55 protein-coding genes and 6 pseudogenes (1 of these 61 running past the window's edge) are annotated in these 56,501 nt (G+C 66.0%); 47 read left to right on the top strand and 14 right to left on the bottom strand.

Features of this window, described 5'->3' with window-relative positions:
- Both ACLQI9_RS06225 and ACLQI9_RS06220 read left to right on the top strand, forming a co-directional pair.
- Positions 1-97, top strand: partial view of an NAD(P)H-dependent glycerol-3-phosphate dehydrogenase gene (locus ACLQI9_RS06225; RefSeq protein WP_442382104.1) — the 3' portion only. 905 nt of this gene lie to the left of the window's left edge; only the last 97 of its 1,002 coding nucleotides appear in the window; its start codon lies beyond the left edge, outside the window; the stop codon is at positions 95-97.
- 77 nt (positions 98-174) lie between these two features.
- Positions 175-1,308 (top strand): D-alanine--D-alanine ligase family protein, encoded by a 1,134-nt coding sequence (locus ACLQI9_RS06220; RefSeq protein WP_442382103.1) that lies wholly within the window; start codon positions 175-177, stop codon positions 1,306-1,308.
- Here ACLQI9_RS06220 and ACLQI9_RS06215 read toward each other — a convergent pair.
- Positions 1,305-1,832, bottom strand: coding sequence for a DUF3515 domain-containing protein (locus tag ACLQI9_RS06215; RefSeq protein ID WP_442382102.1), 528 nt, complete (start codon positions 1,830-1,832; stop codon positions 1,305-1,307). The two genes, ACLQI9_RS06220 and ACLQI9_RS06215, sit on opposite strands and share 4 nt — an antisense overlap.
- A gap of 77 nt (positions 1,833-1,909) precedes the next feature.
- Here ACLQI9_RS06215 and ACLQI9_RS06210 point away from each other — a divergent pair, with 77 nt between their 5' ends.
- From ACLQI9_RS06210 to ACLQI9_RS06200, 3 genes are read left to right on the top strand one after another with little or no spacing between them, the layout of a single operon-like run.
- Positions 1,910-2,872 carry a thiamine-phosphate kinase gene (locus ACLQI9_RS06210; RefSeq protein WP_442382101.1) on the top strand — a complete coding sequence of 321 codons (963 nt, stop codon included), beginning with the start codon at positions 1,910-1,912 and terminating at the stop codon, positions 2,870-2,872.
- 9 nt (positions 2,873-2,881) lie between these two features.
- Positions 2,882-3,172 carry a DUF1330 domain-containing protein gene (locus ACLQI9_RS06205; protein ID WP_442382100.1) on the top strand — a complete coding sequence of 97 codons (291 nt, stop codon included), beginning with the start codon at positions 2,882-2,884 and terminating at the stop codon, positions 3,170-3,172.
- Positions 3,169-3,852, top strand: coding sequence for a uracil-DNA glycosylase (locus tag ACLQI9_RS06200; RefSeq protein WP_442382099.1), 684 nt, complete (start codon positions 3,169-3,171; stop codon positions 3,850-3,852). The genes ACLQI9_RS06205 and ACLQI9_RS06200 overlap by 4 nt, the downstream gene beginning before the upstream one ends.
- 20 nt (positions 3,853-3,872) lie before the next feature.
- Here ACLQI9_RS06200 and rpmB read toward each other — a convergent pair whose 3' ends face one another.
- Complete coding sequence (rpmB, locus tag ACLQI9_RS06195) at positions 3,873-4,067, bottom strand: 50S ribosomal protein L28 (RefSeq protein WP_325681490.1); 195 nt, start codon at positions 4,065-4,067, stop codon at positions 3,873-3,875.
- A gap of 274 nt (positions 4,068-4,341) precedes the next feature.
- On the opposite strand from rpmB, the gene ACLQI9_RS06190 reads away from it, so the two are divergent.
- The 3 genes from ACLQI9_RS06190 to ACLQI9_RS06180 all read left to right on the top strand — a co-directional run bounded on the left by ACLQI9_RS06190 (position 4,342) and on the right by ACLQI9_RS06180 (position 9,056).
- A complete protein-coding gene (locus tag ACLQI9_RS06190; protein ID WP_442382113.1) occupies positions 4,342-6,000 on the top strand; it encodes a DAK2 domain-containing protein in 1,659 nt (552 codons plus the stop codon).
- A 2-nt stretch (positions 6,001-6,002) separates the two neighbouring features.
- Entirely contained in the window at positions 6,003-8,222 is a 2,220-nt protein-coding gene (gene recG, locus ACLQI9_RS06185) for an ATP-dependent DNA helicase RecG (RefSeq protein ID WP_442382098.1), read from the top strand.
- A 111-nt stretch (positions 8,223-8,333) separates the two neighbouring features.
- Positions 8,334-9,056 carry an HNH endonuclease family protein gene (locus ACLQI9_RS06180; RefSeq protein WP_442382097.1) on the top strand — a complete coding sequence of 241 codons (723 nt, stop codon included), beginning with the start codon at positions 8,334-8,336 and terminating at the stop codon, positions 9,054-9,056.
- Here ACLQI9_RS06180 and ACLQI9_RS06175 read toward each other — a convergent pair.
- Together ACLQI9_RS06175 and ACLQI9_RS06170 are read right to left on the bottom strand one after the other, a co-directional pair.
- Complete coding sequence (locus tag ACLQI9_RS06175) at positions 9,053-9,898, bottom strand: aldo/keto reductase (protein ID WP_442382112.1); 846 nt, start codon at positions 9,896-9,898, stop codon at positions 9,053-9,055. The two genes, ACLQI9_RS06180 and ACLQI9_RS06175, sit on opposite strands and share 4 nt — an antisense overlap.
- Before the next feature lie 6 nt (positions 9,899-9,904).
- A complete protein-coding gene (locus ACLQI9_RS06170; RefSeq protein ID WP_442382096.1) occupies positions 9,905-10,747 on the bottom strand; it encodes an aldo/keto reductase in 843 nt (280 codons plus the stop codon).
- Between ACLQI9_RS06170 and ACLQI9_RS06165 the strand changes: the two genes are divergently transcribed.
- The 7 genes and pseudogenes from ACLQI9_RS06165 (at position 10,746) to coaD (ending at position 18,099) form a co-directional block, all read left to right on the top strand.
- A complete protein-coding gene (locus ACLQI9_RS06165; protein WP_442382095.1) occupies positions 10,746-11,873 on the top strand; it encodes an alpha/beta hydrolase in 1,128 nt (375 codons plus the stop codon). The genes ACLQI9_RS06170 and ACLQI9_RS06165 overlap by 2 nt on opposite strands.
- A gap of 101 nt (positions 11,874-11,974) precedes the next feature.
- Positions 11,975-12,733, top strand: coding sequence for a DsbA family protein (locus ACLQI9_RS06160; protein ID WP_442382094.1), 759 nt, complete (start codon positions 11,975-11,977; stop codon positions 12,731-12,733).
- 50 nt (positions 12,734-12,783) lie between these two features.
- Entirely contained in the window at positions 12,784-13,377 is a 594-nt protein-coding gene (locus ACLQI9_RS06155; RefSeq protein WP_442382111.1) for a vitamin K epoxide reductase family protein, read from the top strand.
- Between the two features lie 21 nt (positions 13,378-13,398).
- Positions 13,399-16,782, top strand: coding sequence for a pyruvate carboxylase (locus tag ACLQI9_RS06150; RefSeq protein WP_442382093.1), 3,384 nt, complete (start codon positions 13,399-13,401; stop codon positions 16,780-16,782).
- 75 nt (positions 16,783-16,857) lie between these two features.
- Positions 16,858-17,412, top strand: a complete 555-nt coding sequence (gene rsmD, locus ACLQI9_RS06145; RefSeq protein ID WP_442382092.1) for a 16S rRNA (guanine(966)-N(2))-methyltransferase RsmD — start codon at positions 16,858-16,860, stop codon at positions 17,410-17,412.
- A gap of 71 nt (positions 17,413-17,483) precedes the next feature.
- Positions 17,484-17,606, top strand: a pseudogene (locus ACLQI9_RS06140) (sirohydrochlorin chelatase); the annotation flags it as partial.
- Between the two features lie 4 nt (positions 17,607-17,610).
- Entirely contained in the window at positions 17,611-18,099 is a 489-nt protein-coding gene (gene coaD / locus ACLQI9_RS06135; protein WP_442382091.1) for a pantetheine-phosphate adenylyltransferase, read from the top strand.
- 28 nt (positions 18,100-18,127) lie between these two features.
- On the opposite strand, the gene ACLQI9_RS06130 is transcribed toward coaD, so the two are convergent.
- Positions 18,128-18,397: a hypothetical protein gene (locus ACLQI9_RS06130; RefSeq protein WP_442391303.1), complete on the bottom strand. Its 270-nt coding sequence runs from the start codon at positions 18,395-18,397 to the stop codon at positions 18,128-18,130.
- Positions 18,339-18,767 (bottom strand): pentapeptide repeat-containing protein, encoded by a 429-nt coding sequence (locus ACLQI9_RS06125; RefSeq protein ID WP_442391306.1) that lies wholly within the window; start codon positions 18,765-18,767, stop codon positions 18,339-18,341. Before ACLQI9_RS06125 ends, ACLQI9_RS06130 begins: the two co-directional genes overlap by 59 nt.
- Positions 18,768-19,010: 243 nt before the next feature.
- On the opposite strand from ACLQI9_RS06125, the gene ACLQI9_RS06120 reads away from it, so the two are divergent.
- Positions 19,011-19,487: a MarR family winged helix-turn-helix transcriptional regulator gene (locus tag ACLQI9_RS06120; RefSeq protein WP_442382110.1), complete on the top strand. Its 477-nt coding sequence runs from the start codon at positions 19,011-19,013 to the stop codon at positions 19,485-19,487.
- A 25-nt stretch (positions 19,488-19,512) separates the two neighbouring features.
- On the opposite strand, the gene ACLQI9_RS06115 is transcribed toward ACLQI9_RS06120, so the two are convergent.
- A complete protein-coding gene (locus ACLQI9_RS06115) occupies positions 19,513-20,691 on the bottom strand; it encodes a permease (protein WP_442382088.1) in 1,179 nt (392 codons plus the stop codon).
- A gap of 272 nt (positions 20,692-20,963) precedes the next feature.
- Here ACLQI9_RS06115 and sepIVA point away from each other — a divergent pair, with 272 nt between their 5' ends.
- From sepIVA to mutM, 4 genes are read left to right on the top strand one after another with little or no spacing between them, the layout of a single operon-like run.
- Positions 20,964-21,701 (top strand): cell division protein SepIVA, encoded by a 738-nt coding sequence (gene sepIVA, locus ACLQI9_RS06110; RefSeq protein WP_442391301.1) that lies wholly within the window; start codon positions 20,964-20,966, stop codon positions 21,699-21,701.
- A gap of 52 nt (positions 21,702-21,753) precedes the next feature.
- A complete protein-coding gene (locus tag ACLQI9_RS06105) occupies positions 21,754-22,338 on the top strand; it encodes a YceD family protein (protein WP_442383721.1) in 585 nt (194 codons plus the stop codon).
- Positions 22,284-23,024, top strand: a complete 741-nt coding sequence (gene rnc / locus ACLQI9_RS06100) for a ribonuclease III (RefSeq protein WP_442383733.1) — start codon at positions 22,284-22,286, stop codon at positions 23,022-23,024. Before ACLQI9_RS06105 ends, rnc begins: the two co-directional genes overlap by 55 nt.
- Before the next feature lie 5 nt (positions 23,025-23,029).
- Positions 23,030-23,890: a DNA-formamidopyrimidine glycosylase gene (mutM, locus tag ACLQI9_RS06095; protein ID WP_442383719.1), complete on the top strand. Its 861-nt coding sequence runs from the start codon at positions 23,030-23,032 to the stop codon at positions 23,888-23,890.
- Positions 23,891-24,167: 277 nt separating this feature from the next.
- Here the strand turns inward: mutM and ACLQI9_RS06090 are convergent, their stop codons facing one another.
- Positions 24,168-24,380 carry a hypothetical protein gene (locus ACLQI9_RS06090; RefSeq protein ID WP_442383717.1) on the bottom strand — a complete coding sequence of 71 codons (213 nt, stop codon included), beginning with the start codon at positions 24,378-24,380 and terminating at the stop codon, positions 24,168-24,170.
- 238 nt (positions 24,381-24,618) lie between these two features.
- Between ACLQI9_RS06090 and ACLQI9_RS06085 the strand changes: the two genes are divergently transcribed.
- The 10 genes and pseudogenes from ACLQI9_RS06085 to ACLQI9_RS06040 all read left to right on the top strand — a co-directional run bounded on the left by ACLQI9_RS06085 (position 24,619) and on the right by ACLQI9_RS06040 (position 37,320).
- Positions 24,619-25,032: an OsmC family protein gene (locus tag ACLQI9_RS06085; protein ID WP_442383715.1), complete on the top strand. Its 414-nt coding sequence runs from the start codon at positions 24,619-24,621 to the stop codon at positions 25,030-25,032.
- Complete coding sequence (locus ACLQI9_RS06080; protein ID WP_442383713.1) at positions 25,019-25,315, top strand: acylphosphatase; 297 nt, start codon at positions 25,019-25,021, stop codon at positions 25,313-25,315. Before ACLQI9_RS06085 ends, ACLQI9_RS06080 begins: the two co-directional genes overlap by 14 nt.
- 11 nt (positions 25,316-25,326) lie before the next feature.
- Entirely contained in the window at positions 25,327-28,926 is a 3,600-nt protein-coding gene (gene smc / locus ACLQI9_RS06075) for a chromosome segregation protein SMC (RefSeq protein ID WP_442383711.1), read from the top strand.
- 11 nt (positions 28,927-28,937) lie between these two features.
- The gene (gene ftsY, locus ACLQI9_RS06070) at positions 28,938-30,221 is read left to right on the top strand and encodes a signal recognition particle-docking protein FtsY (protein ID WP_442383709.1); all 1,284 of its coding nucleotides are present in this window, start codon (positions 28,938-28,940) and stop codon (positions 30,219-30,221) included.
- A gap of 415 nt (positions 30,222-30,636) precedes the next feature.
- Positions 30,637-31,686 carry an ABC transporter permease gene (locus ACLQI9_RS06065; protein WP_442383731.1) on the top strand — a complete coding sequence of 350 codons (1,050 nt, stop codon included), beginning with the start codon at positions 30,637-30,639 and terminating at the stop codon, positions 31,684-31,686.
- Between the two features lie 2 nt (positions 31,687-31,688).
- Positions 31,689-32,681, top strand: a complete 993-nt coding sequence (locus tag ACLQI9_RS06060) for an ABC transporter ATP-binding protein (protein WP_442383729.1) — start codon at positions 31,689-31,691, stop codon at positions 32,679-32,681.
- Between the two features lie 202 nt (positions 32,682-32,883).
- Positions 32,884-32,964: pseudogene (locus ACLQI9_RS06055) on the top strand (hypothetical protein); the annotation flags it as partial.
- A gap of 137 nt (positions 32,965-33,101) precedes the next feature.
- Entirely contained in the window at positions 33,102-34,544 is a 1,443-nt protein-coding gene (locus ACLQI9_RS06050; protein ID WP_442383707.1) for an ammonium transporter, read from the top strand.
- Positions 34,483-34,821, top strand: a complete 339-nt coding sequence (locus ACLQI9_RS06045; protein WP_325681448.1) for a P-II family nitrogen regulator — start codon at positions 34,483-34,485, stop codon at positions 34,819-34,821. Before ACLQI9_RS06050 ends, ACLQI9_RS06045 begins: the two co-directional genes overlap by 62 nt.
- A gap of 51 nt (positions 34,822-34,872) precedes the next feature.
- Positions 34,873-37,320, top strand: a complete 2,448-nt coding sequence (locus ACLQI9_RS06040) for a [protein-PII] uridylyltransferase (protein WP_442391299.1) — start codon at positions 34,873-34,875, stop codon at positions 37,318-37,320.
- Here the strand turns inward: ACLQI9_RS06040 and ACLQI9_RS06035 are convergent.
- Positions 37,317-38,102, bottom strand: coding sequence for an alpha/beta hydrolase (locus ACLQI9_RS06035; RefSeq protein ID WP_442383703.1), 786 nt, complete (start codon positions 38,100-38,102; stop codon positions 37,317-37,319). The genes ACLQI9_RS06040 and ACLQI9_RS06035 overlap by 4 nt on opposite strands.
- 378 nt (positions 38,103-38,480) lie before the next feature.
- Here ACLQI9_RS06035 and ffh point away from each other — a divergent pair, with 378 nt between their 5' ends.
- The 6 genes and pseudogenes from ffh to ACLQI9_RS06005 all read left to right on the top strand — a co-directional run bounded on the left by ffh (position 38,481) and on the right by ACLQI9_RS06005 (position 46,941).
- Positions 38,481-40,058: a signal recognition particle protein gene (gene ffh, locus ACLQI9_RS06030; RefSeq protein ID WP_442383701.1), complete on the top strand. Its 1,578-nt coding sequence runs from the start codon at positions 38,481-38,483 to the stop codon at positions 40,056-40,058.
- 8 nt (positions 40,059-40,066) lie between these two features.
- On the top strand, positions 40,067-41,137 hold the full coding sequence (locus tag ACLQI9_RS06025; protein WP_442383699.1) for an amidohydrolase family protein: 1,071 nt from the start codon (positions 40,067-40,069) through the stop codon (positions 41,135-41,137).
- Between the two features lie 28 nt (positions 41,138-41,165).
- A complete protein-coding gene (locus ACLQI9_RS06020; RefSeq protein WP_442391297.1) occupies positions 41,166-42,938 on the top strand; it encodes a serine/threonine-protein kinase in 1,773 nt (590 codons plus the stop codon).
- Positions 42,939-43,054: 116 nt separating this feature from the next.
- The gene (locus ACLQI9_RS06015; RefSeq protein WP_442383695.1) at positions 43,055-44,470 is read left to right on the top strand and encodes an MmgE/PrpD family protein; all 1,416 of its coding nucleotides are present in this window, start codon (positions 43,055-43,057) and stop codon (positions 44,468-44,470) included.
- Positions 44,471-44,508: 38 nt separating this feature from the next.
- Positions 44,509-46,342, top strand: a pseudogene (locus ACLQI9_RS06010) (N-acyl-D-amino-acid deacylase family protein).
- 2 nt (positions 46,343-46,344) lie between these two features.
- Positions 46,345-46,941 (top strand): TetR/AcrR family transcriptional regulator, encoded by a 597-nt coding sequence (locus ACLQI9_RS06005; protein WP_442391295.1) that lies wholly within the window; start codon positions 46,345-46,347, stop codon positions 46,939-46,941.
- A gap of 5 nt (positions 46,942-46,946) precedes the next feature.
- On the opposite strand, the gene ACLQI9_RS06000 is transcribed toward ACLQI9_RS06005, so the two are convergent.
- Positions 46,947-47,345: an STAS domain-containing protein gene (locus ACLQI9_RS06000; RefSeq protein WP_442383842.1), complete on the bottom strand. Its 399-nt coding sequence runs from the start codon at positions 47,343-47,345 to the stop codon at positions 46,947-46,949.
- 195 nt (positions 47,346-47,540) lie between these two features.
- Positions 47,541-48,410 (bottom strand): D-alanyl-D-alanine carboxypeptidase family protein, encoded by an 870-nt coding sequence (locus ACLQI9_RS05995; RefSeq protein ID WP_442383844.1) that lies wholly within the window; start codon positions 48,408-48,410, stop codon positions 47,541-47,543.
- A gap of 169 nt (positions 48,411-48,579) precedes the next feature.
- Between ACLQI9_RS05995 and ACLQI9_RS05990 the strand changes: the two are divergent.
- A pseudogene (locus ACLQI9_RS05990) lies at positions 48,580-48,726 on the top strand (nuclear transport factor 2 family protein); the annotation flags it as partial.
- A 188-nt stretch (positions 48,727-48,914) separates the two neighbouring features.
- A complete protein-coding gene (locus tag ACLQI9_RS05985; RefSeq protein ID WP_442383846.1) occupies positions 48,915-49,406 on the top strand; it encodes a VOC family protein in 492 nt (163 codons plus the stop codon).
- Between the two features lie 268 nt (positions 49,407-49,674).
- Here the strand turns inward: ACLQI9_RS05985 and ACLQI9_RS05980 are convergent, their stop codons facing one another.
- Positions 49,675-49,836, bottom strand: a complete 162-nt coding sequence (locus ACLQI9_RS05980; RefSeq protein WP_442383848.1) for a hypothetical protein — start codon at positions 49,834-49,836, stop codon at positions 49,675-49,677.
- A complete protein-coding gene (locus ACLQI9_RS05975; RefSeq protein WP_442383850.1) occupies positions 49,833-50,264 on the bottom strand; it encodes a nuclear transport factor 2 family protein in 432 nt (143 codons plus the stop codon). Before ACLQI9_RS05975 ends, ACLQI9_RS05980 begins: the two co-directional genes overlap by 4 nt.
- A 164-nt stretch (positions 50,265-50,428) precedes the next feature.
- On the opposite strand from ACLQI9_RS05975, the pseudogene ACLQI9_RS05970 reads away from it, so the two are divergent.
- The 5 genes and pseudogenes from ACLQI9_RS05970 to trmD form a co-directional block, all read left to right on the top strand.
- A pseudogene (locus ACLQI9_RS05970) lies at positions 50,429-50,753 on the top strand (nuclear transport factor 2 family protein); the annotation flags it as partial.
- Between the two features lie 191 nt (positions 50,754-50,944).
- Complete coding sequence (rpsP, locus tag ACLQI9_RS05965) at positions 50,945-51,463, top strand: 30S ribosomal protein S16 (RefSeq protein ID WP_442383852.1); 519 nt, start codon at positions 50,945-50,947, stop codon at positions 51,461-51,463.
- Between the two features lie 8 nt (positions 51,464-51,471).
- Positions 51,472-51,714 carry an RNA-binding protein gene (locus ACLQI9_RS05960; RefSeq protein WP_325681425.1) on the top strand — a complete coding sequence of 81 codons (243 nt, stop codon included), beginning with the start codon at positions 51,472-51,474 and terminating at the stop codon, positions 51,712-51,714.
- 24 nt (positions 51,715-51,738) lie between these two features.
- Entirely contained in the window at positions 51,739-52,260 is a 522-nt protein-coding gene (gene rimM / locus ACLQI9_RS05955) for a ribosome maturation factor RimM (RefSeq protein ID WP_442383854.1), read from the top strand.
- An 8-nt stretch (positions 52,261-52,268) separates the two neighbouring features.
- Positions 52,269-52,958: a tRNA (guanosine(37)-N1)-methyltransferase TrmD gene (trmD, locus tag ACLQI9_RS05950; RefSeq protein ID WP_442383856.1), complete on the top strand. Its 690-nt coding sequence runs from the start codon at positions 52,269-52,271 to the stop codon at positions 52,956-52,958.
- Positions 52,959-53,011: 53 nt separating this feature from the next.
- On the opposite strand, the gene ACLQI9_RS05945 is transcribed toward trmD, so the two are convergent.
- Positions 53,012-53,938, bottom strand: a complete 927-nt coding sequence (locus ACLQI9_RS05945; RefSeq protein ID WP_442383858.1) for a hypothetical protein — start codon at positions 53,936-53,938, stop codon at positions 53,012-53,014.
- Between the two features lie 276 nt (positions 53,939-54,214).
- On the opposite strand from ACLQI9_RS05945, the gene rplS reads away from it, so the two are divergent.
- The 4 genes and pseudogenes from rplS to ACLQI9_RS05925 form a co-directional block, all read left to right on the top strand.
- Entirely contained in the window at positions 54,215-54,556 is a 342-nt protein-coding gene (gene rplS, locus ACLQI9_RS05940) for a 50S ribosomal protein L19 (protein WP_325681417.1), read from the top strand.
- 78 nt (positions 54,557-54,634) lie between these two features.
- Complete coding sequence (gene lepB, locus ACLQI9_RS05935; protein WP_442383860.1) at positions 54,635-55,483, top strand: signal peptidase I; 849 nt, start codon at positions 54,635-54,637, stop codon at positions 55,481-55,483.
- 2 nt (positions 55,484-55,485) lie between these two features.
- Positions 55,486-56,258, top strand: a pseudogene (locus ACLQI9_RS05930) (ribonuclease HII); the annotation flags it as partial.
- Between the two features lie 125 nt (positions 56,259-56,383).
- A partial coding sequence (locus ACLQI9_RS05925) for a DUF2469 family protein (protein WP_324856738.1) occupies positions 56,384-56,501 on the top strand: 118 nt, incomplete at its 3' end.

The raw sequence follows: 56,501 nt of genomic DNA, 5'->3' as shown, positions 1-56,501 counted from the left end.
GCCGCTGACCGACGCGGTGCACCGGGTCTGTCACAAGGGGTTGTCGGTCGACCAGGCGGTGGTTCTGCTCTTGGGACGCAGCACGAAGCCGGAATGAGCCAGGCTGCGGGTAACGGTGGAGCTAACCTCGTGGTAACCAGCACCGGAGCACCCAGGCGGTAGCCTCTCTAGGTTGTGAGTGCCCGCTTCCCCTCCAAGACGACCGATCGCGGCCGCATCCGCGTCGCCGTCGTGTTCGGCGGTCGCAGCAACGAGCACGCCATTTCCTGTGTCTCGGCGGGCAGCATTTTGCGCAATCTCGATCCGGAGCGGTTCGACGTGGTCGCGGTTGGCATCACGCCGGACGGCTCGTGGGTGCTGACCGACGGCGACCCCGACGCGCTGGCGATTACCAATCGGCAGCTGCCGGGGGTGAGCTCCGAGTCGGGCACCGAGCTGGCCCTGGCCGCCGATCCGCAGCGGGCCGGCCAACTGGTATCGCTGTCGCCCGGTGGGGCGGAGGTGCTGGCGTCCGTCGACGTGGTCTTCCCGGTTTTGCACGGACCCTACGGGGAAGACGGCACCATCCAGGGCCTGCTCGAACTCGCCGGCGTGCCCTACGTCGGCGCCGGGGTATTGGCCAGCGCGGCGGGGATGGACAAGGAGTTCACCAAGAAGCTGCTGGTTGCCGAGGGCCTTCCGGTCGGCGCCTATGAGGTGCTGCGGCCGTCGCAGCCGACGCTCGACGTTGGCCCGCGCGAGCGACTTGGGTTGCCGGTCTTCGTCAAACCGGCGCGGGGCGGCTCGTCGATCGGAGTGAGCCGGGTGACCAGCTGGGATGAGCTACCCGCGGCCATCGCCCATGCCCGTCAGCACGACCCGAAGGTGATCGTCGAGGCTGCGGTTGTCGGCCGCGAGTTGGAATGTGGCGTGCTCGAATTCGCTGACGGGACACTGCAAGCCAGCACCGTCGGGGAGATCCGGGTGGCCGGGGTGCGCGGACGCGAAGACTCCTTTTATGACTTCGCGACCAAATACCTCGACGACGCCGCCGAACTGGACGTGCCCGCCAAGGTCGACGACGACGTGAGTGATGCGGTGCGGGAGTTGGCGATCCGGGCGTTCAAGGCGATCGACTGTCAAGGACTGGCCCGGGTCGATTTCTTCCTCACCGATGACGGGCCAATGATCAATGAGGTCAACACAATGCCCGGGTTCACCACGATTTCGATGTACCCGCGGATGTGGGCGGCCAGCGGCGTGGATTATCCAACCTTGTTGGCGGCCATGGTTGAAACGGCGCTGGCGCGCGGGACGGGTCTGCGCTAACCGGGCGGCGTCGGGCTGATCGGCACCGCCGGCAAGGTGTGGTCAATCAAGTCGGAAAGCTGCTGGATCGGCGTCGGGCCAGATCCCGACGGCAGCGTGAGCGCCGCATAGACGGTTCGGTCGACCGTGTACCAGGTTGATCGGTCATCTTGGCGAACCTCAAACCACTGCACCCGGTCGACGAGCTGGATTGGCGAACCGACGACGAAGTCGGCCGGGCGGTTGAGGCCACACCGCAACACCACCGGCTCGCCATCGCTTGCGGCCCGCCAGGCGGCGGTGCCCGGGGGCGTCGGCTGCGCGATGGGGACGCGCTGATAGTCGCCGAGCCGCTGCGGCAGCGCTTCCAGTACTGCCCGACATGCGGGATCCTGCGCGCGGGGGGCGGGCACAGCCGCGATGGCCACTGGTTGCAGCGGCGGATGGCGGGTGGCCGCGATCGCCAGAATGACGCTGATGGCACCGACCGCTAGCACCACTGCGGCGATCAGCACCGCCCGCGGCGGCCCCTCCGAGTCGGCCATCGCTTCACCTTCTGCTCAGCCTGTCGATTCGCACTTACACTCGCGAAGTCAGCGGAGACGAACTTACCGGAGGTGATGTGGGCAGCGGCGACTCTGATCCCACGCTGGGCGACGTTGGCGAATTCGGCGTGATCGAAGGGCTGACCCGGGATCGGCGCCAGCCGGACGCGGTCGCTGTCGGACCGGGTGACGACGCTGCTGTGGTGATGGCCGCCGACGGTCGCGTCGCGGTGTCGACGGACATGCTCATCGAGGGCCGACACTTCCGGCTGGACTGGTCGACACCGCACGATGTCGGCCGTAAAGCCGTCGCACAGAACGCCGCTGACATCGAAGCGATGGGCGGACGGGCCACCGCGTTCGTTGTCGCCTTCGGCGCACCGCCCGAGACGCCGACCGCACAGGTCAAGGCGCTGGCAGACGGGATGTGGGACGAGGCCGGGCGGATTGGCGCCGGCATTGTCGGCGGGGATCTGGTCAGCAGCCCGAAATGGGCGGTGTCAATGACCGTGCTGGGCGACCTTGCCGGTCGGGCGCCGGTGTTGCGGTCCGGGGCGCGACCCGGCTCGCGAATCGCCGTCGCCGGTCGGCTGGGACACTCTGCTGCCGGATATGACCTGTGGCACAACGATATTGATGGGTTCGACGAGTTGCGGCGTCACCACTTGGTGCCGCAACCGCCCTACGGGCAGGGTCGCGCGGCTGCCGAGGCTGGTGCTCAGGCGATGATCGACGTCTCCGACGGCCTGGTCGGCGACCTGCGACACCTGGCCGAGGCGTCCGGCGTGTGCGTCGACCTGAGTACCGAAGCGCTGAGCGCCGATCGCGAAGCACTGCTAAGTGCTGCCGAAGCCGCAGGGGTCGACGGGTGGACGTGGGTGCTTGCCGGGGGAGAGGACCATGCCCTGGTCGCGGCGTTCGCCGGACCGGTTCCCGCCGGATGGCGGGTGATCGGGCGTGTGCTCGAGGGGCCGGCGCGAGTGCTCGTCGACGGCGCAGAGTGGCACGGATACGCCGGCTGGCAGTCCTTCAGTCGTTAGGGTGACCCGGTGACCGTCTACGCCATCGCCCAGTTGCGGTTCACCGACCGCGCCGCCTACGACCGGTACCAGACGCGATTCATGGATGTCTTCCGTCGTCACCCTGGAACGTTGTTGGTTGCCGACGAATCCCCGCAAGTGGTTGAGGGCCAGTGGGACCGGGACAAGGTCGTGTTGATGTCCTTTCCCGACGAGGCGGCATTCCGTCTGTGGTCGGAATCTCCTGACTATCAAGAAATTTCAAAGGATCGCCGTAAGGGTGCGGACAGCGTGGTGCTGTTGGCGAAGGGGCTGGCGTGACCGCGCGGCCGTTGCGTGAACTCGTCGAGGACGGTTGGGCCAGTGCACTGGAGTCCGTCGTGGAGCAGGTGGCCAAGATGGGTCAATTTCTGCGCACGGAGATCGCAGACGGCCGAGGTTACCTGCCGGCTGGACCGAATGTGTTGCGCGCGTTTTCTTTTCCGTTCGACCAGGTCCGGGTGCTGATTGTGGGTCAGGACCCGTACCCGACGCCAGGGCATGCTGTTGGCCTGAGCTTCTCAGTGGCCGCAGCTGTACGGCCGCTGCCGAGAAGTCTGGAGAACATCTTCGCCGAATATGCCAGTGACTTGGGCTATCCGGCGCCCTCCTGCGGCGACCTCACGCCGTGGGCAGAGCGTGGAGTGCTGCTGCTCAACCGCGTGCTCACGGTCCGGCCGGGCAACCCGGCGTCTCACCGGGGCAAGGGCTGGGAGGCCGTCACCGAGTGCGCGATTCGCGCTCTGGTGGACCGCCGGCAGCCCATGGTGGCTATTTTGTGGGGCCGCGACGCCTCGACGCTGAAGCCGATGCTGGCGGGCAGTGAGTGTGTCTCGATCGAGTCGCCGCATCCCTCGCCGCTTTCGGCGTCGCGGGGATTTTTCGGTTCCCGCCCGTTCAGCCGCGCCAATGAGCTGCTGGTCGGGATGGGTGCCGAACCGATTGACTGGCGCCTGCCGTAATGCTGCAGCCGCGCTATCCCTTAGCCGCGGGTGACCTTACCGGCCTTGATGCACGACGTGCAGACGTTGACGCGGTGCTTGTTACCCCCGGGGCGGGTGGCAACGCGCACGCTCTGGATGTTGGGATCCCACCGACGGCTGGTCCGGCGATGGGAGTGCGACACCGACTTGCCGAAGCCCGGGCCCTTTCCGCAGATATCGCAGACGGCAGCCATACCTAAACTCCTCAAAGCTCTGGGGCCATGGGCTAATTGCCCTGCTCCTCCTCAGGCCCTTCAGGCCTGCATCGTCGCAGCTCGCGACCTCACGGGTGGCCCGGCGACCTGGCCAGGATAGCCGCCGCCGGGCCGAACCGCCAAAACGATCAACACGCGCCGGGCGCCATGTGACCTGTGCTGTCGGCCGCAATAGATAGGCTGGCGCCCACCGATGGCGGCGTGAGGAGGTGGGTTTTAGGTGGGGTCGGGGCTGGCTGGACCGGATCGCGCATTGGACGCGCCGGCACTGCGTGACTGGGCGCACACGGCCGTTGGTGACCTGATCACCCACATCGACGAGATCAATCGGCTCAACGTGTTCCCGGTCGCCGATTCTGACACTGGTGTCAATATGTTGTTCACCATGCGTTCGGCGCTAGCCGAGGCCAACGCCGTTGCTAGTTCCAAGGCCGGTCCTGGCGACGTCGTCCGGGTGGCGGCCGCCCTGTCGGCGGGCGCGCTGAACGGTGCACGCGGCAACTCCGGGGTGATTCTGTCGCAGATCCTGCGGGGTATCGCCGACGTCACCGCCGACGCCGCCGCCAAATCCGGTGCCGAACTGCAGGTCATCGACGGGGCGCTGCTCGGCGCGGCGCTGCACCGCGGCGTTGATCTGGTTGTCACCTCGATGGGCGGCCAGGAGGTCTCCGGGACGATCGTCTCGGTGCTGCGGGCGGCCGCCGATGCCGTCGAGCAGAGCGCCGGGGAGGGGCTGGCCCGGGCGATCACCGCCGCCGGCGACGCCGCGGTGGTCGCATTGGAGAAGACCCCCGAGCAGCTTGACGTGCTGGGCGATGCCGGGGTGGTCGACGCTGGTGGGCGGGGTCTGCTGGTCCTCCTCGACGCGTTGCGCTCGACGATCATCGGCCAAGCGCCCAGCCGCACGTTGTATGAGCCGTCACCGCGTCGCCAAACCGCAGAGCCCGCCGCGCAACCCCCTGCGCCGCAATTCGAGGTGATGTACCTGCTGGGTGGGTGCGACACCGAGGGCGCTGATCTGCTGCGCGAGCGGCTCGATGAGCTCGGTGAGTCGGTGGCCATCGCGACGTCCGGCGTGGTTGGCGGTTACTCGGTCCATGTCCACACCGACGACGCCGGGGCCGCCGTCGAAGCGGGTCTGGCGTTCGGCAATCCGCGGCGGATCCAGATCTCCGCGCTGACCGGCGCCGCCAGCGGGCTGCCGCCCGGCAGCTGGACCCGGGAACGCGCGGTGTTGGCGGTCGTCGACGGCGACGGCGCCGCGGAGTTGTTCGCCGGCGAGGGGGCCTGCGTGGTGCGTCCCGGCCCACACGTCGCCGACCCGATGACGGCCATCAGCGCCCAGCAGCTGCTGCGTGCCGTGGTAGATACCGAAGCCGCGCAGGTGATGGTGTTGCCCAACGGCTACCTGGCCGCCGAGGAACTGGTGGCCGGCTGCACGGCTGCGATCGGGTGGGGCATCGACGTGGTGCCGCTGCCGACCGGATCGATGGTGCAGGGGCTGGCTGCGCTCGCGGTACACGAACCGGGCCGGCAAGCCGTCGACGACGGCTACACGATGGCGCGCGCCGCCGGCGCCGCCAAGCATGGATCGGTGCGCATCGCGACCGAAACAGCGTTGACCTGGGCCGGTGCCTGTGAACCCGGCAACGGGCTGGGCATCGCGGGCGACGAGGTGCTGATCGTGGCCCCCGACGTCGCGTCGGCGGCAATCGGCCTGATCGATTTGCTGTTGGCCGCCGGGGGTGAACTGGTGACGGTGCTGGTGGGCGCCGACATCGACCGGCACGTCGATGCGACGGCAGTGAGCGACAGGCTGCAAGCCCACGTGCACGACCGCCACCCGGGAACCGAGCTGGTGACCTACCACACCGGGCACCGCGGCGACGCGCTGCTGATCGGGGTCGAGTAGCCATGGTGACGCTGAGCGACCGCCTGGATTACATCGTCGGCGCCAAAGCCGCGAACCCGCTCGACGAGGTGTTCGGCATCCGCACCGTCGACGACCTGCTTCGCCACTACCCACGCAGCTACGTCGAGGGCACCAGCGTGCGCGGCGCCGCCGACGAGCGGCCGGCCGAAGGTGAGCACGTCACGCTCGTCGACGAGATCGCCGATGTGGTTGAGAAGCCGATCAGAAATCGCCCGAGAGACAAGATATTGCGCGTCACCCTCGGCTCCGGGCGCAGCAAGGTCACCGCCACGTTTTTCAACCCTCGCTACCTCAAGAAGGGGCTAACCAAGGGCACCAAGGTGATGCTCTCCGGCGAGGTTGGGTTCTTCCGCGGCGCAATGCAACTGACGCATCCGGCGTTCCTTATCCTCGACTCCCCGGACGGCAGGAACCGCGGCAGCCGGTCGCTGCGCAACATCGCCGACGCCTCGCAGGCTGTCAGCGGCGAGGTGTTGCAAGAGGCGTTCGAACGCCGCTTCTATCCGATCTATCCGGCCAGCACCAAACTGCAGAGCTGGGACATCTTCAACTGCGTGCGTCAGGTGCTCGAGGTCCTCGACCCGGTGGCCGACCCACTGCCGAAAGCGCTGTGCGCCAAGCACAATCTGGTCTCCGAAGATGAGGCGCTGCGCGCCATCCACCTGGCCGAAAATGATGCCGACCGCCGGCGTGCCCGAGAACGGTTGACGTTCGACGAGGCCGTCGGGCTGCAGTGGGCGCTGGTGAGCCGTCGCCACGGCGAACTGGCCCAGTCTGGGCCGGCGGCGTCAATGCGTTCGGATGGGCTCAAGCAAGAACTCTTGCAGTGCTTGCCATTCGAGTTGACAGCCGGCCAGCACGAGGTGCTGGAGGTGCTTTCCGCCGAACTGGGCTCGACCCGCCCGATGAACCGGCTGCTGCAAGGCGAGGTGGGGTCGGGCAAGACGATCGTAGCGGTGCTGGCAATGCTGCAGATGGTCGATGCCGGCTACCAGTGTGCACTGTTGGCGCCGACGGAAGTACTTGCCGCACAACATCTCCAGTCGATCAACGATGTGCTTGGGCCACTGGCGATGGCCGGCCAGCTCGGCGGTGCTGACAACGCCACGCGAGTGGCGCTGCTCACCGGCTCGATGTCGGCGGCCCAGAAAAAACAGGTTCGCGGCGAGATCACCAGCGGCCAGGTCGGCATCGTGGTGGGCACCCACGCGCTGCTGCGAGACGCGGTCGAATTTCACCAGCTCGGCATCGTCGTCGTCGACGAGCAGCATCGGTTTGGCGTCGAGCAACGAGACCAGTTGCGGGCCAAGGCCCCTGCCGGGATTACACCGCATCTGCTGGTGATGACGGCGACGCCGATACCGCGGACAGTGGCGCTCACCGTCTACGGCGACCTGGAGACTTCGACGCTGCGTGAGCTTCCCCGCGGTCGGCAGCCGATCACCACCAGCGCCATCTTCGTCAAGGACAAGCCGGCATGGCTGGACCGGGCCTGGCGGCGCATCATCGAGGAGGTTGCCGACGGGCGTCAGGCCTACGTGGTGGCGCCGCGGATCGACGATTCCGACAACGGCGGCGAGACCGAAAACGGTGGAAGGCCATCGGCGACAGCTGAAGAGCTATTCGCCGGGCTGCGCCGTGACCAGCTCGCCGGTCTACGACTGGGACTCATGCATGGCCGGCTGTCCGCGGAGCAGAAGGATGCCGTGATGACGGCGTTTCGCGCCGGTGAGATCGATGTGCTGGTGTGCACCACAGTCATTGAAGTCGGCGTTGACGTCCCGAACGCGACCGTGATGCTGGTTATGGACGCCGACTGGTTCGGGATCAGCCAGTTGCATCAATTGCGCGGCCGCATTGGTCGGGGCGCGCATGCGAGCCTATGTCTACTGGCGAGCTGGGTGGCGCCGGATTCCCGGGCAGGCCGGCGACTGAATGCCGTCGCCGGGACGCTCGACGGGTTCGCTCTGGCCGACTTGGATCTCAGGGAGCGCCGAGAAGGAGATGTGCTGGGCCGCAGCCAGTCCGGCCGTGCGATCACGCTACAACTGCTGTCGCTGATCGATCACCAGCATGTGATCGAGGCGGCCCGGGACTTCTGCGAGCAGGTCTACGACGACGAGTCCGCGCATCCCGGATTGGGCCTACTCGCAGCACCATTCATCGGAACCGAGCGCATCGCATACTTGGATAAGTCATGACCGCCAGCCGCGATACAGAGCGTGGCGATGCTGAGGAGCGGCGCATATGACCGCCAGCCGCGATACAGAGCGTGGCGATGCTGAGCGTGGCGATGCGGAGGAGCGGCGCATATGAATCGCAGAACGCTGCTGTGGTTGTCGGCGATCGCGGTGCTCGCGGTACTGGTCGCCTATCAGGTGGTGGCCACGTCGGCGGGAGACCGCGCCCGGGAGTTCGCGGCGCGAGCCGACGTTCCCACCGTGCAGCCCGGTGTCGACGTGCTACGCGGAATCGTGTTGGTGCCGGCCAGGATCCGTCGCTATGACTACCGTCGTCCGGCGTTCGGCGACGCCTGGACCGACGAGACCGACGCGCCCGGCGGGCACAACGGATGCGACACCCGCGACGATATTCTCAACCGCGACCTCGTCGACAAGACGTATGTGCGGATCAAACGGTGCCCCGACGCCGTCGAAACCGGCATCCTGCGCGACCCGTACACCAACGCCACCATCAACTTTCACCGTGGCGCCGGGGTCGGCGCGGCGGTGGAGATCGACCACATCGTGCCGCTGGCGCTGGCCTGGGACATGGGGGCCTACGGCTGGCCGATTGCCGAACGGGTGCGGTTCGCCAACGATCCGGCCAACCTGCTGGCGGTGTCCGGAAAGGCAAACGAGGACAAGGCCGATTCCCAGCCGGCCTTATGGATGCCGCCCAACAAAGCGTTCTGGTGTCAGTACGCCATGCAGTACGTCGCGGTGTCGCGCGGTTACGCGCTTCCCGTCGACCAGGCTTCGGCGGACGTATTGCGTCAGGCGACGGCCACCTGCCCGGTCGGACAGCCGAGCTAGATCCCGGTGTAGGTCAGCGGATCATCGCGCACCCGGGTGCCGTCATTGAGCCCGTTGAGCGCGTCCATGTGTTCGGCGGCCAACTCGAAATCGAAGACGTCGAGGTTCTCGGCGATGCGCTCGGGTTTGGCCGATCGCGGAATCACCACATTGCCCAGCTCCAGGCTCCACCGGATCAGCACCTGCGCCGGGGTGCGGCTGTATTCGGCGGCGACGGACGCGACCGTCGGGTTATCTAGCAACCTGCCGACCGCCAGCGGGCTGTAGGCCTCGGTGACCACGTCGTGCGCGGCGTTGGCCGCGCGCAGCTCGGCCTGGTTGAGCAGCGGGTGCAGCTCGATTTGGTTGACCGCGGGGGTAACGAAGGTCAGGTCGATGACCGTCTCCAGGTGCTCGTCGGTGAAGTTACACACCCCGATTGACCGAACGTATTCGTCGCCGCGTAACTGAATCAGGCCGCCGAAGCTGTCCACGTACTTGCCCAACTGCGGTGCCGGCCAATGGATCAGGTAAAGGTCGAGGTAGTCCAGGCCGAGCCGCTCCAGACTGGCCTTGCAGGCGTTCTGGGTGGAGGTGAGGCCCTGGTCGGCGTTGGCGAGCTTGGTGGTGACGAACAGCTCCGCGCGCGGGATGCCGGACGCCGCGATAGCGCGGCCGACCGCGGCTTCATTGCCGTATACCGAAGCGGTATCGATCAGCCGATACCCCATCTCCAGCGCCGCCGAGACCGCGCGCTCGGTCTCGTCGTCCGACAATTCGCCGACGCCGAGGCCAAGGGACGGCATCGTGTTCTCGTCATTGAGTGCTATGGAGGGGACCGAGGCGCCCGACTCGCCGGTCAACGTCATTCACCTGCCTGTGAAGTCGAAGGTTCGTGGATCAGGACCGAGCCGGTTGCCGTCGTCGAGCGAAGAGATAGACGCCATGTCGTTGCTGCTGAGTTCGAAATCGAACACGTCGAAGTTGCCCGCAATCCGCTTAGGGTTCACTGACTTGGGGATCACGATATTACCGAGCTGAATATGCCACCGAATCAGAACCTGGGCGGGCGTTCGGCCGCAGCTTTCGGCGACCCCGGTGATGGTCGGATGGGTCAGCAACGATCCCCGCCCGAGCGGTCCCCACGCCTCGGTCGCGATGCCCAGGCGGGCATGGACCTTTCGCAACTCGGTTTGCGGCAGCCGCGGGTGCAGCTCGACCTGGTTGACGGCGGGCACAATCCCGGTGGCATCGATAAGGACGTCGAGGTGCTCGGGTTCGAAATTGCTGACCCCGATCGACCGGATCCGGCCCTGATCGCGCAGGTGAGCGAACGTCTTGAAGGTGTCGACGAACTTGTTCCGCTGCGCCATCGGCCAATGCACGAGGTAAAGGTCCAGATATTCGATCCCCAGCCGATGCATGCTGGCGTCGAATGCCGCCAGCGTGCTCTCGTAGCCCTGGTCGGCGTTCCACAGCTTGGTGACCAAGTAGAGTTCGTCTCTGGGCACGCCGGACGCAGCGACTGCGCGGCCGGTTTCGCGTTCGTTGCCGTACATCGCCGCGGTGTCGATATGGCGGTAACCGGTGCGCAGCGCGGTGCCCACCGCCTGCTCGGTGTCTGCGGGCGGGATCTTGAATACGCCGAATCCGACGGCGGGAATGCCATTACCGTCGTTCAGTGGGATCAAGGGGCCTAAGGAACTAGCCATGACACGAAGTCTGCCAGGCACGCCGGACCTGCAGCTCAAAGTGCAGAGTGGGTGGGCCGGTCGGCTGCAGAGCGTCGCCACCAAGGTCGGTGTCAAGGTGATTCCGTGGGTGCCGACCCGCGCCGTGCGACTGCTTGCCGGGGGCCGCTCGGTCTCGATCGACGGCAATACGCTGGATCCGACGTTGCAGCTGATGCTGTCGGCGCAGCACGCCATGGGCATCGAGGGTTTGGCGGTAGGTAACGACGTCGTGGCTTCTCGTGCTCTGATGCGGGAGACCTGCCTTGGGTTCGCCGGCCCGCAGGTGCACGTCGGCGTCAGCGACCTGTCGATACCTGGACCCGCTGTTCAGATCCCAGCTCGGCACTACCGCCCGGCGACCGCCGAGCCGTCGCCGGTGCTGGTCTTCTACCACGGCGGCGGCTGGACGATCGGCGACTTGGACACCCACGATGCGCTGTGCCGGCTGACCTGCCGTGACGCCGACGTCCATGTGCTGTCCATCGATTACCGGCTGGCCCCTGAGCACCCGGCGCCCGCCGCGATCGACGACGCCTATGCGGCGTTTCGGTGGGCTGACGAGCACGCCGGCGAGCTCGGGGCGATACGCGGCAAAGTGGCCGTCGGCGGGGACAGCGCCGGCGGCAACCTGGCGGCCGTGGTGTCCCAGCTGGCGCGCGACGACAGGGCCACCCAGGACCCTCCGGGTCCCCTGCCGGTGCTGCAGTGGCTGATCTATCCGCGGACTGATTTCACCGCGCAGACCCGGTCGTTGAGCCTGTTCGCCGAGGGGTTTTTGCTGACCAAGCACGATATGGACTGGTTCGAGACCCAATATCTGGGCGACTCGGACCTCGAGCCGACAGATCCGCGGATATCGCCGCTGCTCGCCGAGTCGCTGTCAGGTTTGCCGCCCGCGCTGATCGCGACCACGGGCTTCGACCCGCTGCGCGACGAGGGTAATCGGTACGCGGCGGCGCTGCGCGCAGCCGGCACGCCCGTCGACTTGCGCTCTTTTGGGTCGTTGACTCATGGCTTCGCCAGCCTGTTCCCGCTCGGCGGTGGCAGTGCCATCGCAACCACTGAGTTGGTCTCGGCGTTGCGCGCCCACCTCAGCCGCGTCTGAGCTGGAGCTACTGACGCCGGTACGCTATAGACGCGATAACCGGCCGCGCCGCGGTCGGAGCAGTAAAGCCGACATTCACACGACGGAGGGTGAGCGAGTCCGTGGCCGCCAAATCGAAACGCCCCGCCAGCTACGACCTGAATGCCGCCGGGCGCCGACGCGATCTGGCAGTAAGGATCGGGCTTACCGCGATCGTGTTGATTTTCGCCGTCGTCCTGGTCGGCTACATCGTGACCTCGCATAACAAGAAGATTTCCGGTGCCGAACGCGCGGTGCGGGTGACGTCGAGCAAGCTGATCACCAAAGACGGCACTCACGACCCCAAAGCGGTCGTGACGTTCTACGAGGACTTCCTCTGCCCGGCGTGTGGGAACTTCGAGCGACAATTCGGAGCGACGGTGGCGAACCTGATCGACACCGGCGCGATCGCCGCGGACTACTACATGGTGGGTCTGCTTAGCAGACCGCAGAACGATGATTACTCCTCGCGGGCCGGCAATGCGGCCTACTGCGTCGCCGACGAATCGATCGACGCCTTCCGCCGATTCCACACAACGCTGTACCGCAGCAACCTGCAGCCCTCCGAAACCGGCACGACATTTCCCAGCGATGCTCAGTTGATCGAGTATGCCCGCGTGGCCGGCGTGGTCGGCAAGGTGCCCGACTGCGTCAACAGCGGCAAGTACTTGCCGATGGTCGATGGACTGGCCCAAGCCACCGGGATTCACGCCACCCCGACGATCCACATCAACGGCCAGGACTACCAATGGTCGACGCCTCAGGCGCTGGTGGACAAGATCAAAGAGATCGTCGGCGATGTCCCGGGCCTCGACGCGGCGGCGACCCCAGCGGCGTCGTGACCGTCGCGGCGTCAGCGCAGACTGGCGAGCCAGTTAAGGATTCAGCTTCGCTGTCTCGGCGCGCAGCGACGGTGCCGCCGGCGAGCGCATGGTGGGTGCTGATAGCCGGTGTGATCGGGTTGATCGCCTCGTTCACGCTGACCGTGGAGAAGATCAAGATCCTGCTCAACCCGTCGTTCGTGCCGTCGTGCAACATCAACCCGATCGTGTCCTGCGGTTCGGTGATGACGACGCCACAAGCCTCGGTGCTGGGTTTCCCCAATTCGCTCATCGGCATTGCCGGGTTCACTGTGGTAGCAGTCACCGGTGTCTTGGCTGTGGCGAAAGTGCCGCTGCCGCGGTGGTATTGGGTTGGATTGACAGTCGGGACACTGGTCGGGGCCGCGTTCGTGCACTGGCTGATCTTCCAAAGCCTTTACCGCATCGGGGCCCTGTGCCCGTATTGCATGGTGGTGTGGGTGGCCACCATCTCGCTGTTGGTGGTGGTCAGCGCGGTCGCGTTCCGGCCAACCGGTGAAAGCCATAACAGCGCAGTGATCCGTGAGCTCTGCCGTTGGCGTTGGTCGATTGCCGCGCTGTGGTTCACCGCGGTCTTTCTGCTGATTCTGGCCCGGTTCTGGGACTATTGGTCGACGCTTCTATAAACAGCCGAGGTAGGGACGCGCGTGATCTCAAAAGTGTTGGTGGCCAATCGCGGCGAGATCGCCATTCGTGCGTTCCGCGCCGCCTACGAGCTCGGTGTCGGCACCGTTGCGGTCTATCCCTACGAAGACCGGAATTCGGTGCACCGCCTCAAGGCGGACGAGTCCTACCAAATCGGGGAGATCGGCCACCCGGTGCGGGCTTATCTTTCGGTCGACGAAATCGTCGACACGGCTCGACGTTCCGGCGCCGACGCGGTTTATCCCGGTTACGGGTTCTTGTCGGAGAACCCCGAGCTGGCGGCCTCCTGCGCGGACGCGGGTATCACATTCGTCGGCCCTAGCGCCGAAGTGCTTGAGCTGACCGGCAATAAGTCCCGCGCGATCGCGGCCGCGCGCGAGGCCGGTCTGCCGGTCCTCAGGTCGTCGGCGCCGTCGGCATCTGTCGACGAACTGGTGTCCGCCGCCGCGGACATGCAATTCCCGTTGTTCGTCAAGGCGGTGGCCGGCGGCGGGGGCCGCGGGATGCGGCGTGTCAGCGATCCGGCCGCGCTGCCTGAGGCCATCGAAGCTGCCAGCCGAGAAGCCGAGTCGGCGTTCGGGGATCCGACGGTCTACCTCGAGCAGGCGGTGATCAACCCACGCCATATCGAGGTTCAGATCCTGGCCGACACTCACGGGAACGTGATCCACCTCTACGAGCGGGACTGCAGTGTGCAGCGACGCCACCAGAAAGTCGTCGAACTGGCCCCCGCTCCCAACCTGGCTGAGGAGTTGCGCGCCAAAATCTGTTCCGACGCAGTGGCTTTCGCCCGGCACATCAACTACAGCTGTGCGGGCACCGTGGAGTTCTTGTTGGACGAGCGCGGGCATCACGTCTTCATCGAGATGAATCCACGTATCCAGGTTGAGCACACCGTTACCGAGGAGATCACCGACGTCGATTTGGTTTCCAGCCAGCTGCGGATCGCCTCCGGTGAGACCCTCGACGATTTGGGTCTGCGCCAGGAGACGGTCCGGCCGCATGGCGCTGCGCTGCAGTGCCGCATCACCACCGAAGATCCGGCCAACGGGTTCCGGCCCGACACCGGCCGGATCAGCGCCTACCGCAGCCCGGGCGGGGCGGGCATCCGGCTGGACGGCGGAACCAATCTGGGCGCTGAGATCAGCGCACACTTCGATTCCATGCTGGTCAAGCTGACCTGTCGGGGCCGTGACTTCCACACTGCGGTGAACCGGGCACGGCGCGCGATCGCCGAGTTCCGGATCCGTGGCGTGTCGACGAATATCCCGTTCCTGCAGGCGGTTCTGGACGACCCGGACTTCCAGGCCGGCCGCATCACCACCTCGTTCATCGACGAGCGCCCGCAGCTGCTCACGGCACGATCGTCGGCCGATCGCGGCACCAAGATCCTCAACTACCTCGCCGACGTCACCGTCAACAAACCACATGTCTCACGACCGTCGACGGTGTATCCGCACGACAAGCTGCCCGACGTCGATCTGGAGGTCGCGCCACCGCCGGGCTCTAAGCAACGGCTGGTCGAGTTGGGGCCTGAGGGTTTCGCGCGCTGGCTCAGGGAGTCGCCGGCGGTAGGCGTCACCGACACGACGTTCCGCGATGCCCACCAGTCGCTGCTGGCGACACGTGTACGCACCAGCGGTCTTGTGATGGTCGCGCCCTACATCGCCCGGACCATGCCGCAGCTGCTGTCCGTGGAGTGTTGGGGGGGTGCGACTTACGATGTCGCGCTGCGCTTCCTCAAAGAGGACCCCTGGGAACGGCTGGCCGCGCTGCGTGAAGCGATGCCCAACATCTGCCTGCAGATGCTGCTGCGAGGCCGCAATACCGTTGGCTACACACCGTATCCGGAGCTGGTTACGTCGGCGTTCGTGGAGGAGGCGACGGCCACCGGTATCGACATCTTCCGGATTTTCGACGCGTTGAACAACCTTGAGTCGATGCGTCCAGCTATCGACGCGGTGCGCGAAACAGGCTCTGCGATAGCCGAAGTCGCGATGTGCTACACCGGCGACCTGTCTGACCCGGGTGAGCAGCTTTACACGCTCGACTACTACCTGAAATTGGCTGAGCAGATCGTGCACGCCGGCGCACATGTGCTCGCCATCAAAGACATGGCCGGATTGCTGCGGCCGCAGGCGGCACGGCAATTGGTCAGTGCGTTGCGCAGTCGCTTCGACCTGCCCGTGCACGTGCACACCCACGACACACCGGGCGGCCAGCTGGCCAGCTACGTGGCTGCCTGGCAGGCGGGCGCCGACGCAGTGGACGGTGCCGCCGCGCCGATGGCGGGAACGACCAGCCAGCCGGCGCTGAGTTCGATCGTCGCCGCCGCCGCGCACACGGAGTACGACACCGGTCTGTCGCTGTCGGCGGTGTGCGCACTGGAGCCTTACTGGGAGGCGCTGCGAAAGGTCTATGCGCCCTTCGAATCTGGGCTGCCCGGCCCGACGGGACGGGTGTATCACCATGAGATTCCGGGTGGGCAATTGTCGAATCTGCGCCAGCAGGCCATTGCGCTGGGGTTGGGGGATCGGTTCGAGGAGGTCGAAGAGGCCTACGCCGGTGCCGACCGGGTGCTGGGCAGGCTGATCAAAGTCACGCCATCGTCGAAGGTGGTCGGTGATCTGGCGCTGGCGTTGGTTGGCGCGGGCCTGAGTGCAGACGAATTCGCCGCAGATCCAGGGCGATTCGATATCCCGGAGTCAGTATTGGGATTCTTGCGTGGCGAGCTGGGTGACCCGGCAGGTGGGTGGCCCGAACCGCTGCGCACCAAGGCCCTGGCCGGCCGGGGCCCGGCCAAGCCTGTCGAGCAACTCACGCCGGAAGATGAGGCCACCCTCGCACTGCTTGGCGCGAAACGCCAAGCCACCCTCAACCGGCTGCTATTCCCCGGCCCAACAAAGGAATTCGAGGCGCACCGGGAAAGCTACGGCGACACGTCGCGGCTGTCCGCCAACCAATTCTTCTACGGCCTGCGCCAAGGCGAAGAACACCGGGTGCAACTGGAGCCCGGCGTGGAACTGCTGATCGGCTTGGAGGCCATCTCCGAGCCCGACGAACGCGGCATGCGCACGGTGATGTGCATCATCAACGGTCAGCTGCGGCCGGTGGAGGTGCGTGACCGCAGCATCGCGAGCACGATTCCGACCGCGGAGAAGGCTGACCGGGCCAACCCCAACCACATCGCGGCACCCTTCGCCGGGGTCGTCACCGTCGGCGTCTCCGTCGGCGACCGGGTGAGCGCCGGCCAGACCATCGCCACCATCGAGGCAATGAAGATGGAAGCGCCGATCACTGCGCCCGCCGACGCCACCGTGGAGCGAGTAGCGGTGTCCGCCACCGCCCAGGTAGAGGGCGGGGATCTGCTGGTGGTGCTCACCTGACCGTGCCGGCGACGATGCAGAGCAAGAGAGCGATGTGGGGGCACCTCCCGCTTGCGGGGGAGAGGAGCGGCGCTTGTGACTCGGATCATCGGCGGCGTCGCCGGGGGACGGCGGATCGCGGTACCGCCGCGGGGTACCCGGCCGACCACCGATCGGGTCCGCGAATCGCTGTTCAACATCGTGGCCGCCCGGCGAAACTTCAACGGTATGTCTGTCCTGGACCTATACGCCGGCTCGGGTGCGCTGGGCCTGGAGGCGCTGTCGCGCGGTGCGACGTCGGCGCTGTTCGTCGAGTCCGACCACCGCGCGGCGGCCGTGCTCGCGCGCAACATCGCCACCCTCGACCTGCCCGGCGCGACGCTGTGTCGCGGGTTGGTGACGGCCGTGCTGGCGGCCGGGGCCGCAGCGCCGGTCGATCTCGTCTTGGCCGACCCGCCTTACGACGTCGAGACGGCCGACGTTCAGGCCGTTTTGGCCGCTCTGACCACACACGACTGGGCTCACGAAGGAACGCTCGCCGTTTTTGAACGCGCGGCCGGCAGCACGCCGCTGAGTTGGCCGACTGGGTGGCATCCCTGGCAGCAGCGGGTTTACGGCGACACCCGTTTGGAGCTGGCCGAATGGCTCTGAGTCAGGTGTAGCGTCATCGCACATGACCGCCGGCGACGATGCAGAGCGAAGCGATGAGGAGGAGCGGCGTGATGGCTGCGCCGGCGACGATGCAGAGCGAAGCGATGAGGAGGAGCGGCGTGATGGCTGCGCCGGCGACGATGCAGAGCGAAGCGATGAGGTGGGGGCACCGCCCGCTTGCGGGGGAGAGCGGCGCAAATGAGCGGCGCGGTATGCCCGGGGTCATTTGATCCGGTCACGTTGGGCCACATCGACGTTTTCGAACGCGCCTCGGCCCAGTTTGACGAAGTGGTGGTGGCGATTCTGGTCAACCCCGCAAAAAAAGGCATGTTCGACCTCGACGAGCGGATCGCGATGATCAAGGAGTCGACGGCGCATCTGCCCAACCTGCGGGTGGAGGGCGGGGAAGGTCTGGTCGTCGACTTCGTCACCGCGCGCGGGATGACGGCCATCGTCAAGGGGCTGCGCACCGGCACCGACTTCGAATACGAACTGCAGATGGCGCAGATGAATAAACACGTCGCCGGTGTCGACACCTTCTTCGTGGCAACCACACCGCGGTATTCGTTCGTGTCGTCATCGTTGGCGAAAGAGGTCGCGCTGCTTGGCGGTAATGTCTCCGAGCTGCTGCCCGAGCCGGTCAACCGCCGGCTGGCCGAAAAACTGCGCCAGCGCGGCCGGGCGTAGCTCCGGCCGCGCTAGCGGATTGGTTTCGTCAGCTCTCGGCGAGCGCGCTGTGCAGTGACTGCTTCGCTTCGTTGATCGCAGTCAAGACCTTGGTTCGAGCCTCGGCGAGTTTCGCCTTCTGCTCATCCGTGCCCGACCACACGATGGTCCGCGCTAGCCCGGCGAGTTCGAAGAGTCCCCAACGGATCTTGATGACATCGCCGAACTTTGCGGCGCGACCCAGGAACGCGTGGGTGGTCTCACTGCTGATGCCCTTCCACGCCAACACATTCGTGCCCAGCTCGGTCAGGGTGGCCACCCCGTCGTTGACCGTCACGAAGCCGCGGCCGGCCAGTAGTCCGATAGCGAGCTCGACGACCCCCTGCGGAGGAGTGAAAGCGCCCTCGGTCGCCTCGGAAACGCGCTGCACAATCTGCTCGGCGTTCGCCGGCCCGTCGAGCAGCAATGCTGCGGTGCCGATCACTGCCCGCTTGCGGGGCCCACCGAAGCCGTGCCCACCGAAGCCGTGCCCGCCGAAGCCGTGCCCACCGAAGCCGTGCCCACCGAAGCCGTGCCCACCGAAGCCAGGTCCGCCCCAGCCGTGCCCGCCGAAGCCTGGGCCACCGAAGCCGGGACCGCCGAAGCCAGGTCCGCCGAAGCCGTGCCCACCGAAACCCGGTCCACCCCAACCGGGGCCACCAGAAAATCCACCACCGAACACCCTTGTTCTCCTTCAATTAACGGCGACTAGCCAACCGACTCAGTCGCCAAGGTTTATATCTAGTTCCTTGATACGCGGCCGGCCAATACGTGTCAAGAAACTTGATATGAAGGTTGGATGCGGACGCGGGCGCCTGTCCGGTACTGACTCACCGGGCGACGCGCTGCCTAATCGGTGCCTTGGACCACGTATCCATGCCAGCATGGACGAGATGAGCGAACCCGAGGATCAACCGCTGGGCTTTCTGGTGCGCCGGTTGATGGGGCGACTGCGACCCCAGGCGGCGACGGCGTTGCGACCGCTGGGGCTCGGATTGCCGGAATTCGTCTGCATGCGCATTCTCGATGCGTATCCGGGCCGTACCAGCGCCGAGCTGGCGCGGCACACCTACGTCACTGCGCAAGCGATGAACCAGGTTTTGCAAGGGCTGCAAGATATGGGCGTTGTTACCCGCCCCGCGACAGCGCCGTTAGGCCGCGCACTGCCGGCCCAGCTCACCCGCAAGGGCAGGGCGGTGCTCAAGCGCGCGGAAGCGGCCGTCGACGCCGCCGATGAACAGATGCTGGCGCATCTCAGCCCTGCCGAACAACGCCAACTCAAGCGGCTGCTCTACCGCGCCGGGAATCCGTCAACTGACGATGCCTCATCGTGTGACTCTCCCGCCGAATTGCGGGTCGACCAGAAGTAGCCGCCCGCGGCTGCTGGCCACGCTACTAATGGCAGTGATCGTGATGGTCGTGTTCCGTGTCTGGGGAGCCGCCCATCATGCGCAGCATCGGGATGCCGCCCGTCGTCACGAACCGTATAACGAGCACCGTGGCCAGTGCGAGGAAGGCGATATTGAGCCAGGTGGTGTAGTTCAACGAAATGCCGGCGTGCATCACCGTTGCATTGCGTTGCGAAGGAATGAGACTCGCTGCGCCGAAAACCAATTCGACGAGGTAGCCGGCCACGACCATCGCAGCGTAGAAGGTGCCCAGCAGCATCAGCATCATCGCAGTGCCGTAGTACTTGCGGTAGATATTCAAGATCGGCAGGATCAACAGGTCGGCGAAGATGAACGCGACGACGCCGCCGAAGCTGATACCGCCGTTCCACAACACCGCGGCCAGCGGCACGTTGCCGATCGAACAGACGAACGAGACGATCGCGACGACGGGTCCCACGATCGGTCCCCACAGCGTCGACAAAACCGGGTGGTCAACGAAAAAGAAGTGTTGCCAGAATGATTCGGGCACCCAGGCCGCTATGGCACCCGCGATCAGCAGCCCCAGAATCAGATCGCGAAGGATCGCGCTCCATTCCATGACAAACACATGGGAGACCGAGGTAAAACCTTCCCGCGATACCAACCGCCGCCAAAACGAGCCCTCACCTTGAATCGACATGTCCATGGCCGCATGGCCTTCCATCGACCCGGCTAACCCCCGATCGGCCTGTCGACGGGCAGCGTCAATGAGCCGCGAGCGCACGAACAGCCGGAACAGCACAGCCAGAACCACGATCATCAATGGGCCGCCGACGAATTCCGCCGCGGTGAACTGCCAGCCCATCAGCAGAGCCAGGATGATGCCCAACTCCACCACCAGATTTGTAGAGCCGATCTCGAAGGCCATGGCGGCGGTGAAATTGGCGCCCTTGCGGAACAGCGACCGGGCCAGGGCCACCGCGGCATACGAGCACGACGACGACGCGGCGCCCAGTCCGGCCGCGATCGCCAGGGTGCGGGGCCGGTCGTCACCCAGCAGAGCCACCACGGTCGATCGACGCACGACAGCCTGTACCACCGCCGAAAGGGCGAAGCCCAGGATCAACGCCCACAGGATCTCCCACGTCATCGACCCCGCCAGCGTTAACGCATGCCCAACCGCTCCCGCCGCTTCCTCTACCACCACAGCCTCCACTTCGGCCTTTGCGCCTACCTTGGCTCTATCAAAGTACCCCCAGGGGGTATCTTGTCCCCTTGTGCGGCCGTCGGCCCCTTCAGGCCGCGCCGATTCATGATTGCTGTAAATCTGCCCGAGCCGACATAATGACACCAAGTGTGCAGGTGAGTGGGCGCAGCTCCGGTCGCTTAATGCCCGACACACCGGGCCCGGCAACCCAGTCACAGGTGTAACACCAGGCACACTGGTAACAACAACGATGCCGGGAGGGTGTTGCCGTGTACCGAGTATTTGAGGCGCTCGACGAGCTGGGCGCCATTGTCGAAGAAGCTCGTGGTGTGCCGATGACCGCGGGCTGCGTGGTGCCCCGCGGCGACGTGCTCGAACTGATCGATGACATCAAGGACGCGATCCCGGGCGAGCTGGATGACGCCCAGGACGTGCTCGACGCCCGCGACTCGCTGCTGCACGAGGCCAAGGCGCACGCGGACTCCGTGGTGTCCTCGGCCAATACCGAGTCCGACTCGATGCTCAACCACGCCCGCACGGAGGCCGACCGGGTCTTGGCCGAGGCGAAGGCGCAGGCCGACCGGATGGTGGGCGAGGCGCGCCAGCACAGCGAACGAATGGTTTCCGAAGCACGTGAGGAAGCGGTCCGTATCGCGGCGGCGGCCAAATGCGAGTACGAGGCCACCACAGGCCGCGCCAAGACGGAATGCGACCGGCTTGTCGAAAACGGCAACATCTCCTACGAGAAAGCCGTGCAAGAGGGCATCAAAGAACAGCAGCGCCTGGTCTCCCAGACCGAGGTCGTGCAATCGGCCAACGCCGAGTCCACCCGACTCATCGATGCGGCGCACGCCGAAGCCGACCGGCTGCGCGGTGAATGCGATATCTACGTCGACAGTAAGCTGGCCGAGTTCGAGGAGTACCTCAACAGCACCCTGCGCTCGGTCAACCGCGGCCGCCATCAACTGCGGACGGCGGCTGGCGTGCACGACTACGCGCAGCGCTAGCCCTGGTACCGGCGACACCAGGCGGCTGGTGGCCGCCCGTAGGATTGCCGCTATGGCCCGGCAGCACAGCCAAACGGCGCAGCCGAATCCGGGCTCGCCGCTAGCCGTCAACATCGCGCGGCTGGGACGACGCCCGGGATCGATGTTTCCCCTGCACAACGTCGTGTCCAGCCCGTCGCGCATCGGCCTGGAAATGATCGGAATCCAGGTCGGCGCGCCGTTGGAGCTCGATCTCCGCGTCGAATCGGTGTCCGAAGGTGTGCTGGTGACCGGGACGCTGACCGCGCCCACCACCGGCGAATGTGCCCGCTGCCTCACACCGTTCAGCGGGCGCGTCGAAGTCGCGCTGATCGAGCTGTTCGCCTATCCGGACAGCATCACCGACGCGACGACCGACGACGACGAGGTCGGTCGGGTCGTCAACGACATCGTCGATCTCGAGCAGCCGATCATCGACGCAGTGGGACTGGAACTGCCGTTCTCGCCGGTGTGCCGGGCGGATTGCCCGGGCCTGTGTCCGCATTGCGGCATCCCGCTGGCAACCGCCGAGCCCGGTCATCACCACGACGAGATCGACCCGCGCTGGGCCAGGCTGGCCACAATGTTGCGGACCGACGACGACGGGGGCGCGGAGTGAATGACCTGCTCGACGCGCTCGGCGTCGATCTGCCCGATGAGCTGCTGACCCTGGCGCTGACCCACCGCAGCTACGCCTACGAGCACGGCGGTCTACCCACCAACGAGCGCTTGGAGTTTCTCGGCGACGCTGTCCTCGGGCTGACCGTCACTGACGAACTGTTCCACCGACACCCCGACCGCTCGGAGGGGGATCTGGCCAAACTGCGCGCCAGCGTCGTCAACACCCAGGCGTTGGCCGAAGTCGCGCGGAATCTCACCGAGCAAGGACTCGGCGCGCACCTGCTATTGGGACGCGGCGAGGCCAACACCGGTGGGGCCGACAAATCCAGCATCCTGGCAGACAGCATGGAATCGCTGCTGGGAGCGATCTACCTGCACCACGGTATGGACGGCGCGCGGGAGGTGATCCTGCGGCTATTCGGTCCCCTGCTGGACGCCGCGCCGTCCCTGGGCGCCGGATTGGACTGGAAGACCAGCCTGCAGGAGCTGACCGCAGCCCGCGGCCTGGGCGCACCGTCGTATCAGGTCAGCTCGACCGGACCCGACCACCACAAAGAGTTCACCGCCGTCGTGATCGTGACCGACACCGAATACGGATCGGGTGTGGGCCGATCGAAGAAGGAAGCCGAGCAGCATGCTGCGGCAGCCGCCTGGAAAACCCTGAGCGTGCTCGACAGCGCGTGATCTAGATGCCCGAACTACCCGAGGTTGAGGTGGTGCGGCGCGGCTTGCAGGCCCATGTGGTGGGCAGAACCATCACCGCCGTCCGAGTGCATCACCCCCGTGCAGTGCGCCGCCACGAGGCCGGCCCCGCCGACCTGACCGCGCGGCTGCTGGACGCCCGGATCACCGGCACAGATCGGCGCGGAAAGTATTTGTGGCTCCTGTTGGACGAGGGCGACTGCGCGCTCTTGGTCCACCTCGGCATGAGCGGTCAGATGCTGCTCGGGACGGTGCCGAACGCGGGCCACCTGCGGATCGCGGCGGTCCTCGATGACGGTACAACGCTGAGCTTCGTCGATCAGCGCACGTTCGGCGGGTGGTTGCTTGCCGAGATGGTGACGGTGGACGGCAGCGTGGTTCCGGCGCCCGTCGCCCACTTGGCGCGCGATCCTCTCGACCCGCGATTCGACATCGACGCGGTGGTCAGCGTGTTGAGGCGCAAGCACTCCGAGATCAAACGCCAGCTGCTCGACCAGACCGTGGTGTCGGGCATCGGCAACATCTATGCCGACGAAGCGTTGTGGCGCGCCAAGGTGAACGGCGCGCGCGTCGCCGACACGCTGACCCGTCGGCAGCTGGCGTCAGTCCTAGAGGCGGCCGCCGAGGTGATGCGCGACGCACTGGCGCAGGGCGGCACCTCGTTCGATTCGCTCTACGTCAACGTCAACGGTCAATCCGGCTACTTCGACCGGTCGCTCAACGTGTACGGCCGCGAGGGTGAACACTGCCGGCGCTGCGGGGCGGTGATCCGCCGCGAAAAGTTCATGAATCGCTCGTCGTACCACTGTCCGCGGTGCCAGCCGCGTCCGCGAACGCTGCGGCATTGACGACTATCCGGCGCGCCGAGATCGACGTTGGAGCGTCGTCAGTCGAGTTTTCGTGCTCTAGTGTCGATCTCGACGCATGCCAAATCGACTGAAACGCAAGCACGCAGTGAGTGGAATCGATCTCGCTGAGGTCGTCGCCAAACTGGAAGGTCCTAACCGGACGGCTTCGGTCATCGACGCCGGTTGCACGGATTTGTCGGCGATACCGGCACAGTGGCGCGCTTATCGGGGTCGAGTGAGTCGATGGCCGCGCTGGCGCGTCGAGTCGACGCTAGCGTCACGCTCGCTTAAATTTCCTGCGCTGGCGTCGATCTCGACGCAAGGCGTTTGGCGCCTGGTCCCGCCACGCCTGTTCTATGAGTTCTTGAGCGCGGGCGCTGTCCAGGCTGCCCAACCGGACCTGCAGGTAGGTGTCCGGGTTGGCATTGGCAGCGGGCTCGGCGGCGTCTTCCGACATGCAGAAGATCGCGGTGTCCTCGTGCTGGCCCATTCCCAGAAACGCGAACCTTAAACCGGAAGTGCGACGTCTCCGTCACCTCAGGCAAAGCCGTCACCGACCATCGGATGTCTTCGGTCGTGATCACTCGTTTCATCTTGGTGCTTGACCCGGGACGATGGTGCCCGTTCGCTAATGCCCGCGCTGCGAGATCAACCTTAGAGCGACATAAGTCGACTTTTCGCGCTCTGCCGGTCGATCTCGGCGCGTGGCGAGCCGGTAGAAAGAACCCATGACGGAACTGTGGGTGGAACGCACCGGGGTGCGCCGCTATACCGGGCACAGCTCGCGCGGAGCCCAAGTACTCATCGGCTCCGAGGACGTCGACGGGGTATTTACTCCCGGCGAGTTGATGAAGATCGCGCTCGCCGCGTGTAGCGGGATGTCCAGTGACCACCCGGTGGCCCATCGCCTCGGCGACGATTACCAGGTGACGATTCGGGTGTCCGGCGACGCCGACCGCGAGCAGGAGCGCTATCCGCTGCTGCAGGAGACCCTCGAAATCGACATGGCAGGGTTGTCCGAGCAAGAAAAGGAGCGCCTGCTGGTTGTGGCCAACCGGGCCATCGACCAAGTCTGTACTGTCGGCCGAACTCTGAAATCCGGCACGACGATCACCTTCGAGGTAGCCGATGTCGGAGCCTGACTCGGAAGCTGACGGCGTACGCCTTACCGCCTGGGTGCACGGGCGGGTGCAAGGTGTTGGCTTCCGGTGGTGGACTCGCTCGCGGGCGCTGGAACTCGGACTGACCGGCTACGCCGCCAACCGTCCCGACGGGCGGGTGCAGGTGGTCGCGCAGGGCTCACGTGACGCGTGTGAACGGTTGTTACGCCTGTTGCAGGACGGGAAAACGCCTGGCCACGTCGACAACGTTGTCGTCGATTGGTCGCCGCGCGGCGAACCGATCAGCGGGTTCACCGAGCGGTAGTCTGGCACGCCGTGTACCTCAAGAGCCTGACGCTGAAGGGCTTCAAATCCTTCGCCTCGCCGACGACGCTGCGGTTTGAGCCCGGCATCACCGTAGTCGTCGGGCCCAACGGGTCGGGCAAATCCAACGTTGTGGATGCGTTGGCCTGGGTGATGGGGGAGCAGGGAGCCAAGACGCTGCGGGGCGGCAAGATGGAAGACGTCATCTTCGCTGGGACGTCGTCGCGGGCTCCGCTGGGCCGCGCCGAGGTCGTTGTCACCATCGACAACTCCGACAATGCCTTGCCGATTGAATACTCCGAAGTGTCGATCACCCGCCGGATGTTTCGCGACGGCGCCAGCGAATACGAAATCAACGGCAGCAGTTGCCGTTTGATGGACGTCCAGGAGCTGCTGAGCGACTCCGGCATCGGCCGTGAGATGCATGTCATCGTCGGGCAGGGCAAGCTGAACGAGATCCTGGAATCACGGCCGGAGGATCGGCGGGCATTCATCGAAGAAGCCGCCGGTGTGCTCAAACACCGCAAGCGCAAGGAAAAAGCCGTCCGCAAGCTCGAGGCGATGTCGGCGAACCTGGCCCGGCTCACCGATCTGACCACCGAACTGCGCCGCCAGCTCAAACCGTTGGGCCGGCAGGCCGAGGTGGCTCGCCGGGCCCAGACCATCCAGGCCGATCTGCGCGATGCCCGGTTGCGGCTGGCCGCCGCCGACGTGGTCGTCCGGCAGGCCGAGCTCAACGACACCAACCAGGCCGAGGCCGCGTTGCGCCGCGAACACGACGAAGCCGCGGCCCGGGCGGCGGTGGCGTCCGACGAGCTGGCCGCGCAAGAAGCCGCGCTGGCGTCCCTGTCTGAACGTGCCGAGTCAGGTCAGCAGACCTGGTTCCGGTTGTCCGCCTTGGCCGAACGGGTAAGCGCGACCGTGCGCATCGCCAGCGAGCGTGCTCAGCATCTGGACGTCGAGCCGACCACGACCGGCGGACCCGACCCCGATGCGTTGGAGGCGGAGGCTCAGCAAGTGGCCGCCGCCGAGCAGCAGCTGCTGGCCGAGCTGGCCGCAACCCGCACCCGACTTGACGCCGCGCGAACTGAGCTGGCCGGCCGTGAGCGTGATGCCGCCGAAGCCGAACAGGCTCACCTGGCGGCGGTGCACGCAGAGGCCGACCGCCGCGAGGGCCTGGCCCGGCTGGCCGGCCAGGTCGAGACCATGCGCGCGCGCGTCGAGTCGATTGATGACAGCGTGGCCAAGTTGTCGGAGCGCATCGAGGAGGCCGCCGCCCGCGCCCATCACGCGCAGGTCGAGTTCGAAACCATGCAGGGCCGGGTCGGTGAGCTCGACCAAGGCGAAATCGGCCTCGACGAGCACCACGACCGGATGGTGGCGGCCTTGCGGCTGGCCGACGAGCGGGTCGCCGAACTGCAATCGGCCGAGCGTGGCGCCGAACGCCAAGTGGCTTCGCTGCGGGCCCGGATCGACGCGTTGTCGACCACGCTCGATCGCAAGGACGGCGCTGACTGGCTCACCCGAAATCGCGGCGGCGCCGGGCTTTTCGGGTCCGTGGCAAAGTTGGTCAAGGTGCATTCGGGTTATGAAGCCGCACTTGCTGCGGTCCTTGGCGCAGCCGCTGATGCGCTGGCCGCCGACAGCTTCAGCGCGGCGGCTTCCGCGGTGACCGCGCTGAAGCAGGCCGACGGCGGTCGTGCGGCCATTGTGCTCAGCGACTGGCCGACCATAGAAGACCCAGCGCCGGCGACGTACCCCCTGCCCGACGGCGTGCGGTGGGCGCTCGACCTGGTCGAGGCGCCGGCGAGGCTGCGTGGCGCGATGATCGCGTTGCTCTCTGGCGTCGCGGTGGTCGGCAACCTCACCGAGGCAATGGATCTGGTGGCCGCCCGCCCGCGGTTGCGCGCGGTTACCCGCGACGGTGATCTGGTGGGTGCCGGCTGGGTCAGCGGCGGGTCCGACCGCAAACCGTCCACGCTGGAGATCACCTCCGAAATCGCCAAGGCGCGTAGCGAACTGGCGGCATCCGAGACGCAGGCCAGCCAGCTCGCCGCGGCGTTATCCGGGGCGCTGAGCGAGCAGGCCGCTCGCCAGGACTCCGCCGAACAGGCGTTGGCCGCGCTCAACGAGTCGGACGCCGCGATCTCGGCGATCTACGAGCAGCTCAGTCGGCTGGGCCAGGACGCCCGCGTCACCGAAGAGGAGTGGCGCAGGGTGCTGCGCCAACGTGTGGAGTTAGAGGCCGGACGCGCTGAAACCCTGGCCGAGCTCGGTGAACTCGAGACCCGGCTGCGCAACGTCGAACAGACACAACACGTCGCGGCCGAGCCGGTCAACCGGCAGCAAATTGCCGCGGCGGCCGACGCGGCTCGCGGGGTCGAGGTGGAGGCCCGGTTGGCGGTGCGCACCGCCGAGGAGCGCGCCAATGCCGTTCGCGGACGCGCGGATTCGCTGCGTCGCGCCGCCGCCGCGGAACGGGAGGCGAGGCTACGTGCCCAGCAGGCCCGCGCCGCGCGTGAGCACGCGGCCGCGGTGGCCGCTGCGGTGGCCGACGCCGGGCGGCGGCTCGCCGGGCGGCTGGATCAGGTGGTCGCGGCCGCGTCGCGCAACCGCGACGTGCTCGCCGCCGAACGCCAGCAACGGTCGGTTGCCATGGCGGCGGTCCGCGAAGAGGTGAACGCACTGGGCACCCGGATCGCTGCGCTTACCGAGTCGTTGCACCGCGACGAGGTGGCCCAAGCACAGGCGGCGCTGCGGATCGAGCAGCTTGAGCAAATGGTGCTCGAGCAGTTCGGGATGGCGCCAGACGATCTGGTCGCCGAATATGGCCCGCAGGTTACGCTGCCGCCGACCGAACTCGAGCTCGCCGAATACGAGCAGGCCCGCGAGCGTGGCGAGCAGGTGACCGCGCCGGCGCCGATGCCGTTCGACCGGCCCACCCAGGAACGTCGCGCCAAACGCGCCGAACGAGAGTTGGCCGAGCTGGGCCGGGTCAACCCGTTGGCGCTCGAGGAGTTCGCGGCGCTGGAGGAGCGCTATAACTTCCTGTCCACCCAGCTCGAGGACGTCAAGGCCGCGCGCAAGGACCTGCTCGACGTGGTGGCCGACGTCGACGCCCGTATCCTGCAGGTGTTCGCCGACGCGTACGCCGATGTGGAACGCGAGTTCCACGGGGTGTTTGCCGCCCTATTCCCCGGCGGAGAGGGTCGGTTGCGGCTCACCGACCCCGACGACATGCTGACCACCGGCATCGAGGTCGAGGCCCGTCCGCCCGGCAAGAAGATCAAGCGGCTATCGCTGCTGTCCGGTGGGGAGAAGGCGCTGACCGCGGTCGCGATGCTGGTGGCGATCTTCCGGGCCCGTCCGTCGCCGTTCTACATCATGGACGAGGTAGAGGCGGCGCTCGACGACATGAACCTGCACCGCCTGCTCGGCCTGTTCGAACAGTTGCGAGCACAGTCGCAGCTGATCATCATCACCCACCAAAAGCCGACGATGGAGGTTGCCGACGCGCTCTACGGCGTGACGATGCGCGACGACGGCATCACCGCGGTGATCTCCCAGCGGATGCGCGGCCAGCAGGTCGACCAGCTGGTCACGACTACATAGCGAGGAACACCTTGTCGGAAGGTCTGTGGATCGCGATCGCGGTCACCGCGGCGCTGATCGTCATCGCCGCATTGGTACTGGGTCTGGCCCGGTATCGCCGGCGGCAGATCAGGCTGTCGGCCCGCGAGCAAACCGCCACCCTCGATCGTTCGGGCGGCTACACCGCGTCGGCAGGAATCACCTTCAGCCGCACCGAAGCTCCGGAGCGGATCGATACCACCGGCCTGCCCGCCGTCGGCGACGACGCGACCATTCCGCGCGATGCTCCGAAGCGTCCGATCTCCGATGTCCAACTGCCCGAACCGGATACCGTCACACCGCCACCGGTCGAGGCACCTGCACCCGAGCCGGTAGCGCCGGACGTCGAGGCCATCGCACCGCCCGAAGGACGGTTGGAGCGACTGCGCGGCCGGCTTGCCCGGTCACAGAATGCGTTGGGCCGCAGCCTGTTAGGGATCCTCGGCGGTGGCGATCTCGACGAAGGCTCTTGGGAGGAAGTAGAGGACACCCTGCTGGTCGCCGACTTAGGCCCGACGGTAACCACGTCGGTGGTGACGCAGCTACGCGACCGGCTCGCCAGCAAAGACATACGCACCGAGGCCGATGCCCGGGCGGTGCTGCGTGAAGTGCTGATCACTGAGCTCCAACCCGGCCTGGACCGATCCGTCCGCGCGTTGCCGCATGACGACCACCCCTCGGTGCTGCTGGTCGTCGGCGTGAACGGCACCGGCAAGACCACCACCGTCGGCAAACTGGCGCGGGTGTTGGTCGCCGACGGCCGACGGGTGGTGCTGGGCGCCGCCGACACTTTCCGGGCCGCCGCCGCCGATCAGTTGCAGGCCTGGGCCGCACAGGTGGGCGCTGAAGTGGTACGCGGGGCCGAGGGCGCCGACCCCGCCTCGGTGGCGTTCGACGCCGTCGACAAAGGCATCGCCGCGGGCGCTGACGTCGTGGTGATCGACACCGCCGGTCGGCTGCACACCAAAACCGGCTTGATGGACGAGCTCGGCAAGGTCAAACGGGTGGTGATGAGGCGCGCGGCGGTCGACGAAGTGCTGCTGGTGCTCGACGCCACCATCGGGCAGAACGGGCTGGCACAGGCGCGGGTGTTCGCCGACGTCGTCGACATCACCGGAGCGGTGCTGACCAAGCTGGACGGAACCGCCAAGGGCGGCATCGTTTTCCGGGTCCAGCAGGAACTGGGGGTGCCGGTGAAGCTGGTCGGGCTCGGGGAGGGACCCGACGACCTTGCGCCGTTCGAACCCGCCGCCTTCGTCGACGCCCTGCTCGGTTGACCGAAGGGTCGGACTCAAGCGACGTGAGCTCGCATGCATACCGCCGAAGAGGGATGCAACATCTTTTCACGCGGAGTTGCGCTTATGCTCGCGAATTGGTCTCTCCCGCAGGCGATTACATCGCTCAACCGATAGCGAACGTGCTTGCCGAACTTGACGTAAGGTGGCGCTAGTCGGGTTGCGCTGCTCAATGTGCCACCGGATAGGGCAGGCTTTCATGTCCTGAAGATTCCTCACACAGCGGCCGAAAAGATAGACCGCTGCGCCTACCGGTGTCGTCAGGGTGTCTGCAGCGAACTTGCCGGCGTTGGAATGCGCGAGCGTCGATGCCGTGCAGGTCGTGCACCGATTTCACCGAACCAGCATCGCGAGGCCGGTGCGGTCGCTAACGTAGCGCAGCATGGCGCCGAGCGGCGTGCTGATCACCGCGTTGCGCGATCTGCAGTGGCGACGGCGGCGCTTCGTTATTGCGGTCATCGGCACCGGCGTGGTGTTCGCGATGACCCTCGTCCTCACCGGACTGGCCAATGGCTTTCGCTTCGAGGCTCGGCACACGGTTGATTCGCTGGGCATCGACACCTACCTCATCAAGGCGGGCGCAGTAGGCCCATTCCTGGGTGCGGCGATGTTCCCCGTGGCAGAAGCACAGGCCGTCGGCAGGGTCCCGGGCGTCGAATCGGCGATCCCGCTGGTCTTCGCCCAAGAGGCACTGCAGGACCGCGGTTCATCGCAGAACGTGAACGTGTTCGGGATGCCCGAATACGGACCGGGGATGCCGACAATGGCGGCTGGGCGGGCACCGTCGAGCCCCGGCGAGGTCGCGATATCGAAGACCCTCGGGCGCGCTGTCGGCGACGATGTCGAGATCGGGTCGCGCGTAGTGCGGATCGTCGGACTCGTCGACAAATCCACCGCGCTCGCGGGCCAGGCCAACGCATTCCTCACCGTCGAAGGGGCGCAGCAAGTGCTGTTTTCGGGGCAGCCGCTAATTTCCGCCGTCGGCTTGCGCGGTACAGCGGCGGAGATACCCGACGGCTACCGCATCGTGGGTCGCGACACTGCGATAAACGACCTGTTGCGCCCGCTGCAAAAGGCCTTCGGGGCGCTATCCTACCTGGCGATTCTGCTGTGGGCGGTTGCGGCGCTGATCGTGGGATCGCTGATCTATCTGTCCGCGCTGGAGCGGACCCGCGACTTCGCGGTGTTCAAAGCGGTCGGTGTCGCCACTCGCTCGGTGCTCGCCGGTCTGGTACTGCAGGCGGTGATCGTGGCGGTGGTCGCGGCGGCGCTCGGCGGGGTGCTCTCGCTGGGGCTCGCTCCGACGTTCCCCATCCCCGTGGTGGTGCCCACGTCGGCCTTCGTGTTGCTTCCGGTGATCGCGGTGGTGATCGGTCTGCTGGCCAGCGTCGCGGGAATACGGCGCGCGGTGACCGTGGACCCGGCGCTTGCGTTCGGAGGCCCGTGACCGTGGGTGATCTGCGCATCAAAAATCTCGTCGTCGAATACTCCAGCGACCGGTACGCGGTCCGCCCGATCGACGGCCTGGACCTGGAGGTCACCGCGGGATCGCTGGTGATCCTGCTGGGCCCGAGCGGGTGCGGGAAGACCACGTTGCTGTCGTGTCTGGGCGGCATCCTCAGCCCGACTGGCGGCCGCATCGAGTTCGGCGACGTCGAGGTCACCACGCTGGATCGCCGCGCGCTTGCCGCGTACCGACGCGACACCGTCGGCATCGTATTCCAGGCGTTCAACCTGGTAGCGAGCCTCAGCGCGGTTGAGAATGTGATGGTGCCGCTGTGGGCGGCCGGATGGTCGCGTCGCGCGGCGCAAGAGCGCGCCGAGGAGTTATTGACGCGCGTCGGACTACAGGACCGGATGAGGCACCGACCCGGCGACCTGAGCGGCGGTCAGCAGCAACGGGTGGCGGTCGCCCGCGCGATCGCATTGGACCCGCCGTTGATCCTGGCCGACGAACCCACGGCGCACCTGGACTTCATCCAGGTAGAAGAGGTGCTGCGGCTGATCCGCGAGTTGGCGACGGGTGAGCGGGTTGTCGTGGTCGCCACGCACGACACCCGCATCCTCCCGCTCGCCGACCGCGTCGTCGAGATGGTGCAGCAGTTCATCTCTATCCACCGGGAGCCCGAAACGGTCAGTCTTACAAGCGGTTCCGTGCTGTTCGAGCAGGGCAGCATAGGGGACCTGATCTACATAGTCTCCGAAGGCGAACTCGAAATCGTACGCGAGCTGGCGGCCGGCGGTGAAGAGCTGCTCAAGGTCGCCACGTCCGGCGACTACTTCGGCGAGATCGGACCACTGTTCGGTATGCCCCGCTCGGCGACGGTGCGTGCCCGTACCGATGCGACCGTCGTCGGCTACACCGTGCGCGCGTTCCGGGAGCGACTCGGCGCCGCCGGCGTGCGCGACCTCATCGAGCACCGCGACATCGCAATGAATTAGCGCCGTGCACTTGTGTTGCGGGCGGGACTCGAACCCGCGGCCTGCGCCGGCAACCCAAAACTTCGTGTCGGAGATGGCAAGGGTGATATGGCGGACATCGTTGACCAACAGTGAAACGATACTGACGTGGACCCCAGCGGGGATGGTGGTGGTGGACTGTCCACGACGGGACTGATCTGCAGGAAGCCCAAACCGCATCGAGCGGTTGGCCGGGCTCGGGGAGGGTCCGGACGACCTTGCGCCGTTCGAACCCGCCGCCTTCGTTGACGCACTTCTCGGCTGAGCGGCGCGAGAAAATTCTGTAACACGGGCGAAACCTGCCAGCGTGTCATTTCGAAACAACGACTTTGCATTGTCTTGACCACGGGTCATCGGTCGCTCCCGCGCTGGACGCGGCCTTGCCGAAGGAGGTTAGGCGCAGTGGACCAATTCCCCACGATGGGAGTGCCAGACACCGGCGATACCGCCTGGATGCTGGCGAGCTCCGCGTTGGTGCTGTTGATGACGCCGGGCCTGGCGTTCTTCTACGGCGGGATGGTCCGCGTCAAGAGCGTGCTCAACATGATCATGATGAGCGTCATCGCCATGGGCGTCGTCACCGTGCTGTGGGTGCTCTACGGATACTCCCTTGCCTTCGGTGACGACGTTGGCAACATCGCCGGCAATCCGACCCAATACTGGGGCCTGAAGGGTCTTATCGGGGTCAACGGTGCAGCCGCCAGCGGCAGCACGCCGGTGACGAACATCCCGCTGGCGGGCACGCTGCCGCAGACCGTCTTCGTGGCATTCCAGCTGATGTTCGCCATCATCACGGTGGCATTGATCTCCGGAGCCGTCTCCGACCGGTTGAAGTTCGGCAGCTGGACGATATTCGCCGCACTGTGGGCGACCGTCGTCTACTTCCCGGTCGCGCACTGGGTGTTCTGCAGCGACGGCGTCACCGGAGCCCACGGCGGCTGGATCAACAACAAACTGCACGCGATCGACTTCGCCGGGGGCACGGCGGTCCATATCAACGCCGGTATGGCGGGGTTGGTGTTGGCGATCGTGCTGGGCAAGCGCAAAGGCTGGCCGGCTACCACGTCGCGACCGCACAATGTGCCATTCGTGATGCTGGGTGCGGGTCTGCTGTGGTTCGGTTGGTACGGGTTCAACGCCGGTTCGGCTACCAGTGCAAACGGAGTCGCCGGGTCGACGTTCATCACCACCACGGTGGCCACCGCCGCAGCAATGCTGGCCTGGCTGCTCACCGAGCGCATCCGAGACGGGCATGCGACAACGCTCGGGGCGGCGTCGGGCATCGTGGCCGGACTGGTCGCGATCACCCCCTCGTGTTCGTCGGTCAATGTGCTCGGCGCACTAATAGTCGGTGGAGTGGCCGGTGTCCTATGTGCTTTGGCGGTCGGTCTGAAGTTCAAGCTCGGCTTCGACGACTCGCTGGACGTGGTCGGGGTCCACCTGGTCGGAGGAATCACGGGCACACTGCTGGTGGGCCTACTCGCGGCGCCGCAAACTATCGCTATCGCCGGGGGTGGGGGTCACACGTCGGCAGGATTGTTCTACGGCGGCGGCTTCGCTCAGCTGATCCGGCAGACCATCGGCGCGTCGAGCGTGCTGGCGTACTCGGGCATCGGCACACTTGTCATAGCTCTGCTTCTGAAGTACACCATCGGGCTGCGTCTGAACACCGAAGACGAAGCCACGGGCATCGACGAGGCGGAGCACGCTGAGAGCGGCTATGAGTTCGCGGTTGTCGGCACCAGTTCGGTTCTTGTCCATTCGGCTGAAGAGGGAAAAGGAAATGAAGCTGATCACCGCGATCGTGAAGCCGTTCACGCTCGAGGACATCAAGGCCAGCCTTGAACAGGTGGGAACCCTGGGCATGACGGTCAGCGAAGTTCAGGGGTACGGCCGACAGAAGGGGCACACTGAGGTTTACCGGGGTGCTGAATACTCGGTCGACTTCGTGCCGAAGGTGCGGATCGAGGTCTTGGTCGAAGACTATGACGCAGACAAGGTCCTGGACAGCATCGTGCGGGCCGCACGTACCGGTAAGATCGGCGACGGCAAAGTGTGGGTCAGCGCCGTGGAAACGGTGGTGCGGGTGCGCACCGGCGAACGCGGGGCCGACGCGATTTAATACACGCCGTATGAAGACTCCTCCGGAGTAGCCGATCCGACCTGGACGGGAATGAAACAGCGCGGACCAGAGACACCCGATCCGTCTTCGTCGGAGGCCGCGTCAGTCGGTAGTGCCGACCCGGTAACCGATCTACCCGCAGCCCGGGAAAGCCTGCTCGCCCGCGGGGCGGGTGAACTCGATTCGGCTGCTTTGCGCCAAGCGTGGGGTGATCTGCACGAATCTTGGTTGATCGCAAAGGCCACACAGATTGGTATCACGGCCGGCAGCGGCTTTTCGATCGTGGCGACCGGCTCGCTGGGCCGGCGCGAGCTGGTGCCCTACTCTGACCTGGACCTCCTGCTGTTGCATGATGGCATGCCCACCGACACCGTGCGGCAGGTCGCGGATCAGCTGTGGTATCCGTTGTGGGACGCGAACATTCGTCTTGATCATAGCGTGCGCACGGTTGCCGAGACGCTCCGGGTTGCCGGTGCCGACGTATCGGCCGGCCTGGCCATGCTGGATGCGCGGCACATCGCCGGCGATGAGCAGCTGTCGGCCCGGCTGATCGAGGGCGTGCGGGGGCAGTGGCGGATCGGAATCCGTTCGCTGTTCGGCGAACTCGTCGAAGAGACGCATGCCCGGTGGCGGCGCATAGGTGAGATCGCACACCGCGCTGAACCCGACCTGAAGTTGGGCCGCGGTGGCCTGCGCGATCTTCAGTTGCTCGACGCGCTGGCCATCGCCCAGCTCGCCGACCGCCTCACCGTCGGCCGACCGGAGAATCCGCTGGGTTCGCTGACCGACGCCCACTTGACCCTGCTCAACGTCCGCACCGAACTTCACCGGGTGTCCGGCCGCGGGCATGACCTAGTGTTGGCCCAGTTCGCCGACGAGATCAGCGCGGCCCTGCACATCGGCGACAGATTCGACCTGTCCAGGACGCTGTCCGACGCGGGCCGCACCGTCAGCTATCGCGTCGACGCCGGGCTTCGCACTGCCGGTAACGCGCTTCCGCGGCGTGGGATTTCGGCAATCCGGCGGTGGCCGCGTCGACCGCTGGACGAGGGAGTGGTCGAGTATGACGGGGAGATCGTGCTGGCCCGCGACGCCCGACCGCAAAGCGACCCCATGCTGCTGCTGCGAGTGGCGGCGGCATCGGCGACTAACGGTCTGCCGATTGCGGTGTCCACGCTGAGCCGGCTGGCTGACTCGGCGGCGGAACTCCCGACACCGTGGCCGCGCGAGGCGTTGGACAACTTGTTGGTCCTGCTGGCTGCCGGCCCGGACACGATTGCGGTCATCGAAACCCTCGACCGGACCGGGTTGTGGGTCCGTCTTTTTCCGGAATGGGCCGCGATCCGCGACCTTCCGCCCCGTGACGTCATCCATATCTGGACCGTCGATCGCCATTCGGCCGAGGTCGTCTCGCGAGCAAGGATTTTCACTACCCGGGTGGCTCGTCCCGACTTACTGCTGCTCGCTGCATTGGTGCACGACCTGGGGAAAGGACGGGGTGTCGACCACAGCGTGCTAGGCGCTGAGTTGATCACCCAGATCGGTACCAGGCTCGGTATCTGGCCGTCCGACATCGAATTGCTTGCCAAGCTGGTGCGCCACCACTTGTTGTTGTCGATAGTCGCGACCCGCCAGGACCTCAACGACCCACAGACCATCGCCACCGTCTGCGAGACGTTGGACGGAGATCCGGTATTGCTCGACGTGCTGCATGCGCTGACCGAGGCCGATTCGCTGGCCACCGGGCCAGGGGTGTGGAGTGACTGGAAGGCATCGTTGGTCGGGGACCTGGTGCGCCGCAGCCGGATGGCGATGATCGGTGAGCCGTTGCCGCACGCCGATCCGCTTGACCCCGAGTATCTTTCGCTGGCGGCCGACCACAAGGTGCATGTGGAGCTGCGGCCCGGCAGCAGCCAGCGCCTCTACCACGTGGTGGTGATCGCCCCGGACCAGCGCGGGCTGCTGTCCAAAGCGGCCGGCGTGTTGGCGCTGAACTCGCTGCGCGTGCATTCGGCGTCGGTGAACATTCACGAGGGTTCGGCGATCAGCGAATTCGTTGTCTCGCCGCACTTCGGTTCACCGCCCGCCGCCGGATTGTTGCGTCAGCAACTCGTCGGCGCACTGGGCGGCGAGGTGGATGTATTGGGCACGCTGGAGCAGCGGAACAGCACTGAGAATCCCAAGCCCGTCGGTGAGGCACCGACAGCGGTTCCGGTTCACGGGTCGACCGCCCCGCCGCGGATCTTGTGGTTAGAAGGCGCACCCGACCGATCGCTCGTCGAAGTCCGCGCGTCCGACCGTACCGGTTTGCTTGCGTTGCTTACCGGGGCGCTGGAGCACGCCGGAGCGGACATCGACTGGGCCAAGGTGACCACGCTGGGGTCGATGGTGGACGACGTGTTCTGTGTCAGCTTGCCTGACCATGCAGACGCGCGAAATGTGGTGGAGCAACACTTGTTGGCCGTGCTGGGTGCGCCGGGGGACGTCGCGGCGGTCTAGCCAAGGTCACGATTTTGCAGCCACCCGTGAATTCGTTGGGCGACGTTGGTCCATCCGGGTTCGAGCATCATGTTGTGGCCCATGCGGGGAAAGAACTCGGCTTCGGTCCGGTAAGCCCGCGCCGTCGCGCGCACCTCAGCTTTGCTGACCATGCCGTCTTCCTCGGCGCCGAGGACCAGTATGGGCGTGGTTACCCGTTTGGATCTGACGCGGCGGAGCAGCGGGTCGATCAGGGAGGCACGCACAGCCTCGGATTGCACGCTGGCCGCGCACGATTCCACGATGTCGTCTGGCGTGTGTGTGCTGAAGAGGTGCTCGCGAACAAGAGCTGGGGTACCGATGAACCCGGTCAAATTGCCGACGGGCAGCGATCGTAACGAGACCCATGGGTGGCGGCTCCAGATGCGCGTTGCCAGTCCCAGCACGCCTTGGGGCGGTACCGATGCCACCAGGACAGCGGCCGGGGCGTCGCGGTCTTCCAGGTAGCGCTGCACGACGAAGCCACCCAGGGAATGTGCAACGAGCACCGGCCGGCCGTCCAAATCGTCGGCGATGGCGCGGACATCGCCGACATAGTCAGCGATGGAACATGTGTGAAATCGCTTGGTGGTGGGGCTCGCGCCGTGTCCGCGCAAGCTCACGGCGACCGCGCGATAGCCGGCATCGGCAAAGAAGTCGAGGAAGTTGTCCCAACACGCCGCGGAATGCCAACCGCCGTGCACGAAAAGCAGCGGTACCGGATGGGCTCCGCTACCGGACCCCTTGTCGATCAGCTCGAGCATGAGCTGACCTTTGTTTGACGCTATTCATCCGTCAAGCCGCGGTCATCGTCGCGCGGCTAACGCTGATTGCCGGGCTCGCCCCCTCGCCCCTGCGCGGCTGGGGGTGCCCCGACCTCATCGCGCTGCGCGTCCCCCTCGCCGCTAACGCGGCTGGGGGCGCCCCCACTGCATCGTCGCGCGGCTAACGCTGATTGCCGGGTTCCTCAGCCCGCCGCTTGCGCGGCGCGCATCGTCGCCCGGCTGGTTTGATTGCCGGGCTCGCCCCCTCGCCGCTGCGCGGCTGGGGGTGCCCCCACCTCATCGCGCTGCGCGTCCCCCTCGCCGCTAACGCGGCTGGGGGCGCCCCCACTGCATCGTCGCCCGGCTAGGCTGGGCGGCGTGTTTGAATCGCTGTCCGACCGGCTGACCGGCGCCCTGCAGGGGCTGCGCGGCAAGGGCCGGCTGACCGACGCCGACATCGATACCACCACCCGCGAAATTCGGCTGGCGCTGCTAGAAGCCGACGTCTCGCTGCCGGTGGTGCGCGAGTTCGTCGCCCGGATCAAAGACCGGGCCAAAGGCGCCGAGGTGTCCGGTGCTCTCAATCCGGCGCAGCAGGTCGTCAAGATCGTCAACGAGGAGCTCGTCGGAATCCTGGGCGGGCAGACTCGTCTACTGGCGTTCGCGAAGACGCCGCCGACCGTGGTGATGCTGGCCGGCCTGCAAGGCTCCGGTAAGACCACGCTGGCCGGCAAGCTGGCGTTGTGGCTGCGCGGCCAAGGCCATACTCCGCTGCTGGTGGCCTGCGACCTGCAGCGGCCGGGCGCGGTGAACCAGTTGCGCATCGTGGGGGAGCGGGCCGGTGTCACGGTGTTCGCGCCACACCCGGGCATATCGGCCGACGCCGACGCCGCGCAGCAAGCCGGTCCCGGTGATCCGGTCGCCGTCGCCTCGGCCGGACTCGCGGAGGCTCAGGCCAAACATTTCGACGTGGTGATCGTCGACACCGCCGGTCGGCTGGGCATCGACGAGGAGCTAATGTCCCAGGCCGCGGCCATCCGGGATGCCGTCGACCCCGACGAGGTGTTGTTCGTCCTGGACGCGATGATCGGCCAGGACGCGGTCACCACCGCTGAGGCGTTCCGCGAGGGTGTGGGCTTCACCGGGGTGGTGCTGACCAAGCTGGACGGTGACGCCCGCGGCGGCGCCGCGTTGTCGGTCCGCGAAGTCACCGGTGTGCCAATTCTTTTCGCGTCGGCCGGCGAGAAGCTCGAGGACTTCGACGTCTTCCATCCGGACCGGATGGCCAGCCGCATCCTGGGCATGGGCGATGTGTTGAGCCTCATCGAGCAGGCCGAGCAGGTCTTCGATGCGCAGCAGGCCGAAGCCGCCGCCGCCAAGATCGGGTCCGGCGAGCTGACGCTGGAGGATTTCCTCGAGCAGATGCTGGCTATCCGCAAAATGGGACCGATCGGCAACCTGCTGGGGATGCTGCCCGGCGCGGGCCAAATGAAGGAGGCGTTGGCCGCCGTCGACGACAAACAACTCGATCGGCTGCAGGCCATCATTCGCGGAATGACGCCGCAAGAGCGCGCCGATCCGAAGATCATCAACGCCTCGCGACGCCTGCGCATCGCCAACGGATCCGGTGTGACGGTATCTGAGGTCAATAGCCTGGTCGACCGATTCTTCGAGGCCCGCAAGATGATGTCGTCGATGGTCGGCAGCATGGGCATACCCGGATTAGGACGAAAGTCAGCGACCCGAAAATCCGCGAAAGCCAAGGGCGGCAAAGGCAAGAAGGGTAAGAAGCGCGGCCCGACGCCGCCCAGGGTCCGCGGACCGTTGGGCGCGGGGATGCCGGGCATGCCGGCGGGATTCCCCGATCTGGCGAACATGCCCGAGGGTCTGGACGAGCTGCCGCCCGGCCTGGCCGACTTCGATCTGTCCAAGCTGAACTTCCCGGGCAAGAAGTAGCCGCACCCGTGCGTCTGCACCTTCGAGGGGTGGGGCTGCCCGATGAAGAACCCGTCGAGCTGTGGATCGTCGACGGCCGGATCAGCCGCGAACCGGTCACCGGCGCTGACACGGTTTTCGACGGTGGCTGGGTCCTGCCCGGGCTGGTCGACGCGCACTGCCACGTCGGGCTGGGGTCGCATGGCGGCGGGAACGAGATCGGCGAAGCGATCGTACAGGCCGAGACCGAACGCGAGGCCGGCGCGTTGCTGCTGCGCGACTGCGGCTCGCCAACCGACACCCGCAGCCTCGACGACCGCGCCGACCTGCCGCGCATCATCCGAGCCGGGCGGCATCTGGCCCGACCCAAGCGGTATTCGCGGGGCCTGGCAATCGACATCGAAGACGAGTCGCAGCTGCCGGACCTGGTGGCCGAGCAGGCGCGCCGCGGTGACGGCTGGGTGAAGCTGGTCGGCGACTGGATCGATCGCGAGTTAGGCGATTTGGCCCCGCTGTGGTCCGACGCAGTGCTCAAGACGGCGATCGAGGTTGCGCATGACCACGGGGCACGCGTCACGGCTCATGTCTTCGGCGAAGACGCGCTGCCCGGACTGATCAACGCGGGGATCGACTGCATCGAACACGGCACCGGGCTGACCGACGACGCCATCGAACTGATGGTCGAGCACGGAACCGCCCTGGTGCCCACGCTGATCAATATCGAAAACTTCCCCGGCATCGCCGATTCTGCGACCCGCTACCCGAATTACGCCGCGCATATTCGCGACTTGTACGCCAAGTGCTATCCGCGGGTGGCCGCAGCCCGGGACGCCGGCGTACCGGTATATACCGGTACCGACGCCGGCAGCATGGTTGCCCACGGGCGGATCGCCGACGAGGTCGAGGCGCTCAGGGGCATCGGGATGAGCGCGACCGAGGCGCTGGGCGCGGCATGCTGGGATGCCCGTCGCTGGCTGGGCCGGCCAGGCCTGGACGACGGCGCGTCGGCAGACCTGTTGTGCTACAACGACGATCCACGTCACGGTCCGGCCGTGCTGAACCGGCCTGACATGGTCATCCTGCGCGGACAGACGTTCTGATCAACGGGCCGGCGGATAGGATCTGTGGATGCCGCTGCGCCCTGGTGCGAGCTTTGCCGGATACACCATCGTTCGGATGCTGGGCACCAGCGGGATGGGCGAGGTCTATCTGGCGCAGCACCCCAAGCTGCCACGCCGCGATGCGTTGAAAATCCTACCCGCGGCGACGATGGACGACGCCGAGTTCCGCGCGAGATTCAGGCAGGAAGCCGAGATCGCGACAACGCTGTACCACCCGCACATCGTGCAGGTGCACGACCGCGGCGAATTTGAAGGACAGCCGTGGACCGCAATGGACTACGTCGATGCCACCAACGTCGCCGAGCTCATGCGCGAGCGGTTTCCGGCCAGCATGCCGCCGGGCGAGGTACTGGCGATCATCACCGCCGTGGCCGGGGCGCTGGATTATGCACACCAGCGTGGAATACTGCATCGCGATGTCCAACCTGCCCGGATCTTGCTGACAAATCCGGGCGACGGCGAACAACGGATCCTGTTGACCGACTTCGGCATACCGGGCCAACTCGATGACGCCAGCACATCGACGGCAACCAATTTGCCGCTTGGACCGCGCCCGTATGCCGCACCGGAACAGCTGACGGGCTCAGACATCGACGGGCGCGCCGATCAATACGGGCTGGCCGCCACCGCATTTTATCTGCTCACGGGTGCGCCACCGTACGAGGATGCCAACCCGGTCGCCGCCACCGCCCGTGCAAAACTCAGCGATCGGCGCGTTGATCTGGCGCGATTCGACGGCGTCTTTTCTACCGCCTTCGCCGAGAACCCCGCAGACCGGTTCGGCAGCTGCCGCGAGTTCGCCGAAGCGCTGACCGAACGAGCCGCTGCGTCGCTCGGTGATCGCAGCCCCGAGGCTGTGCTGACCCTCGACTACCCCGGCGACGCAACGCCCACGGCGAAAGACGCTTTAGGCGAAGCCGATCGCAGGCGAGCGAAGTCGAGACCGCGCAGTCGGATACTGCACTCGGCTACAGCGACTTTGGCGCGGCGATCCGCGCGTCGGCGCGACAGATTGTCTTCATGGACAACGCGGCCGGCGACCGCCGCTGCGGGATCATCAGCGCCGGTACGGACAAGACGCAGCACGTGGATCTTGCTCGGCTCAGCGTTCGCGGCTGGGCTGATACTGTCCATCGGTCTACTCGGCGTCGGCATTACGATCGGCCGGAAGAACGGCACGACCTCCAACCAGGCGAGCAGCCCCGGAATCGTTACCACCACCGTGGCCGCCGCCCCAACGACGAGCGCCTCACGTCAACCTCTTGTCGTCCTCGACGGCGGCTACCGCCTGGAGCTGGATCGTTCACAACAGACATACAACGACACGCCCGACCCACAACCACCCAATGTGACCACGTGGTGGGCATTTCGATCATCGTGCACGCCTACTGGATGCCTTGCCAGTGGCGTCCTGCTCGACGACGACAACCACCAGACGGCGAGCAATAAAGCTGGTGGCCGTTCCGTCGTCTTGGACCTCCGCGACGATGCCTGGCAATCACGACCGGAAACGCTGCAGTTCCCGTGCGCCGGACTGAACGGAACAGCGGCCAAGGAGACCACGACGGGGGTGATGTCATTGCAGCCGCAGGGTCACAGCTCGCTGCGGGGCATGATGACGGTGACCGTCCAGACCAATGAGTGCGGCCAAATCGGCGGGCGCATCGTAATTCCGGCAGTCGCCGTCCGAGTCAGCGATGTGCCGCCCGGCATCGACGTGCCCAGCCCGCCGCCCACCAGCACCTCCGCTCCGGTTGCCACGACGACGCCGACTCGCTGATCGGGTCGCCCGGCGTGGCTTTTCGGTCGGCCACGGGATTGCGCTTGGGCCTGGACGCCGCGCCTCGACGCGGCTTCAATCAAATTGCGACACCCCAAGCCAGAAGTGGACCGGCCATGACGGACAAAGACCAGACATATGCTGTCGACGAGTTGGCCGACTTCGTGGTCAGCGCCGAGCAGGGCGATGTGAGCGGGCACGTGCTGGCCACGCTGAAGCGTAACGTTCTGGACAGCATTGCCTGCGCGCTCGGCGCCCTCGACGGAGAACTCCTCCCCGAGATCCGTGCACACGCCGAACAGTTCAGCAGCCGCCCGACAGCGACCTTCGTCGGTGGTGGACGCGCATCAGTGGATCAGGCAGCCTTCTTCAACGCGGTGCTGGTGCGCTACCCCGATCTGCTCGACACATATCTGACTCCCGGCGGTCTGTGCCACCCGGCGGACAACTTCGGCGCGATTTTCGCGGTTGCTGAACACGTCGACGCGCGCGGAGCAGATTTCCTGGTGGCCCTCGCGATCGCCTACGAGATTCAATGTCGTTTCAGCGCAGAAGTTCCGGTCATGGCCCACGGCCTCAACCACGCGCTGCAACTGGCGATCTCGGCGGCCGCCGGCTCGGCAAAGCTACTCGGGCTCGACGCCGCGCACATCGCCGACGCCATCGCCGCCTCTGCCGTGGACAACGTGTCACTGGCTGCTGTGCATGCCGAACCCGTCTCGACCTGGAAAGGCATCTCACCGGCCATCACCGGGATGCGCGCGGTCTACAACACGATGCTCGCGAGCCGCGGGATCACTGGGCCCCGAGCACTTTTCGAGGGCCCCAGCGGCCTCGAGCAGTTGTTCGGCCAGCCGATCGACTTGCACACTTTCGACCGGTCGCTGACCGCCGTCGAGCAGACCTACCTCAAGCAGTACTGCTCACTGATTCACGGCCAGGCGATCATCGACGCGACGCTGGCACTTCGCGACGAGCACGGCATCACCGGTGCCGACGTCGCGTCGGTGACGCTCGAGGTCTTCCAAGGCGCGTTCGACTTCGCCGGCGGTGGTCATTACGGGAACAAGGATCACCCGTGGACCAAGGAGCAGGCGGACTACAACCTCAAATACCTCGTGGGCGTCGCACTGCTGGACGGTCAGGTGGGCCCCGAACAGCTCGAGACCGAACGTGTCCGCCGCGGCGATGTCCAGGACCTGCTGGCGCGGGTGCACGTCAAAGCCGCACCCGACCTGACCGAGGCCTATCCCGAACGCACGGGGGCTCGCGTGCACGTCGCACTGAACGACGGCCGCGAATTTCACCGCGAAGAATCCGACTTCGAAGGATCACCCACTCGACCCATGTCGTGGGACCGTGTGGTGGAGAAGTTCCACTGGCTTGGCGAACCGTTCGCCGACGCCGCGCTTCGCGCCGAGATCATCGACGCGGTGCAGCGCCTCGACGAGATCTCCGTCACCGAGCTTGCCGGGCTTCTCGGTGCGGTGAGTCCCGACGCGCAGCGTCGCCGAACCAGGGGACGGCTGTAGCGAGCCGAGCTAAGAAAGATTGCGAGCGCTCACTATCTATGCTAGTTTCGCTACACCCCAATGATGTGGAGGAAGACAGTGACCTACGACGTGATCATTCGCGACGGATTGTGGTTCGACGGCACCGGCAGCGCGCCGCAGACCCGCACGCTGGGCATCCGCGACGGCATCGTGTCTTCGATATCCGCCGGGCCGCTGGACGAGACCGGCTGCGCCGAGGTGATCGACGCGAAGGGCAAGTGGGTCGTCCCCGGCTTCGTCGACGTGCACACCCACTACGACGCCGAGGTGTTGCTGGATCCCGGATTGCGAGAGTCGGTGCGCCACGGTGTCACCACGGTGCTGCTGGGCATGTGCTCGCTGTCGACGGTCTACGCGAACTCCGATGACGCCGCTGATCTTTTCAGCCGAGTCGAGGCGGTGCCGCGCAATTTCGTCTTGAGCGCGCTGGAAGCCAACAAGACGTGGTCGACGCCTGCGGAATACGTAGGGGCAATCGACAGCCTCCCACTGGGCCCGAACGTCAGCTCGCTGTTGGGCCATTCGGATCTACGGACCGCGGTGCTCGGCCTTGATCGCGCCACCGACGACAACGTTCGACCCACCGTCGCCGAACTCGACAGGATGGCGGCATTGCTCAACGATGCGCTCGACGCCGGACTGCTCGGCATGTCCGGGATGGACGCGGCGATCGACAAGCTCGACGGCGACCGCTTCCGCTCCCGAGCGCTCCCGTCCACGTTCGCGACGTGGCGTGAGCGGCGCAAGCTGATCAAAGTGCTGCGCAAGCGCGGACGTATCCTGCAAAGCGCACCCAATGTGGCCAAAGCGGAGTCAGGGCTGTTGTTCTTCCTGGCCAGCAGCCCAATGCTCGGGCTGCGCAAGCGGGTTCGCATGAGCCTACTGGTGTCTGCCGACGCGAAGTCGATGCCGTTGGCCGTACACGTCTTTGGCCTGGGCACCCGGCTGCTCAACTTCTTGCTGGGCTCTCAGGTGCGCTTTCAGCATCTGCCGGTTCCGTTCGAGCTGTACTCCGACGGAATCGACTTGCCGGTCTTCGAAGAGTTCGGCGCGGGCACCGCGGCGCTGCACCTGCGCGATCAATTGGAGCGCAACACGTTACTGGCCGACAAGGAATACCGCCGCAAGTTCCGCCGCCAGTTCGACCGCATCAAACTCGGACCGTCGCTGTGGCACCGCGACTTCCACGAAGCCGTGATCGTCGAATGCCCCGACCAGACGTTGGTCGGAAGGAGCTTCGGGAAGATCGCCGACGAACGGGGGCTGCACCCGCTGGACGCCTTCCTCGACGTCCTCGTCGAAAACGGTGAGCGCAACGTGCGCTGGACCACCGTCGTCGCCAACCATCGGCCCAAGCAGCTCAACAAGTTGGCCGCCGAGCCGTCCATCCACATGGGCTTCTCCGACGCCGGGGCGCACCTGCGCAACATGGCCTTCTACAACTTCTCGCTGCGACTGCTCAAGCGCACGCTGGACGCCCAACGGGACGGCAAACCGTTCCTCACCGTCGAGCACGCGGTGCATCGCCTGACCGGCGAAGTCGCCGAATGGTTCGGCCTGGACGCCGGCACGCTGCGCAAGGGTGACCGCGCCGACTTTGTGGTCATCGATCCGGCCGGCCTGGACGACTCGGTCGACGGCTACTACGAGGAGAAGGTTCCGTTCTACGGCGACCTGAGCCGCATGGTCAACCGCAACGACGCGGCCGTCGTGGCCACCGGCGTCAACGGTGCGATCGTGTTCCGCGACGGCCAATTCCGGGATGGCTATGGAAAGACCGTGAAGTCGGGCCGTTATCTGCGGGCCGCTGCGGGTCAACTGCAGCCCGCCGGCTCGAGTGCGCAGGTGTGACGATGGCGAGGACCCAGCAGCAGCGCCGGGAAGAAACGGTCGCGCGACTGCTCGAGGCCAGCATCGCGACGATCATCGAAGTCGGATACGCCCGCGCGTCCGCGGCCGTGATCACCAAGCGCGCCGGGGTATCGGTCGGGGCGCTGTTCCGGCACTTCGACACGATGGGCGACTTCATGGCGGCCACGGCTTACGAGGTGCTGCGGCGTCAACTCGACTCGTTCACCAAGCGGGTCGCCGCAATACCCTCCGACCGGCCGGCGTTGGAGGCGGCGCTGACCATCCTGCGGGACATCACCAGCAGCTCCACCAACGCGGTGCTCTACGAACTGATGATCGCCGCGCGCACCGACGAAAAGCTCAACGCCACTCTGCAACACGTCCTGGAGCAGTACAGCACGAAGATCTGCGACGCCGCGCGCGCATTGCCCGGTGCCGAGAGCTTGCCACAGGAGACTTTCCCGGTCCTGGTGGCGCTGTTGAACAACACCTTCGACGGAGCCGCGTTGGTAGGAGCGGTGCTACCACAACCGGAACTTGAGCAGCGACGGATTCAACTGTTGTTGTCGCTGCTGAGCGGAGTTGGCCTACCGGCCTGAACGTACTACCGGTCGGTGAGTTTGCTGACGGCGTCGTCCAGCGTCCGGCACAACGACATCATCTCGTTGATCCCCAGCAAGGTGAGCGGCCGGTGGGTGGCCGGCCCGTCGGCCACGACGCAGAACGGGGTGGAGTCGCCCAGGCTATCGCGGGTTTTCATCAGGACGCTGATCCCGGCTGAGCCGAGAAACTCGACTTTGGATAGGTCGACGATCAAGCCTTTCGGTTTTTTGGCGAGCGCGGAATCGAGGGACTCGACCAACCCTGGGGCGGTGAGCATGTCCACGCTGCCGCTCACCGATACCACCACCAGCCCAGCGACCAACGACTCGTGCGCGTTGAAGTCGTCCTTGTCAGATTGAGGTGGCAAGCCCGACGCCGCGGGTTGGTTTTCGGCCGTCATCGATCTTCACTCCTTGCGGGCACCTGCGTCTGCTGCATGCGACGCAAGCCTTGGTTGGCAATGGCTGTCGACTCAACCGATGGACAGCGCCGACGCATCTCGACACGATGCCGTGAAAGCTGGTATTGGGCAACTGCAAAATAGGATGTAACGGCAAAGGAAGACTAGCAAAGCCCGGAACGTGTCGGCATCGGCCTACAGAACGCCGATCGCCGATTGCGGGTTGAGGGCGAAACCCCAGTCGAGCAGGCTGCCGGCTTGATCCCAGTAGGTCGGCCCGCCCTCGTGCACGAGCCCGTACATCATGGCGACCACCAGGCGGCGGCCGCCGCGGGCAGCGGCGCCGACGAACGTCTTGCGTGCCGCGTCGGTGAAGCCGGTCTTGCCCCCGATCGCGCCCGGGTAGCGGTGTAGCAGCTCGTCCTGGTTGCTGATCGGGTGATCGCCGTTATCGCCCGGGAACATCGCCGATGGCTCGGCGGTGATCTGGGCGAACACCGGGTTGGCCATCGCTGCCCGGAAGATGACGGCCAGGTCGTGCGCCGTGGACCAGCCCGAGCCCCCCGGCCCGTCCAAGCCGGACGGTGTCGATGCGTGGGTGTTCACCGCGCCGAGCGATGCGGCTTTGGCGTCCATCTTGGCGACGGCGGCGCCCGGCCCGCCCAACATGTGCGCCAGCGTGTTGGCAGCGTCGTTACCCGACACCAGCAGCAGGGCGTCGAGCAGTTGGCGGGCCGTATAGGTGCGGCCGGCCTTCATGCCCACACAGTTGCATTCGACGTGGCTGTCGGCCTCGTCGGCGACCACCGTGGAGTCCAGGCTCAGCTCGTCCAGGGCCGCCAATGCCAACAGCACCTTGATAGTGCTGGCGGGTGGGTGCTGCACGTTCTCGTCCCGCTCGGCCAGCACCTGACCGGAATCGAGATCAGCGACCAGCCAGGTCTGCGCCGGACCATCGGGGATCGGTACCGAGCCGACCGGCTGCACGCCAGCGTCGGCCCACGCTGATGTGTTGCAGCCAACGAGGGCGAGAACAGCCGCGACTGCGGCGAGGAGCATCCGCATGGCCGCTGAGCTTACCGGCCCGGCTCGCCCCTCGCCGCTCCGCGGCCGGGAGGTGCCCCCACCTCGGTCGCGTCGCGACCCGCATCGTCGCCGGGCGGCTTGCCGGCTCTCCGGATCGGCTTTCCGGCCCGCGCCGCCCGTCGTGGGAATCGCGGTGTTCAATCGACCCATGTTGAGCCAGGCCGAAATTTCTGACCGGCTGGAAATCCAGCAGCTGCTGGTGGACTACTCCAGCGCCATCGATCTGCGCCGATTCGACGACCTCGACGCGGTGTTCACACGCGATGCTTACATCGACTTGCAGGAACCTAAAGGGCAGTAAATACTCCCGTGCGTCTCTGACTGTGAGCTGCCGAGGGACAACTCGCTCGGAGTCAACAACCACAACCCGCCCGGTAGAAGATGTCACGATTGAGTCCGAGTCGTTTCAGTCGCTAGAGCCGAAGCAGTCCAAGTAGGGGGCTAACCCGGGCTTAGCAGGCAAGTCCGCAGGAAGGGATTGCCATGCCTGAGCTCAAGGGATTCTCGCATGTTGACCTGACGGTCTCGGATCGCGAGCGAGCGGCCGCTTGGTGGCAGGACGTGATGGGCTTCACGCTCGTAAACCGCCTTCGCAGCGAGAGCTTTGACTGCTTTACGCTGATGCACCCGACGGGTCTGGTTGTGTCAGTCATGACTCACGATGCGCCGCTCGGCGGCGCGTTCGATGAACGGCGCGTCGGTCTGGATCACCTGGCGTTCGAGGTGGCGGATCGAGCCGAACTGGACAAGTGGGTCACGCATCTCGACGCGAAGGGCGTAGCGAACACGGGCATCATCGACATAGGGTTCGGGCCGACTTTGGTCTTTCGCGATCCGGACAACATCCAACTCGAGTTCTTCCTGCATCCCTGGAGTGCCGACGAAGTGGCGGGGCTTATGTCTGAAGGCGATTCAGCGAGCGTAGGTGCGCTCTTGGAATCTGTGCAGCAGAAGGCCGATGAGGAGCGAACGTAACGGGGGGACAACCCGCGACAGGCGACATGCTGGCCAACGACAACCCGAGCTTCACGGGTACACCGGACATTCTCAAAGCCATCTCGGCGGCCATGTCGGGCACCTGCCCCGACGCGCCAACCAGCGACCGCTTTGACGAGTCGGACCCACATCCACCTGGGCCGGGCCAGTGAGGAGGCGGCACGACCGGTCGGGGGAGATAGCATCCGCTGGTAATGCTTCCTGACCCCTTTGGTGGCGCTGGTGTCGTTGTCTTCGTATACCTCGGCTACGTCCCAGCCTTTTCGGCGCACAGCCGCAGGCAGTCCTCAAGATGCCGTGAGACAGCCAATCCTTCCCCGGTGCGGTCTAGCGACTGGCGGAGGTACACACCGGCTTTGACGGGCCTTGCGGTCAGCTTGATGGCGCGGTCTTCCAGGGTCGCGGTCATCGCGCCCTCAGTGGCGCGTTAGCGGACCAGAGCACTTCCTCGCGAAGGTTGCGGCTGCGCCAGCCGTCCGGGGTGCGGACCATGTCGTGGTGGTAGTAGCCGCCGAAGTAGGTCAGCCCCTTCATGCCGGGGAATTGCATTGGGTTGAAGACCGCCGCCCGGACCTGGGCGCTGTCGCCGGTCACCTCGGCCTCGATGTTGGTGATGTAGTGCATGCCGCGCCAGTCGAAGGTGCCGAGGGTCTTAGTCAGCCACTCAACGACCTGGTCGCGTTGGCCGGTCATCCCGCCTGACGCCGCGTAGTCAATGAACGCGTCCTCGGTGAACACGGAGCGGTACAGCTCCCAGTCCCTGGTGTCGAGGGAGCGGGAATAGCGGGCTAGCAGTTGCTGGATCTCGATAGCGTCGACGATTTCAGTACCGTTCATTGCCTCCGCTTTCGCTTGACATCGGTGCCAGTTTTACGGCGTGCAGCTTACCCACATAGCTCCCAGGAGAGGGGAGGGGTTGACGGGGGCCTTGGGCCGTGTCACCTGTGTGTGCGGCGGATTGTGACTCGACTGACACAGCTAGATTTAAGTGCACTTGAACTGCTTACATCGATTACACGGCCCTCGGGGCATCGAGGGCCGCTATCCGGAGGTGAAGGCCTGGCTGGCTGAGGTGTTGCCGAATTTCCCGATGTATTCGCACATGCTGGGCAACTTCTCGGTGCGCGTCGACGGGGACACCGCGTCGTCGCGAACAATCTGCTTCAACCCGATGGTCCTCGGCGGAGATAAAGGGCAGGTGATGTTTTGCGGGCTCTGGTACGAGGACGAGTTCCTCCGCACCCCAGAGGGCTGGCGGATGACACCCCAGAAGGCTGGCGGATGACCCGTCGGGTGGAAACCAAGTGCTTCCAGAAAATTCTCTGAAGCCCGAGACCAACCCAGGCGAATTTTCGCTGCGTGGCCATGCTCTGGCACAATGGGCGGCTGTCCGCCCTGCGACAGTGCCCTTTCGGGCGTGGCCCGGCGCGGCACTCACGCGAGGCAAAACCGGATTCCGGCATCCCGCCCGAATCGCTGAATTGCAGCGTGACACCCACAGGAGAAGTCGCTTAACCATGTCTGTAAAGATCAAGCTCAGCCGGCTTGGCAAGATCCGCAATCCCCAGTACCGCATCGCCGTCGCTGACTCGCGGACGCGCCGCGAGGGTCGTGCAATCGAGATCATCGGCAGATATCACCCGAAGCAAGATCCGAGCCTCATCGAGATCGACTCCGAGCGTGCCCAGTACTGGCTGTCGGTAGGCGCTCAGCCCACCGAGCCCGTCCTCAAGCTGCTGAAGATCACCGGTGATTGGCAGAAGTTCAAGGGGCTGCCCGGCGCCGAAGGCAAATTGAAGGTCGCCGAGCCCAAGCCGAGCAAACTGGAGCTGTTCAACGCCGCGCTGGCCGCTGCCGACGGATCTCCCGACACTGAGGCCGCGACACCGAAGAAGAAGAGAGCGCCGGCCAAGAAGGCCGCCGCGTCGGACAAAGCCGAGAAAGCTGACGAAAAAGCCGACGAAGCCGTCAAGCCGTCCGATGAAGCCGAGCCGGCCGAAGGCAGCGAGCAGGCCGAACCGGCAACCGAGAGCTGACCGCAGCCATGAGTACCGTCGTCGTCGACGCCGTCGAACATCTGGTCCGCGGGATCGTCGACAACCCCGACGAAGTCCGAGTCGATCTGGTGACCAGCAGACGTGGCAGGACCGTCGAGGTGCACGTCCACCCCGACGATCTCGGCAAGGTGATCGGTCGCGGCGGCCGCACCGCGACCGCATTGCGCACGCTGGTCGCCGGAATCGGTGGCCGCGGCATCCGAGTCGATGTGGTGGACACCGACCAGTAGCGGGGCCGGGCCCATGGAACTGCGTTGGAGCTGACAGTCGGGCGCGTGGTCAAGGCCCACGGCGTGACCGGCGAGATCGTCGTCGAGGTTCGCACCGATGACCCCGAAGTGCGGTTCGCACCGGGCGCTGTATTGCGCGCCAAGGCTTCCGATCATCGTGAGCGCAAGTGCATCGTGGCGGCGGTCCGTCCGCACGGGAGCCGACTTCTGCTGCGGTTGGAGGGGGTGGCCGACCGTGACGCGGCCGACGCGCTGCGGGGCAGCTTGTTCGTCATCGACTCCGACGACTTGCCGCCCATCGACGAGCCGGACACCTACTACGACCACCAGCTGGAAGGTCTTCTGGTGCGGACGACGGATGGCCGCGATATCGGCACCGTCGCCGAGGTTTTGCACACCGCGGCCGGCGAACTGCTGGCGGTCAACCGAGCCGACGCCGGCGAGTTGCTGGTGCCGTTCGTGAGCGCGATCGTCATGTCGGTGTCGTTGGACTCTCGCATCGTCGAAATCGATCCGCCCGACGGCTTGCTCGAACTGGAGACCTGAGGACCAATATGAAGATTGACGTCGTCACGATCTTCCCGTCCTACTTGGATCCGCTGCGACAATCGTTGCCGGGCAAGGCGATAGAGTCGGGTCTCGTCCAGCTCGAAGTGCACGATCTGCGGAAATGGACCCACGATGTGCACCACTCGGTGGACGACGCGCCATACGGCGGCGGTCCGGGGATGGTTATGAGGGCGCCGGTTTGGGGCGATGCACTGGACGAGATCTGTTCGCAGGAAACACTTCTCGTTGTTCCGACGCCTGCGGGCGCATTGTTCACCCAGGCGTCCGCGCAGCGGTGGAGCAGCGAGGCGCATCTGGTGTTCGCCTGCGGTCGCTATGAGGGGATCGACCAGCGGGTCATCGACGACGCCGCCGAGCGGATGCGAGTGGAAGAGGTCTCGATCGGAGACTACGTACTGCCGGGAGGGGAATCGGCGGCACTGGTGATCATCGAGGCGGTGCTGCGACTGCTGCCCAATGTTCTGGGCAATCCGCTTTCGCACCAGGATGATTCGCATTCCTGCGGTCTGCTGGAGGGCCCGTCGTACACCAGGCCGCCGAGCTGGCGCGGACTGGACGTCCCCGAGGTTCTGCTGTCCGGCGACCACGCGCGCGTCGAGACTTGGCGACGGCAGGCTTCCGAGCAGCGCACCCGTGAACGCCGTCCCGACCTATGGCATCGAGATCGACCTTAGCGCAGATTTCAGCGAGAAATCCTGCACCACCGTCGATCTCGGCGAGCAACGGCTCAGATTCGCCCGGAAGGGAACATCGTCTTGACCGCCTGGGTGATCGTTGCCCGCGCGGTGGCGTCATCGGAGGGCTGCAGCGACTCGATCACCATGACGTAGCGTCGGTCGGCGCCGACGATCCCGGTGGACAGGTGCATCCAGCTGCCGCCGTCCATACAGCACATCCACCCCTGCTTGACGGCAACGGGTTCGGCGTACAGCCCGTCGGGAATGCCGAACCGCTGGGGGTAGCCATCGGCCCCGATTGCGGTGGATCCGGCGAGGTCGTCGACGATGACCTGCGCCCATTCCTCAGACAGGCCGCCGGACCCGTTGAGCAGCATGCCGTAATAGCGAACCAAATCGGAAGCTGAACTCATCGTGTTCCACCACCGCCCGTCGCTGGGCGGCGCGGTGGACGTCAGCCCGTAGCGGGCCGCGACGTCGGTGATGATCGCCTCACCGCCACGCTCGGCCCAGAACGTCTCCGCGGCGCCATCGTCGGAGGAGCGCAGCATGCTGTCCAGGGCCTCGCGGTCTGCCGTCGACAACCGGCGATTCTCCTCTACGCCGCCCGATTCCTGCGACAGCACCTCATCCGCGATGAAGAGCTTGGCCACCGACGCGATCGCGACGAGCTGGTCATTGCCGTTGGAAAGCAGTTGGTTGTTGGCTCGGTCGAGGACCGCAACCGAGACGGTGGCGCCGTTCGCGGCAGCGTCTTGGGTGGCCTGCTCGATGCGGGCTGGCAATCCGTCGAATGCGGCGCCGGGCACTGCGTTCGGTGACTTGGGCGGCATGCTCGCTTGCACCGGGGGCGCGACGACGTGGGGCGCACCCGATGCGCCACCGGGAGCGCCGTACACCTTCGCTTCGACACTCGCCACCAACGCCGTTAGTACCGCTGCCGCGGCGATCAGCAGCATCGGCGCCCGCGCTGGCATGGTTCTCCACTTCACGCATGTAAACCTTGGTCCTATGTATCATTCGCCCCCGTCACGGCGGGGTAAGCAGGATCGGCGATTCGCGGTGATTTCACTGCCTGGTCCCGATCTGGCACAATTGACCAGTTGTCTCCAGTGGCTGTCGGTCGGCTTGTCCGCTCCCGCCTGCTGCGAGACGCGCCGAGATGCCCGAATCCATCGGCTTGGTTGACTGTCCACGCGTCCACCGCGTGAGCATCAGCACGCAGCCGCGACTGCAAGGAAGTGTCCGTCGAAATGAACACGCTGGACTTCGTCGACAAGTCGTCGCTGCGCGACGACATCCCGGCCTTCAGCCCCGGCGACACGATCAACGTGCACGTCAAGGTGATCGAGGGCGCCAAAGAGCGCATCCAGGTATTCAAGGGCGTGGTGCTGCGTCGGCAAGGCGGCGGGATCCGCGAGACCTTCACCGTGCGCAAGGAGAGCTACGGCGTAGGCGTCGAACGGACCTTCCCGGTGCATTCGCCGAATATCGACCACATCGAGGTCGTTACCCGCGGTGATGTCCGCCGCGCCAAGCTCTACTACCTGCGAGAGCTGCGCGGCAAGAAAGCCAAGATCAAAGAGAAGCGCTGACCTGGTGCGGCGGGGTGGCTGTCCCGTCGGCGCGTGGCGGCCCGCGACCGCGCGGACCGCGCTGGCTAGGCTGACGCAGTGACCGAAACCACCGACTCGGCGCCTGAAGGCCAACCCGAGTCTGATCCGGCCAAGCCAGAAGCCGCGACGAGCGGTCCGGCCACCACTGAAGCCGAGGACGAACCCAAGGCCAAGAAGCGCGCGGCGCTGCGGGAAACCGTCGTCCTGGCAGCGATCGCGCTGCTGCTCTACTACGTCATGTTGACGTTCGTGGCACGGCCGTACCTTATTCCGTCGGAGTCCATGGAACCGACGCTGCACGGCTGTTCGGGTTGCGTCGGCGACCGGATCATGGTGGACAAGCTCACCTACCATTTCGGTTCGCCGCACCCCGGTGACGTCATCGTGTTCAAGGGGCCGCCGTCGTGGAACGTCGGCTACAAGTCGATCCGCTCGCACGACACCGTGGTGCGCTGGCTGCAGAATGCGCTGTCCTTCATCGGTTTTGTGCCGCCTGACGAGAACGACCTAGTCAAGCGCGTCATCGCGGTGGGCGGACAGACCGTGCAGTGCCGAAGCAATACCGGGCTGACGGTCAACGGCGCGCGGTTGAAGGAGCCATATCTGGATCCGGCAACGATGAACGCAGACCCGTCGGTGTACCCGTGCCTGGGCCCCGAGTTCGGGCCGGTCACCGTCCCGCAGGGGCGGTTGTGGGTGATGGGGGACAACCGCACTCATTCCGCGGACTCCCGGGCTCACTGCACCAGCACCCCCACCGACGCCATGAATGGGCTGCTGTGCACGGGTGATCCCATGGCGGGCACCGTGGAGGTGGGCAACGTCATCGGCAAGGCAAGGTTCATTGTGTGGCCGCCATCGCGATGGGGTGGTGTGAGCTCGGTGAATCCGCAGCAGAATCATTAGCCATGGCCACCACTTGGCCGCCACGGACGGTGATCCGTAAATCCTCCGGCTTGCGCACCCTGGAGTCGGCGCTGTACCGCAGCGGTCTTGGACCGGTCGCCGGAGTGGACGAGGTCGGCCGCGGGGCATGCGCCGGGCCCCTGGTGGTCGCGGCCTGCGTGCTAGGTCCCGGGCGACTGGAAAGCCTTAGCGCGCTGGATGATTCGAAAAAGCTCACCGAGAAGACGCGGGAGAAGCTGTACCCGTTGATTTGCCGTTACGCGGTGGCCTACCACGTGGTGTTCATCCCGTCGGTCGAGGTTGACCGCCGCGGCGTGCATGTGGCCAACATCGAAGGCATGCGGCGAGCGGTAGCCGGGCTGCCGGTGCGTCCCGGCTATGTGCTCAGCGACGGTTTCCGGGTGCCGGGGCTGCCGGTGCCGTCGCTGCCGGTGATCGGAGGCGACGCGGCGGCGGCCTGTATCGCCGCCGCCAGCGTGCTGGCCAAGGTCAGCCGGGACCGGTTGATGGTGGCGATGGACACCGATCATCCGGGCTATGGGTTCGCCGACCACAAGGGCTACAGCACCGGTGCGCACTCTGCCGCGCTGAACGAGCTGGGCCCGTGTCCCGAACATCGGTATTCCTTCATCAATGTCCGGCAAGTGGCAACCGGGTCGGGCAGCCGGGTGGTGGCAGAGTGCCGGCCGGGCGACGATGCGGGCCGGGACTGGCCCGAGAAGGAGCCCGGCAATCTAGCCGAGCCGGGCCCACCGGTTCAACAGGCCGCCAACAGGTGGGGAAAGATGGAACCGTGGTCGCCCGGCGACGATGCGGAGCGTCCTCGGTCCGAGGAGGAGCTGGGCAATCAGGTACGGCCCGAATGGGCTGAGTGGGCAACGGAGAAGGACGGCTGAGCAGATGAGTGCCGAAGATCTCGAAAAGTACGAAACCGAGATGGAGCTCTCGCTGTACCGCGAATACAAGGACATCGTGGGCCAGTTCAGCTACGTGGTGGAAACCGAGCGTCGGTTCTACT

This window comes from Mycobacterium sp. (genome assembly GCF_052143115.1).
Lineage (GTDB): Bacteria > Actinomycetota > Actinomycetes > Mycobacteriales > Mycobacteriaceae > Mycobacterium.
Note: the sequence above shows the minus strand (reverse complement) of the source record. Positions and strands in the feature narration are given on the sequence as shown.

Excerpts from the sequence above, each read along its gene's own strand:
- mutM (WP_442383719.1), top strand. The coding sequence starts at position 23,030 with ATGCCCGAACTACCCGAGGTTGAGGTGGTGCGGCGCGGCTTGCAGGCC.
- ACLQI9_RS06215 (WP_442382102.1), bottom strand. The coding sequence starts at position 1,832 with ATGGCCGACTCGGAGGGGCCGCCGCGGGCGGTGCTGATCGCCGCAGTG.
- rpmB (WP_325681490.1), bottom strand. The coding sequence starts at position 4,067 with ATGGCTGCCGTCTGCGATATCTGCGGAAAGGGCCCGGGCTTCGGCAAG.
- ACLQI9_RS06180 (WP_442382097.1), top strand. The coding sequence starts at position 8,334 with ATGAATCGCAGAACGCTGCTGTGGTTGTCGGCGATCGCGGTGCTCGCG.
- ACLQI9_RS06090 (WP_442383717.1), bottom strand. The coding sequence starts at position 24,380 with ATGGGCCAGCACGAGGACACCGCGATCTTCTGCATGTCGGAAGACGCC.
- ACLQI9_RS06105 (WP_442383721.1), top strand. The coding sequence starts at position 21,754 with ATGGCCCGGCAGCACAGCCAAACGGCGCAGCCGAATCCGGGCTCGCCG.
- ACLQI9_RS06040 (WP_442391299.1), top strand. The coding sequence starts at position 34,873 with ATGAAACAGCGCGGACCAGAGACACCCGATCCGTCTTCGTCGGAGGCC.
- ACLQI9_RS05980 (WP_442383848.1), bottom strand. The coding sequence starts at position 49,836 with ATGACCGCGACCCTGGAAGACCGCGCCATCAAGCTGACCGCAAGGCCC.
- rpsP (WP_442383852.1), top strand. The coding sequence starts at position 50,945 with ATGTCTGTAAAGATCAAGCTCAGCCGGCTTGGCAAGATCCGCAATCCC.
- ACLQI9_RS06045 (WP_325681448.1), top strand. The coding sequence starts at position 34,483 with ATGAAGCTGATCACCGCGATCGTGAAGCCGTTCACGCTCGAGGACATC.
- ACLQI9_RS06035 (WP_442383703.1), bottom strand. The coding sequence starts at position 38,102 with ATGCTCGAGCTGATCGACAAGGGGTCCGGTAGCGGAGCCCATCCGGTA.
- recG (WP_442382098.1), top strand. The coding sequence starts at position 6,003 with ATGGTGACGCTGAGCGACCGCCTGGATTACATCGTCGGCGCCAAAGCC.
- ACLQI9_RS06170 (WP_442382096.1), bottom strand. The coding sequence starts at position 10,747 with ATGGCTAGTTCCTTAGGCCCCTTGATCCCACTGAACGACGGTAATGGC.
- ACLQI9_RS05960 (WP_325681425.1), top strand. The coding sequence starts at position 51,472 with ATGAGTACCGTCGTCGTCGACGCCGTCGAACATCTGGTCCGCGGGATC.
- ACLQI9_RS06080 (WP_442383713.1), top strand. The coding sequence starts at position 25,019 with ATGTCGGAGCCTGACTCGGAAGCTGACGGCGTACGCCTTACCGCCTGG.
- ACLQI9_RS06085 (WP_442383715.1), top strand. The coding sequence starts at position 24,619 with ATGACGGAACTGTGGGTGGAACGCACCGGGGTGCGCCGCTATACCGGG.
- ACLQI9_RS06005 (WP_442391295.1), top strand. The coding sequence starts at position 46,345 with ATGGCGAGGACCCAGCAGCAGCGCCGGGAAGAAACGGTCGCGCGACTG.
- trmD (WP_442383856.1), top strand. The coding sequence starts at position 52,269 with ATGAAGATTGACGTCGTCACGATCTTCCCGTCCTACTTGGATCCGCTG.
- rplS (WP_325681417.1), top strand. The coding sequence starts at position 54,215 with ATGAACACGCTGGACTTCGTCGACAAGTCGTCGCTGCGCGACGACATC.
- ACLQI9_RS05995 (WP_442383844.1), bottom strand. The coding sequence starts at position 48,410 with ATGCGGATGCTCCTCGCCGCAGTCGCGGCTGTTCTCGCCCTCGTTGGC.
- ACLQI9_RS05975 (WP_442383850.1), bottom strand. The coding sequence starts at position 50,264 with ATGAACGGTACTGAAATCGTCGACGCTATCGAGATCCAGCAACTGCTA.
- ACLQI9_RS06020 (WP_442391297.1), top strand. The coding sequence starts at position 41,166 with ATGCCGCTGCGCCCTGGTGCGAGCTTTGCCGGATACACCATCGTTCGG.
- ACLQI9_RS06165 (WP_442382095.1), top strand. The coding sequence starts at position 10,746 with ATGACACGAAGTCTGCCAGGCACGCCGGACCTGCAGCTCAAAGTGCAG.
- coaD (WP_442382091.1), top strand. The coding sequence starts at position 17,611 with ATGAGCGGCGCGGTATGCCCGGGGTCATTTGATCCGGTCACGTTGGGC.
- ACLQI9_RS06000 (WP_442383842.1), bottom strand. The coding sequence starts at position 47,345 with ATGACGGCCGAAAACCAACCCGCGGCGTCGGGCTTGCCACCTCAATCT.
- ACLQI9_RS06015 (WP_442383695.1), top strand. The coding sequence starts at position 43,055 with ATGACGGACAAAGACCAGACATATGCTGTCGACGAGTTGGCCGACTTC.
- ACLQI9_RS05945 (WP_442383858.1), bottom strand. The coding sequence starts at position 53,938 with ATGCCAGCGCGGGCGCCGATGCTGCTGATCGCCGCGGCAGCGGTACTA.
- ACLQI9_RS06120 (WP_442382110.1), top strand. The coding sequence starts at position 19,011 with ATGAGCGAACCCGAGGATCAACCGCTGGGCTTTCTGGTGCGCCGGTTG.
- ACLQI9_RS05985 (WP_442383846.1), top strand. The coding sequence starts at position 48,915 with ATGCCTGAGCTCAAGGGATTCTCGCATGTTGACCTGACGGTCTCGGAT.